39 protein-coding genes and 1 pseudogene are annotated in these 47,495 nt (G+C 25.5%); 15 read left to right on the top strand and 25 right to left on the bottom strand.

Annotation, left to right across the window (positions count from 1 at the left end; translation table 11 throughout):
* Positions 1-314 precede the first annotated feature (314 nt).
* From Q0J90_RS11840 to deoD, 4 genes are all read right to left on the bottom strand, one after another.
* Positions 315-3,257, bottom strand: a complete 2,943-nt coding sequence (locus Q0J90_RS11840; RefSeq protein ID WP_297278144.1) for a YidC/Oxa1 family membrane protein insertase — start codon at positions 3,255-3,257, stop codon at positions 315-317.
* Positions 3,247-3,423 (bottom strand): hypothetical protein, encoded by a 177-nt coding sequence (locus Q0J90_RS11845; protein ID WP_297278106.1) that lies wholly within the window; start codon positions 3,421-3,423, stop codon positions 3,247-3,249. Before Q0J90_RS11845 ends, Q0J90_RS11840 begins: the two co-directional genes overlap by 11 nt.
* Positions 3,424-3,544: 121 nt before the next feature.
* Positions 3,545-4,588 carry a 3-deoxy-7-phosphoheptulonate synthase gene (gene aroF, locus Q0J90_RS11850; protein WP_297278107.1) on the bottom strand — a complete coding sequence of 348 codons (1,044 nt, stop codon included), beginning with the start codon at positions 4,586-4,588 and terminating at the stop codon, positions 3,545-3,547.
* A gap of 324 nt (positions 4,589-4,912) precedes the next feature.
* On the bottom strand, positions 4,913-5,611 hold the full coding sequence (gene deoD, locus Q0J90_RS11855; protein WP_297278108.1) for a purine-nucleoside phosphorylase: 699 nt from the start codon (positions 5,609-5,611) through the stop codon (positions 4,913-4,915).
* A gap of 109 nt (positions 5,612-5,720) precedes the next feature.
* Here deoD and Q0J90_RS11860 point away from each other — a divergent pair, with 109 nt between their 5' ends.
* A complete protein-coding gene (locus Q0J90_RS11860; protein ID WP_297278109.1) occupies positions 5,721-6,281 on the top strand; it encodes a DUF4416 family protein in 561 nt (186 codons plus the stop codon).
* A gap of 7 nt (positions 6,282-6,288) precedes the next feature.
* On the opposite strand, the gene Q0J90_RS11865 is transcribed toward Q0J90_RS11860, so the two are convergent.
* From Q0J90_RS11865 to Q0J90_RS11875, 3 genes are all read right to left on the bottom strand, one after another.
* Positions 6,289-8,556, bottom strand: coding sequence for a methyl-accepting chemotaxis protein (locus Q0J90_RS11865; protein WP_297278110.1), 2,268 nt, complete (start codon positions 8,554-8,556; stop codon positions 6,289-6,291).
* A 269-nt stretch (positions 8,557-8,825) separates the two neighbouring features.
* A complete protein-coding gene (locus Q0J90_RS11870; protein ID WP_297278111.1) occupies positions 8,826-11,075 on the bottom strand; it encodes a methyl-accepting chemotaxis protein in 2,250 nt (749 codons plus the stop codon).
* A gap of 61 nt (positions 11,076-11,136) precedes the next feature.
* Positions 11,137-11,946 carry a flagellin gene (locus Q0J90_RS11875; protein WP_297278112.1) on the bottom strand — a complete coding sequence of 270 codons (810 nt, stop codon included), beginning with the start codon at positions 11,944-11,946 and terminating at the stop codon, positions 11,137-11,139.
* Positions 11,947-12,180: 234 nt separating this feature from the next.
* On the opposite strand from Q0J90_RS11875, the gene Q0J90_RS11880 reads away from it, so the two are divergent.
* Both Q0J90_RS11880 and Q0J90_RS11885 read left to right on the top strand, forming a co-directional pair.
* Complete coding sequence (locus Q0J90_RS11880; protein ID WP_297278113.1) at positions 12,181-13,668, top strand: hypothetical protein; 1,488 nt, start codon at positions 12,181-12,183, stop codon at positions 13,666-13,668.
* A gap of 10 nt (positions 13,669-13,678) precedes the next feature.
* A complete protein-coding gene (locus tag Q0J90_RS11885; protein ID WP_297278114.1) occupies positions 13,679-14,575 on the top strand; it encodes a patatin-like phospholipase family protein in 897 nt (298 codons plus the stop codon).
* 40 nt (positions 14,576-14,615) lie between these two features.
* On the opposite strand, the gene Q0J90_RS11890 is transcribed toward Q0J90_RS11885, so the two are convergent.
* Entirely contained in the window at positions 14,616-15,836 is a 1,221-nt protein-coding gene (locus Q0J90_RS11890) for an N-6 DNA methylase (protein WP_297278115.1), read from the bottom strand.
* Between the two features lie 12 nt (positions 15,837-15,848).
* Positions 15,849-16,562: a type II restriction endonuclease gene (locus tag Q0J90_RS11895; protein WP_297278116.1), complete on the bottom strand. Its 714-nt coding sequence runs from the start codon at positions 16,560-16,562 to the stop codon at positions 15,849-15,851.
* 149 nt (positions 16,563-16,711) lie between these two features.
* On the opposite strand from Q0J90_RS11895, the gene Q0J90_RS11900 reads away from it, so the two are divergent.
* Positions 16,712-17,029: a co-chaperone YbbN gene (locus tag Q0J90_RS11900; RefSeq protein WP_028328503.1), complete on the top strand. Its 318-nt coding sequence runs from the start codon at positions 16,712-16,714 to the stop codon at positions 17,027-17,029.
* Between the two features lie 66 nt (positions 17,030-17,095).
* On the opposite strand, the gene Q0J90_RS11905 is transcribed toward Q0J90_RS11900, so the two are convergent.
* Positions 17,096-17,611, bottom strand: a complete 516-nt coding sequence (locus tag Q0J90_RS11905; protein ID WP_297278117.1) for a GNAT family N-acetyltransferase — start codon at positions 17,609-17,611, stop codon at positions 17,096-17,098.
* 87 nt (positions 17,612-17,698) lie between these two features.
* On the opposite strand from Q0J90_RS11905, the gene Q0J90_RS11910 reads away from it, so the two are divergent.
* The 6 genes from Q0J90_RS11910 to Q0J90_RS11935 all read left to right on the top strand — a co-directional run bounded on the left by Q0J90_RS11910 (position 17,699) and on the right by Q0J90_RS11935 (position 25,266).
* Complete coding sequence (locus Q0J90_RS11910) at positions 17,699-19,516, top strand: family 10 glycosylhydrolase (protein ID WP_297278118.1); 1,818 nt, start codon at positions 17,699-17,701, stop codon at positions 19,514-19,516.
* Positions 19,517-19,578: 62 nt separating this feature from the next.
* Positions 19,579-20,283 carry a hypothetical protein gene (locus Q0J90_RS11915; protein ID WP_297278119.1) on the top strand — a complete coding sequence of 235 codons (705 nt, stop codon included), beginning with the start codon at positions 19,579-19,581 and terminating at the stop codon, positions 20,281-20,283.
* Positions 20,284-20,294: 11 nt separating this feature from the next.
* Positions 20,295-21,482 (top strand): cyclic nucleotide-binding domain-containing protein, encoded by a 1,188-nt coding sequence (locus Q0J90_RS11920; protein ID WP_297278120.1) that lies wholly within the window; start codon positions 20,295-20,297, stop codon positions 21,480-21,482.
* 151 nt (positions 21,483-21,633) lie between these two features.
* Entirely contained in the window at positions 21,634-22,779 is a 1,146-nt protein-coding gene (locus tag Q0J90_RS11925) for a cyclic nucleotide-binding domain-containing protein (protein ID WP_297278121.1), read from the top strand.
* 103 nt (positions 22,780-22,882) lie between these two features.
* On the top strand, positions 22,883-24,043 hold the full coding sequence (locus Q0J90_RS11930; protein WP_297278122.1) for a cyclic nucleotide-binding domain-containing protein: 1,161 nt from the start codon (positions 22,883-22,885) through the stop codon (positions 24,041-24,043).
* A gap of 23 nt (positions 24,044-24,066) precedes the next feature.
* On the top strand, positions 24,067-25,266 hold the full coding sequence (locus Q0J90_RS11935) for a cyclic nucleotide-binding domain-containing protein (RefSeq protein WP_297278123.1): 1,200 nt from the start codon (positions 24,067-24,069) through the stop codon (positions 25,264-25,266).
* Between the two features lie 4 nt (positions 25,267-25,270).
* Here Q0J90_RS11935 and Q0J90_RS11940 read toward each other — a convergent pair whose 3' ends face one another.
* Together Q0J90_RS11940 and Q0J90_RS11945 are read right to left on the bottom strand one after the other, a co-directional pair.
* The gene (locus Q0J90_RS11940; RefSeq protein ID WP_297278124.1) at positions 25,271-25,993 is read right to left on the bottom strand and encodes a TlyA family RNA methyltransferase; all 723 of its coding nucleotides are present in this window, start codon (positions 25,991-25,993) and stop codon (positions 25,271-25,273) included.
* On the bottom strand, positions 25,990-27,501 hold the full coding sequence (locus Q0J90_RS11945; RefSeq protein WP_297278125.1) for a DUF4836 family protein: 1,512 nt from the start codon (positions 27,499-27,501) through the stop codon (positions 25,990-25,992). The genes Q0J90_RS11940 and Q0J90_RS11945 overlap by 4 nt, the downstream gene beginning before the upstream one ends.
* A 154-nt stretch (positions 27,502-27,655) precedes the next feature.
* Between Q0J90_RS11945 and Q0J90_RS11950 the strand changes: the two genes are divergently transcribed.
* Positions 27,656-29,953 (top strand): DUF3536 domain-containing protein, encoded by a 2,298-nt coding sequence (locus Q0J90_RS11950; protein WP_297278126.1) that lies wholly within the window; start codon positions 27,656-27,658, stop codon positions 29,951-29,953.
* 4 nt (positions 29,954-29,957) lie between these two features.
* On the opposite strand, the gene Q0J90_RS11955 is transcribed toward Q0J90_RS11950, so the two are convergent.
* The 5 genes from Q0J90_RS11955 to Q0J90_RS11975 all read right to left on the bottom strand — a co-directional run bounded on the left by Q0J90_RS11955 (position 29,958) and on the right by Q0J90_RS11975 (position 35,657).
* On the bottom strand, positions 29,958-30,413 hold the full coding sequence (locus Q0J90_RS11955) for a hypothetical protein (RefSeq protein WP_297278127.1): 456 nt from the start codon (positions 30,411-30,413) through the stop codon (positions 29,958-29,960).
* Between the two features lie 3 nt (positions 30,414-30,416).
* The gene (locus Q0J90_RS11960; RefSeq protein WP_297278128.1) at positions 30,417-30,842 is read right to left on the bottom strand and encodes a SoxR reducing system RseC family protein; all 426 of its coding nucleotides are present in this window, start codon (positions 30,840-30,842) and stop codon (positions 30,417-30,419) included.
* Between the two features lie 11 nt (positions 30,843-30,853).
* Positions 30,854-31,438 carry an RlmE family RNA methyltransferase gene (locus Q0J90_RS11965; protein ID WP_297278129.1) on the bottom strand — a complete coding sequence of 195 codons (585 nt, stop codon included), beginning with the start codon at positions 31,436-31,438 and terminating at the stop codon, positions 30,854-30,856.
* 93 nt (positions 31,439-31,531) lie between these two features.
* Positions 31,532-32,935, bottom strand: a complete 1,404-nt coding sequence (locus Q0J90_RS11970) for a tetratricopeptide repeat protein (protein ID WP_297278130.1) — start codon at positions 32,933-32,935, stop codon at positions 31,532-31,534.
* Positions 32,936-33,017: 82 nt separating this feature from the next.
* Entirely contained in the window at positions 33,018-35,657 is a 2,640-nt protein-coding gene (locus tag Q0J90_RS11975; protein WP_297278131.1) for a calcium-translocating P-type ATPase, PMCA-type, read from the bottom strand.
* A 520-nt stretch (positions 35,658-36,177) separates the two neighbouring features.
* Between Q0J90_RS11975 and Q0J90_RS11980 the strand changes: the two genes are divergently transcribed.
* From Q0J90_RS11980 to Q0J90_RS11990, 3 genes are all read left to right on the top strand, one after another.
* Positions 36,178-37,170 carry a hypothetical protein gene (locus Q0J90_RS11980; protein ID WP_297278132.1) on the top strand — a complete coding sequence of 331 codons (993 nt, stop codon included), beginning with the start codon at positions 36,178-36,180 and terminating at the stop codon, positions 37,168-37,170.
* A gap of 122 nt (positions 37,171-37,292) precedes the next feature.
* On the top strand, positions 37,293-37,517 hold the full coding sequence (locus tag Q0J90_RS11985; RefSeq protein WP_297278133.1) for a hypothetical protein: 225 nt from the start codon (positions 37,293-37,295) through the stop codon (positions 37,515-37,517).
* Between the two features lie 2 nt (positions 37,518-37,519).
* A complete protein-coding gene (locus Q0J90_RS11990) occupies positions 37,520-38,332 on the top strand; it encodes a pyridoxamine kinase (RefSeq protein ID WP_297278134.1) in 813 nt (270 codons plus the stop codon).
* Positions 38,333-38,337: 5 nt separating this feature from the next.
* Here the strand turns inward: Q0J90_RS11990 and Q0J90_RS11995 are convergent, their stop codons facing one another.
* Positions 38,338-41,082 (bottom strand): tetratricopeptide repeat protein, encoded by a 2,745-nt coding sequence (locus Q0J90_RS11995; RefSeq protein WP_297278135.1) that lies wholly within the window; start codon positions 41,080-41,082, stop codon positions 38,338-38,340.
* Between the two features lie 89 nt (positions 41,083-41,171).
* Between Q0J90_RS11995 and Q0J90_RS12000 the strand changes: the two genes are divergently transcribed.
* The gene (locus Q0J90_RS12000; protein ID WP_297278136.1) at positions 41,172-42,260 is read left to right on the top strand and encodes a glycosyltransferase; all 1,089 of its coding nucleotides are present in this window, start codon (positions 41,172-41,174) and stop codon (positions 42,258-42,260) included.
* Between the two features lie 4 nt (positions 42,261-42,264).
* Here the strand turns inward: Q0J90_RS12000 and dnaJ are convergent, their stop codons facing one another.
* The 7 genes and pseudogenes from dnaJ to Q0J90_RS14740 form a co-directional block, all read right to left on the bottom strand.
* Complete coding sequence (dnaJ, locus tag Q0J90_RS12005) at positions 42,265-43,395, bottom strand: molecular chaperone DnaJ (RefSeq protein ID WP_297278137.1); 1,131 nt, start codon at positions 43,393-43,395, stop codon at positions 42,265-42,267.
* A gap of 64 nt (positions 43,396-43,459) precedes the next feature.
* Positions 43,460-43,756: a DnaJ domain-containing protein gene (locus Q0J90_RS12010; protein ID WP_297278138.1), complete on the bottom strand. Its 297-nt coding sequence runs from the start codon at positions 43,754-43,756 to the stop codon at positions 43,460-43,462.
* 11 nt (positions 43,757-43,767) lie between these two features.
* Positions 43,768-44,457 carry a YoaK family protein gene (locus Q0J90_RS12015; RefSeq protein WP_297278139.1) on the bottom strand — a complete coding sequence of 230 codons (690 nt, stop codon included), beginning with the start codon at positions 44,455-44,457 and terminating at the stop codon, positions 43,768-43,770.
* 148 nt (positions 44,458-44,605) lie between these two features.
* A complete protein-coding gene (locus Q0J90_RS12020) occupies positions 44,606-45,427 on the bottom strand; it encodes an ankyrin repeat domain-containing protein (protein WP_297278140.1) in 822 nt (273 codons plus the stop codon).
* Positions 45,428-45,450: 23 nt separating this feature from the next.
* Complete coding sequence (locus tag Q0J90_RS12025) at positions 45,451-46,269, bottom strand: ankyrin repeat domain-containing protein (RefSeq protein WP_297278141.1); 819 nt, start codon at positions 46,267-46,269, stop codon at positions 45,451-45,453.
* Positions 46,270-46,296: 27 nt separating this feature from the next.
* Positions 46,297-47,157, bottom strand: coding sequence for an Rpn family recombination-promoting nuclease/putative transposase (locus tag Q0J90_RS12030; protein WP_297278142.1), 861 nt, complete (start codon positions 47,155-47,157; stop codon positions 46,297-46,299).
* A 59-nt stretch (positions 47,158-47,216) separates the two neighbouring features.
* Positions 47,217-47,480: pseudogene (locus Q0J90_RS14740) on the bottom strand (ankyrin repeat domain-containing protein).
* Positions 47,481-47,495: the final 15 nt, after the last annotated feature.

Consider the following 47,495-nt stretch of genomic DNA (forward strand, 5'->3'; position numbering starts at 1 on the left):
GAAAAAGACATAGTTTTCAATTTTATTATTAATGCTTTGGATAAAAAGAAAAGTGTTCCTATAATGCCAAAAAGTGCTGAAAAAAGCAAACTTCCTGTACCTGGATCTATATATCCAAATGCATTAGATTGAAAAATAATAAATAATACCAATATTGATAAAATCATTAAATAATTCCTTAAAATATAATATATTATATTTTACATTAATTTTAATATAAAATCAATTAAAATGTAACTTAAGTATTTTTTAATATATCCTATACTTACTAAAAAATAATTATACTTATACTGCTAAGCTTATAAAAATCAAATTTAATTATTATCACTAATATTTAATTCCTTTACTTTTTTACTAGACCAATCAATATTAAATTTTTTCCAATTATTTGTATCAAATATATTATCTTTAACATAATAATAATTATTGAAATGATACCTTTTTTCATAAAAATTAAAATTAAGATCATTCAATTCAAGCATATAAACACCATTTGTTTTGAAATCATTTGTTATATTCTTTTTTGTAAATGGATTAATAGCATTTCTTATGTGATTAACAGTTAGATATGGAGTATCAGCTACTGTCATAAAATTACTACTCATAATTAACTCACCGCTGCTGTTAAAATCTTTATACAATAAAATAGAATTATAAGTATTTATAAATTTAATATCCCCATAAAAATCTTCCGTATTATGAGACACAAAAAATCCATGATCCGAAACCAGTATGATTTTTGTATTATCATAAACATTATTTTCTTTAAGATAATTTATAAAATTTATTATAAGCTTTATTGCCGCTACATTAGCATAATATACCCTAGAACTAACATTATCACCAAATACTGTTAAATCATAAGTATTAGGTATAGATTGATTAAGCTGAGGCATATAATTAGAATCAAAATAATCTATATTATGTGTGGTTAAATTTTCCATTATATTATAATAATTACCATTATCATTAAAATTGATATTATTTGTTACAGATGATAATTCTATATATGGAATTATAGTACCATTTATAAAGAACTTAAATGGATAAAACCAATCACCATTTGAATAAAAATAATGTCTAAAAATAATTGGAAGAGACTTAAATATGGAAAATCTTATAAATATATCTTTATAAGATTCTGAGTACAATTTTTTACCATCCGACACAGATGATAAATAATTATTCAATTCTTTTTCTATATTAAAACTGTTAAATGCTTTTATATTTTCATTAGTATTAAATATAGATAAATCTCCTGATATATTGGCATAAGGAGGAGCTATACTAACTGAACTATATCCATATTCTTTTAATAAAAGAGGAATCATTAATAAAGCTTCATTTTGTACATTGGTTATATTATAAGTTCCATTTGTACTTATCTCATATGGCATATATTCATATCCGCCATATAAGGCAGGAGTTCCAGTTATTGTATTTGCACCGGGTGAAACAGTATTAGTATAGAATATAAAACCATCCATAGCTTTTCTGAACTCTTCATTTCTTTTAAAAGCTGTATTCCAACTAGATGAAGTTGCAGCATCCAAAAGAAATACAAATACATTAGTACCATTTCTGGAAATATTTAAATATTTATTATCTAAACTAATATCATTTGTATTTATTGTATTAAAAATATCCAATTCTTTTTTAATATAATTGAAATTATATATGGAGACAATAATTAGAACTATTGATATTAGCATATATATATTCGATAAAAAATTATATTTTAATTTGTTTATCAAAAAAAGTACTAATACAATAGATAAAATAATTAAAAATATGTTTAGTATGCTCTGATTTAGGCTTGATAATAATAAGTCTGGATTATTGAAAACAAAATCAGTATTGATAAAACCATAATCACCAGCCATAATAAATACATTTACAATACTTATCGGCACTAAAATATACATAATAAAAGATACTAATTGCTTGATTTTATCATCAAATAAAAAATATATAAAAATAGGATATACAAAAAATATACCAATAGCTTTGAATAAATTATCAAATATCATATCGATTGGATTTTTAAACTCTGTTGGAGAAGAATGCACTAGTGAAGAAGATATAAAAAGACCAATTAAAATACTTATAGAAATACATGATAAAATTAATAATTTTCTAGTATTAAAATCATCTGATATTTTCAATTTAAAAATAGAAATTGATTTATATAAAATAAATAATAAAAATGGTAATGTCAATACTATTATAAAAAGATATATTCGTGGTCTAACATTAAGCGTATAAACAGCATCAACATAAAAATCATTTTCTATTAATTTATCATATAAAAAACTACCGTTATTAACTATACCATTTATACCATTAGAATTTATTTTAACAATTTTATCTATTTGGTAAATATCTGTATTTGTAAAAATCTTGCTAGTTGTTTTCATTTTTAATGTATAAAAATATTCTTTATCACTTGCTTTATGATATATAGAAAAATCGTCTATATATCCTTTATGCCCTATTTTGCCAAGTATAATAAATATAATTAATATAACATAAACAACAATAGAAAAATTAATATATATTTTTTTAAGAGATTTATTAAAATTTAATTTATATTTAATGAATATATTTTTTAATAGATAAAACAAGCTATTTAAAGTCCAATAATATACAAACACAGCATTGGAATTATAAAGAAAAACTAGAAAAAAAACATTAATTGCAATTAAAGGTATTCTTTCTTTTAATGTTAATTTATCATTATAAAAAAAGCTTGAAATCATACTAAATGTAAACATTAAAAAAGGCAACAGATTAATTGTAACATTTCCTATTTTTAAAAATTCATCTGGTTTATATAAAGGAATTACTCTAAATAAATAATCCAAACTCTCAGGATTTATAGTATCAATAAAATTATAAGCTGCTATAAATATAGGTATTTGTATAAGCAATCCGAAAGTTCCTCTAAAAGCATATATTGTTTTATAACCATTTATTTTTTGACATGCTCTTATAAGTAAATATTGCTGATCACCTTTATATACAGCTTTGATATTATTTATCATGGGTTTCATTTTATCTTGAATTTTTTTTTCTTCATTTTGCAATTTTTCTGCTACATTATAAATTGGCAAAAGTATAATATTTATTATTATATTCAAGTATAATATGGCAAGCGAATATAAAATGTCTGCTTTAAATTTTATAAAATAAAAAATTATTTCTATTAAAAATTGAAAAGGATATATTGTAATATTATAGAGAACATCAAAAAACATCACAATACCCCCAAATTACTTTTTTGGAGTTTGTAATATTTTTTATATACAAATAAAGTATTTTTAGTGTTTGCTGTTTGCTGTTTGCTGTTTGCTGTTTGCTGTTTGCTGTTTGCTGTTTGCTGTTTGCTGTTTGCTGTTTGCTGTTTGCTGTTATACTATTCATCTATTTATTATAATTCTAATATATAAAAATGTCAAATATACATAAAAAATATAATCACAATAGATAAATAAAATCATTTATCTATTGTGATATTGATTAGAATATATAATTAAGTAAAATATTATTTAGTGTAAACTCTTCCGTTATGCTTTTCTTTAATCTTATCAACTGTATCAGATATCATATTAACAGATTCCATTATATCTTGAAAAATATCAGGCTTTATAGACTGAGCACCATCGCATAAAGCATGTTCAGGATCATTATGCACTTCTATTATCATACCATCAGCACCTGCAGAAATAGCAGCCAAAGTTAGAGGAAGCGCCATCCAAGATTTACCGCTTGCATGAGAAGGATCTCCTATAACTGGTAAATGACTTAAACGCTTTATAGCTGGTATAGCTGAAACATCAAAAGTATTTCTAGTATAAGTTTCAAAAGTTCTTATACCGCGTTCGCATAATACTACATTTTTATTTCCTTGATTAAGTATGTATTCAGCACTTATTAGCCATTCTTCTATTGTATTTGCCAATCCTCTTTTTAATAGAACTGGTTTTTTTAATTTTCCTACTTCTTTCAAAAGTTCAAAGTTCTGCATGTTTCTTGCACCAATCTGAATCATATCTACAGTATTATCAAATTCTTCTAAATGTCGTATTGATACTATTTCACTAACTATAGGTATTAAAACTTCTTCCTTTGCAAGTTTTAATATCTTTAATCCGTCAAGAGCTAATCCTTGAAATGCATAAGGAGATGTTCTTGGTTTAAAAGATCCTCCTCTAAGTATTGAAGCTCCAGCTGCTTTAACGCTTTTAGCTATACTTATTAATTGCTCTTCACTTTCAACAGAACAAGGACCTGCAATAATTGTAGGTCTTCCCTCACCTATTTTTACTCCGCTTACATCGACTATTGTATCTTCTTTCTTAAAAGCTCTGTTTGCTCTTTTAAATGGTTCCTGAACTTTCAATACTTTTGATACACCAGGTAAAGATGATATTAAATCTCTATCTATTTTAGAAGTATCGCCTACCATACCTATTATAGTATAATCCATACCGATACTTTTATGTATTCCAAGACCTGCATTCTCAAGTCTTTTTACAATGTTATTTATATGCTCCTCTTTAGCATTTGGTTTCATTACAACTATCATAATATAATTCTCCTTAAATGATTAATAGTAAATAATTAATATTGATTAAATTAAAAATGTGTGTTTGTTTTAAAATAGAAAAATAGATACTCTGGCGTCTTAAACGCCATAATAGAAGAAGTAATAAGCGCAGATGCTTTTGAAATTATTTGAAAATAAATTACCTTTCATAGTTTTTATTTTATATTAAAAAATAAAAAAGTCAAATAATATTATTTATTTTTTAAAGCAGTAATTGATGATTATATAGAACGATTTTTATTAATAAAATATATTTATAAAGATAAGTATATATTAAATACTTATCTTTATAGTAGTTATAATTTAAGCTAAAGACAAAGCAACTTCCATCATATTAGTAAAAGTTTTCTCTCTTTGCTCAGCAGTAGTAGATTCTCCTGTCACTAAAGAATCAGATATTGTAACTATACAAAGAGCATTAACTCCCGCATAAGCAGCATTCATATACAAAGCTGCCGCTTCCATTTCAACAGCTAATACGCCCATTTTAGCCCATTTAGTTGTTGCATTGTTAGCTCCATAAAATACATCAGATGAAACTATATTTCCTACATGATAATTTATTTTCATCTCATCAGCCTTTTTTACTGCATTTCTTAATAGCTCATAACTAGCTATTGGAGCATAAGTACCTGGAAGTTCATATTGAGATACATAATTAGAATCAGTGCATGCTCCCATACCAATAACTAAATCTCCAATATGAAGTTTATCTGATATAGCACCAGCCGTACCAATACGTATTAAATTTTTACATCCATAAAAGTGTATAAGCTCATAAGAATAAATACCGCATGAAGGCATACCCATACCAGTACCTTGAACAGAAACTTTTTTTCCTTTATATGTGCCGGTAAATCCAAACATATTCCTAACTGAATTATACTGATTAACATTTTCTAAAAAATTTTCAGCTATAAATTTAGCTCTTAGAGGATCACCCGGTAAAAGTATAGTTTCTGCAATATCTCCCTTATTCGCTCCTATATGAGGTGTAACCATACTCAAAATCTCCTTTCAATTAAATTATTTTTTTAAATTATAATCATAATATAGTATATATCAAGTAAATGTATATTGAATATAAATGAAAATAATGTAATATAATAACATGAGTAAAGTATTAAAACAATCCAAAGCTGTGCTTGTTATGGCATTAATGTATAATGATATTAATGTGTATAATTTAACGTTAGAAAAACTTATAAATAATTTTGGAAATATTGAAGTAATTAGTGAAGAATATTTATTCTCGCATTCCATTTACTACAAAGAAGAAATGGGAGAATCTTTAAACAAAAGATTTATAGTATTCAATAGTATGATAGATAGAGATTATATAAGTGATGTAAAAAGAATTACTGATAATATAGAAAAAGAGTATTTAGATAATCATCAAAACCGAAGAATTAATATTGACCCAGCAATATTAACATTAGAAAATTTTATTCTCGTAACTAATAAAAATTTTACACATAGAATATATTTAAAAGATGGTGTATTTGCTGATTTAACTCTAATATATAAAAAGAAAAAAGGATATACAGAATTAGAATGGACTTATGCAGATTATTCAAGCAATGAAACTAAATCTTTTTTAAATAAAATAAGAGAGCTGTTCTATAACAGACTTATAGAAAGCTCTCCATTCGGTTCTAATTGGAATAATTAATACATAATTATGAATCTTTTATTCCTGCAATCTTAACAAATTCTTTATCCCATACACCAATATGTTCTATCAGAAGTTGTGCTAAAAGCCCAGCGAAATCATTAGCTACCTTATGCCAATCATCACTTGATTTAAATTCTTTATATTGATCATCTATAGCTCTTTCAAATTTTCTATGCTCTTCAAAATGTTCTTTTATCTTATGGTATTTATCCTTATGTGCCATCTGTATCTTTTGTTCTTCTGAGAAATGGTATTTTGTATAATTAATAGCACCCTTAAATGCCTCATCAACATCTTCTTTAACACCATTATACAATGCCGAATGAACTTTATTGGCATACTCTATTATTTGAACATGCTGTCCGTCTATAACTTTATTATGAGTATAATATTGATCAAGCCATTCTAATTTTTTAGCCCCTAATTTGAAGAAACTCATAGCATTAGATAATTCTGCCATTTGCTGTTCAAGTTCTTTAGAAGATTCATGCATTGATGAAACTAATGAACTATTACCTTGCGTTTGAGCATCCATATTGGACATAGCATTATTAATACTGTCTATACCTATAAGCTGTTCTCTCGTAGTATTAGCCATATCAGCAATAACTCTTGTAGTCTCTTCTATTTTATTCTCAATATCTTCAAATAAAGTTCTAGACATATTAGCAGAGTCAGTTGCTTTTTTAACTTTTTCATTACTTTCAGAAATAAAAGAGGTAATATTATTAACAGAGCTTTGTGTTGTCTGTGCCAAATTTCTAACTTCTGAAGCAACAACTGCAAAACCTCTTCCTTGATCTCCGGCTCTTGCTGCCTCAACTGAAGCATTTAAAGCAAGTATATTTGTTTGAAATGCTATATCTTCAATAAACTTTACTAAACCGCTTATCTTCTGACTATATTCAAAAGCCTGACTTGTATTTTGTGCAGTCTCAGCAATTATACTTCCAGCTTCCTCAACAGCATTTCTGGCATTTATCATCATATCATTAATTATAGATGCATTATCTGCAGTTTTTCTTATTGTACTAGAAATTTCTTCTGTAGCCTCTGCGGTTTTCTCTATATCAGCTGCTTGGCTTAATGTCCTGCTCGCTAAATCCTTATTTGAATAAGAAAGAGAATAAGCAGTTCTTTTTGTTAGAGCAACATTAGAATTAGCGACGTCTATAATATCCCTTATAGAGCTTTTCATATTATCAAAACTTTTTATAAGTTCGCCTACTTCATCTCTTCTTTTGAAATATTTATCATTAATACTGAAAGTTAAATCACCAGTAGAAATTAAATTAGCAACCCTCAAAGCTTCCTTTAATGGAGATGTTAATCTTCTAGTGAATAAAACCACAATAGTAGTAACAATAAATATTACAATTATACAAAATAATATTGAAAATAAAAATGTAGCAGATAATGAAGAATACAATTCTTTTTCTAACATAGTTATTATAATATACCATTCTGTATTATCTATATTATAATATGACATTAAATACTTTTGATTATCTTCTGCTTTATAATGTATGATTCCATTTTTATTTTTTATAACTTCATCATAAATTACTTCATCAGAAGTAGTTAATAACTTTGTTTTATCTTGATCTGCTAAAATTTTTTTTGAACTGTCTATAATAAATATTTTCCCGCTTGTTCCTATTTTAGTATTAACTATAAATCTATCTATTAAATAACCCCAATCTACATTTCCAGTTAATATACCTATAGTTTTACCTGTACTATCTTTCACCCCTCTCCATATTCTATAAGTAGGATTTCCAGTAGCTACAGACTTTGATATACTTTCTTCTCCTCCGGAATTATATCCTGAAGAAACAAATTTCTTCCATCCTTCATCATTTTGATCCATATAAACATTATTTAAAATTCCATTCTCAGAATCTATTATAGCTCTTCCATTCAAATCTAATACTATAAAATTAACAAATGAGTCTCTTGAACCCTTAAAATACTTTAAAGCTTCTTCTGCTCTTAATTTTAAATTAGGATCTTCCTGATTTTGAAGAAAAGCTATTAATGACGCAGATGTAACAAAATTATCCATAGAGGAATTATTATCTTCCAACCATAATGTAATGAGATTTTTATATGAAATAGATGTAGATTCAAAACCATTATTAACGGCGTTATCAATAGATTTTATACTAAAAAACAATACAATGGAAATACTTAAAAATATAGACAATATTATTGTAGTAACAAATAAAAAAGGTATTTTAAACCTTAAACTATATATTTTATGTAATTTCATTTTTTATCCCCATAATACTATTATTTATATATAAATAATATCACTTATAAAAATAATTTCAATATAATAATCATACCTTATAAGCAACAAATACTACTTAAGTATAATAATTATATAAAAAAAATAGTTAATAAAAACAAAAAAGTTATTATTTTACGTAATAATAACAAAACTTTCAAAAAAATCAAAAAATTTTGGTAAAACTTAATAGTTTTTAATAATATATAACTATAATATAATTTAAACAATAAGATTAAAATAATAATAGATTATTTATCGTATATTCCAGCAGTCTTTACAAACTCCTTATCCCATACCCCAATATGCTGAATAAGCCATTTACTTAAAATATCAGCCATATCATATGCTGTAGCTTTCCAATCTTTTACAGAATCAAGTTCTTTTATTTTTACGGCTACTAGTGACTCAAAATTTCTATGCTGCTCAAAATGCTCTTTTATTTTTCTATATTTATCAGAATTTTCTTTCTGAAATTTTTCCTCATCAGAAAAATGATATTTAGTATAATCTAAAGTCATGTTAAAAATATTCTTTACCCTTTCAAAATCATCCTCATATATAGCTGAATATATATCATTAATAAAATTTATTAAATTCATATGCTGTTCATCAATATGAGAATTATTTGTATTATAGTTATCAGACCATTCTAAACGTCTAACACCTGTTTTGAAAAAACTCATAGCACTGAAAAAATCATTAGTCTGTTTTTCAAGTTCACTTGAGGAAGTTTTCATCAAATCTACAAGATGAGCATTTTCTTTAGTTTTAGAATCTATATTAAGCATAGAGCTATTTATTTTGTGTACATCTTCTTCCTGTTTATGCATTGTATTAACCATATTTTCCATAATGGCAGTAGTATTTTCAATCTTTTTTTCTATATCAGAAAATAACTTTTGAGACATATTAGCCGAATCTGTTGCTTTTCTAATTTTATCATTACTGTCTTCTATTAAAGAAGTAATATTCTTAGCTGATTCAGAAGTACTTTGAGCCAAATTTCTCACTTCAGATGCAACAACTGCAAAACCTCTTCCCTGATCTCCGGCTCTTGCCGCCTCAACAGAAGCATTTAGAGCAAGTATATTTGTTTGAAATGCTATATCTTCTATTATTTTAATTATATCTCCTATTTTTTTACTAGATTCAAAAACAAGCGATGTATTTCTAGCAGTATCATTGATAATAGAACCTGCATCCGATATATCATTCCTAGCATTTACCATACTATCACTTATTGATTTTATATTGCTTGTAGATTCTTCTATAGCTGATGATATATTTTTCATAGAAATACTTGTCTGATTTATATCAATAGCCTGAGATGTGGTTCTGTCAGACAAATCTTTATTAGAATAGTAAAGAGTATATGCTGTTCTCTTTGTCTGAGATATATTAGAATTAACAACTTTAATAATATCTTTTATAACAATTTTCATTTTACTAAAGCTGTTTAATATATCCCCTATTTCATCTTTTCTATTTAAATATTTATCCATTATAACATTAGTAAGATTTCCATTAGCTATTAATTCAGCTTCTTTTACAACAGCATTTAATGGTTTTATTAAACTGTTAGAAAATAACCAAACTATAAGTATTGAAAATGCTATTAAAATAACACTTACTATTAAAGGAAGTATAAGCATAAATTTGACAGGTGCATAAAGCTCTCTTTCACCAATTGTAACTACAATATACCAATGAGAGTAAATTATAGGATTAAAATACATCATATAGAGATATCCGTCATCACCTCTAAAATGCTTTATTCCTGTCTTTAATTCTGTCATATTATCTAGAGGTTTAAAATCTTTTATGTTGGTTAATATTTTAGTTTCATCCAGGTGGGCAATAATATTTTTATCTTCATCTACTATCATAATGTTTCCGGTTTCACCTATATTATAATTAGATATAGAATGATATATAAAATCTGCCCAATCTATATGATAGGATAAAATGCCTATTATATTACCATCAGCATCGTTTATATCAGAATACATCTTAAATACAGGTTTTCCTGTTATATATGATTTTGATACTCCCATTTTCTTATTCTTCAAATTTTCTTTATACATATTAAAATCAGGATCTATTCCTTGATTGTAATTTACTAACGCACCATTTTCCGAATCTAGCAGAGCCTTTCCTTCTGTATTTAAAATAACAAAATGAAGAGATGACTTTCTATAATTTTTAAATGATACCAAAGCATTTTTTGCTGATATTGTATTCTCCTCATTTGGATTTAATAAATAATTTACTACATTGTAGTTAGTAGAAAAAGTATCCACTATAGATTGTTGTTGTTCTATCCATAGATTAGCTGCACTTTGATAAGCGACAGCTGTTGATTCAAATCCGTTTTGAGCCGCTATATCAACAGACTTCAATGATATTAGAAACATTATAATAGTTATTACCAATATTGATAATGTAATAGAAAGTCCCATAATAAGCGGTATTTTAAATGTTAAACTATTAAGTTTCATTTTTAACCCTTATTATAAAATTTTTTTTACAATTATAACATAATTATAAAATTAAATCAAATTAAGTTTGTCTTAATAGATTCAAAACATCTTTTGGTAAATTATTTGAATGAACAAGCATTGCCAAAGCAGATTGAGATTTTATTGAACTTATAGCCTCATAAATAGAAGCCTCAGCTACATCTCTATCCATTTTTTTACTTCCATAAGCAATGGTATTTTCATAAGAATTCATAAGACCATGAATATATGTATTAAACCTATTTTTATAAGCTCCTAAATCAGCTCTTTGTTTAATAACATATTCAACAGCATTATCTATCATTCCTATAGTTCTATTTGCTTTACTTACAGAAGATACAGAAATATAACTATTAAATTCATTTTTTAATTTTAAAGAGCTTGCTGTCATTGTAGCAACATAAATTCTTTTTCTCTGATCTCTGCTAGGACCTATATGAATCCACATACTTGCAGAAGCATTAACTGAATTTGAAAATCTGCCTGTTAATATATTTAAAGTATTAAATTGTGCCTGACTTGCAACCCTATCTATTTCATCTATTAAACTTGATACTTCTGCCTGAATATATGATCTGTCAGAATTGTTATATATTCCATTTGCAGATTTTACTGCTAATTCTCTAATACGCTGCAATATATCTATTGTTTCACTTAAATATCCATCGGCTGTTTGTATAAATGATATTCCATCTTGTGTATTCTTCTCAGCACGCATTATGTATCTTGCCTGCACTAATGGACCTTTTTCACCTGCAAATAAACTGGGAAATTTCTTATCATTCTCAGTTGAATTAATTTTTAAAAACCTATTTGCCCTAATAGCATTTACATTATTAGTTATTACCATAAAAGCCTCATATATTTTTTCTATATTTAAAGTATAATTAAATAAAAAATATTTTCAATATCAAATTATATTATAGCATACGATATAAAAAATTATTATAAAAAACATACTTTGTAATATATATTCTACGTATTTAATTTAAATAAATTTTACAATTTAAAATTATTTGTGATAAAATTAAATAAATTGTATAATACGATAGTTCACTTTATCATTTATGTTATCGGAGTTATTATGAGTTTAATGATACCTTATGAAAAAGAAATAGATGAAAAAGATAAAACTATAATAGAGGAATATATACTAAACAATATAAAAGAATATGAATATAACTCAGCAAAATTAACAGAGTTAACAATAGAAGCGGTATCATCTTTAAGTGCTGGAAAATCTAGAACAGAATTTTTAGCTAATCAGGGATTTTTAAAAAATATATTCAATTCAATAACAGGACAAAACAGAAAAATAAGAGGTGAAATTGACTATAATTATGCCATAGTCAAAAATGCATCTTTGAAAATGATAGACTATTTAGCTAAGCAGAATAAAATTACTTATGAAGGTCTTATATATATTAATAATAAATTAAATAATATAGAAAAAAACATTGAAGAAGAGCTTTTAAGTATATGCATAAATGTAAGAGAGTCTTTCAATTATATATTAAACAAAATAAATAATGAATCAAACAGAATAGACTCATTAGAAAGAAAGATACAGCTATTAGAATTCAAAGCATCATCAAATATATTGGAATTCAATAAAATAAAATATACAGATATGGACAGTATAGAAAAAATTATATGTTTGAGTAATGATATGTTCTCAAAAATATGTTATTCAAATAGCAATGAAGATGCAATATCAAAAGAACATATTTTTATGATAAAGGCTATACTTACAGATTTTAATATAAATATAAATCAAAATACAAAGATAATAGATATATATAAAAAATTAATAGAGAAGCCAATATTTATAAATAAACTTATGGAAAATACAAATGATATTGAAATTCCAGAATACATAATACCAATATTAAGCGGTGCTAATAAAATATATAAATTAGATAATGAAGAAAAATATATTATTAATGCATTAACTAAATATAATGATAATATAAATGATATAAAATTAAACTTAGTAAGTGAATATGGAATCAATATATCAAATTTTGATTATAATTCTGAAATAAATAACTATGAACTCATAATTCTTATAATGAACGAATTAAAATTAACATCTAAAAAAAGTAATCTTCCAATAAGCACCATAACAATTAATATAAATGATAGACTGAACCTTGCTGAAAAATATGTAAAAGAAAAAAAATATAAAAGAGCAATAAGAGAATGCGACATAATACTTTCAAAAGAAAATAATAAAAAAGCAAATGAAATAAAAATAGAAAGTATGTATAAACTTTTAATAAAACAAACTAAAAAATATGATGCACCAATATGTTATAAAGAAATAGCAAAAATATATTTAATAAGAAAGGATTATGAGAACACATTGAAATATTTAAATAAATATTTTGACTCTTATTCATCAAATAAAGAAATATATAAATATAAGCAAAAATTAAAATATCAATACCAAAAAATTAAACAGTATAAAGAAAAGATAGAAAAAAAATTAGAAAAAACATCTGATAAAAATAAAAAAGAATATTTAGATTTTATAAATGACTTTTGGGGAGTATATTTAAGTAAAATATAGGAGCTTTTTTATGAAAAAAATAGGTTTAGTTTTAGGAGGCGGAGGAGGACTCGGAAGCTATCAAATTGGAGTTTGGAAAGCTTTAAGAGAATATAAAGTAGATGAAATGATTACAGTAATTTCCGGTACTTCTGTAGGAGTGCTTAATGCATGCTTAATAGCCCACAATAATTATGACATAGCAGAATATATTTGGACTAATGAAATAGAAGGAAAAATACTTTCAAAAAAGAAAATAGATAAAAATAATAATTTCATATCCTCTCATGGTATATTTACAAGAGAGGGTTTAATAGAAATAATTGAGAAATATTTAAATATAGACATTATTTCAAATTACAAACATTCCATATATGCTGCTGCAGTAAATTTAAAAAAAATAAATATTGAATATTTTAAACTGAATGGTAAAAGTCATAAAGAAATAAAAGAAATTATGATGGCTACAAGTGCAATACCTTTAATATTCGGAAGACAAAATATAGGCGGAATAAATTATATAGACGGAGGAGTTGAAATACTACATGGTAATAATCTGCCTATAACACCTCTATACAATGAAGATTGCGATGAAATAATAGCTATTAATTTATATAAAGATGCTGCAATAGAAAAAAACAAAAATTTTAAAGTTTATGAAATAGTACCAAGTAAAGATATAGGAGACTTTTTTACCGGGGCTATGGATTTTTCTCTTGAAGGTTCTAGAATGCGTCTTGAAGAAGGATATAATGATGCAAAAAAATTATTAGAGCAAGTATCCTCAATGGGAAAAACTCAGCTGGAAATAGTAGAAAACAACAGCAGAATGTATAAAGATGAACTTAATAACAAAATAAGAAATAAACAATTAAAAGATAAACTTCATGATGCTATAGATAATCTAAGAATTAATGATGAAAAATAATTTCAATGAAAATTATTTAAAAACATCTTAAATATTATTATTAATTTGTTATAATTTTTATAGGAAGCAGTCTTTCTAATTCTGTTTTTGATATTTGAGTGTTGCCTGTTATAAGACTCAATACCTTTATATTGTTTTCATCATTTAAAGCATTATAAATATATTCCAATGTATAATTTTTATCATAACTGCTTAGCGGGTATATTATGTTAACATGGTTCTCGCATACAAATTCTTTTTCTTTTACTATAGCTGCTTTTATATTAATGTTTTTATGCGAGCCTGTTATTCTATTAACAGCTATAACATTATTTTTTATTATTAAATCTTTTGAAATATTTTTTATATACTGAAGTTTTCTTTTATTCGGTATAACTATTTTTCCATCAACTATATTAGATGAGTATATCAAAGGTATAGAATTATTTTTATCATCTGTAAGATTAGCTTTATATTTATTCCAAGCAATGCTTCCTGTTTTTACTTCATAACCTATTTCTTTTAAACTTACAGTATCTTTATATGCTTTATTTAAAAATGATTTGTCTTCTGTAAATATTGTAATATCATTTTTTGAGAATATATATTTTTTATTTTTATGATTATTAGTCTTTTTTAGTATTAAAAGCATAACCTTTTGATTAGCCATGTAAAAATTATCAGAACCTTCAACAACATTCAAATATTCAATACTGCTGTGATTCATTATATATTCTCTTAGCTTGCTGAAAAAAGCTCCATTATTCATAGAAGGAGGCACGACATAAGCTAAATATCCTCCGTCTTCTAAAAGCTCCAAACCTAATTTTATAAATATAGAAAATATGTTAACTCTTCCGCTTATTATGTCAGCATGCTTTTTCTTTAATTCTTTATCAGGCTTGAATTCAAAATAAGGAGGATTACCTATTACATAATCATATTTAATAGATCTATCAATATCAAGTTTCAAAGTATCAAAACATTTTATATCTGCATTATTTAATAATTTTTTTGATATGGCAACTAAACTATCGTCAATATCAAATCCGTACAAATTAGGACTTTTAAAATATTCATTGCATGATAAAAGGAATTCACCTGTTCCGCATGCAGGATCAAGAATTTTAGGATTATCTTTTTTTTCTGAAATAGAAACTAACTGAGATAAAAGTAAATCTCTTATACTTTTAGGCGTAAAGTACTGACCTAATCTTTTTCTTTTTTCTATATCAGTATTTTTTAAATAGTCAATACTTTCTTTCGTATAGTTATCAAGCATATATAAATTCTCTTAATCCAAAGTAGTGCAAAAATCTATTACATTATTTTCGCATTTTATTCTATCTTCATGTAAAAAATAATCTATTTTTGCATTTTCATTTATAGTTTTATTCTGTTCATAAGCACGCCTTACATAAACATTAAATCCCCTATCAAATTTATATGCAAATAAATTATTCTTGCTTTCTTTTTTCATTTTATTTTTAAAATTATCTTCCAGCTTTTTTATCTCTTCAAAAAATGATATTAATTCATTTCTTTCATTCATAGGAAGCACATCATCTCCTATAAAGAAAGTAACGTCCCCCCTGCCGTAAGAACCAAATATATAAATAGCATTTGATTTTGGTAAATTACTGTTCCACATAGGACTAGATGATTTGCCGCTGCTGTATTTTATTTCTATAGCTATAATTTTTTTAGCTGTAAATATTAGAAAATCCGGAAAATTCTGGCTGCCGTAAGGCTGACATATAAAGCAGTTCTGCATGCTTTTATCTTCTAAAGCATAAACATTATCAATTATTTTATCAGAACTTTTATCTAAAATATAGTTTTTTATATCAGAAAGTATATTTTTGATTTCCTTATCGCTAGACATTCTTCTATTAAAGCCATGCTTTTTTAAAGATGACTCAAATCTATCTTCAAATTCATTACCCTCTTTACTTTTTAGCCATTCTTTTTTGTTTTTTTGAATATCTGTAAATATTTCGCTGAGCATCAGCTTAATATATATAAAAAATCAAATATTTTCAAGTATAATATCATTATTAATAATGATTTATTTAAAAATTAATTATATTTTTACTTGACTAACGATATATTTTTTATATAATGTATATTATAAAAATATATTTATGGAGTTTTATAATGCAAGAATTAGATAAAGATAATTTTGATGAAAAAGTAATAAATTCAAAAGAATTATGCTTAGTTGACTATTTCGGCGATACTTGTGAGCCTTGCAAAGCATTAATGCCTCATGTACATGAATTAGCTAAACAATATGAAGGTAAAGTTCCATTCTATTCTTTCAACACTTCTAAAGCTAGAAGATTAGCTATTCGTGAGAAAATTTTAGGACTTCCTACTATTGCTATCTACAAAGATGGTGCTAAAGTTAAAGAAGTTACTAAAGAAGAAGCTACTATTGAAAACATTAAAGCTATGGTAGATAGTATGCTATAATATTGATTATTATTTTTGAAATAAAGGGGCTTTTTTAAGCTCCTTTTTTATTTTTTTAATTAATATCTATAATTGCTTCCATAACCAAATATCAGGTTTTCCTATTCCATTAGCATTTGGAAAAATTCCAACTATTTTATATCCATTCTTTTGATAAAATTCATAAGGATGATTATTAATATTTTTTATGTTTTTAATTATATCTCCTATATATGTATTATTAAAATCAAATTCATGCAGATTAGTTTTATAATATTCATCATCAGAACCAAGCATAATATTTAATGCATTTTTTTCTTTAGCCATTCTTTCAGCCTCTTTAAGCAGCTTTGTTCCTATACCCGTATTTCTGTAACCTTCTTTTATAACTAAAGGATGCAGTTCTAATGTTATATCAGAATACATTTTCAAAAGTCCTGCATACCCTATTAATACATCATTTTCAATATATCCAATAGAAATAAATGAATTATATATCATATTAATTACATCATTTTCAGTATAAACACATCCGAAAACCTCTGACATCATCATAGATATATCTTTTGAATAAGAAATATTTTCTTTAATATCAATAAACATAATAATACCTCTTTTTTATATATTGACTGTTAACTTCATTAAATATATAATCTATAAAACTTATATCAATACTTAAATAAAAAAACTATGAAAAAAATTATTATATTAATATCATTGTCAATTTTATTAGTATCATCATGTCAAACATTAAATATATCTGTACCTGATAGATTAAGAAGCATGCTGATAAAAAATATGAAAGAAGATAGAAGTTCAAACCCTATGTACAGAGAATTCAGAGCAGCATGGTTTTCAACAATTGCAAATATAGATTGGCCTGTAAAAGGCGGAAGCGAATCAGAACAAAAAAAACTTATTATAAAACATTTGGATACTTTATATAAAAATAATTTCAATGCGGTATTCGTACAGGTCAAACCAGATGCAGGAGTGATATTCCCATCAAAAATAAATCCTACTACAAGATATTTTTTCGGATCTAAATCAAGCGATGAAAGAGACGATTATCCTTTCAAAACGGATATGCTTAAATTTATAATAGATGAAGCACATAAAAGAAATATAGAAGTTCATGCTTGGTTTAATCCGTATAGAATATCTGCAACATATAACCCAAACGAAAGCTACAGCAAACAATTTTCAAAAAAAAATTTTATACATACATACGTGTCAAATAATTTAAAACCCATATATTGGCATGATAAAAGACTATATTTAGATCCTGGAGAACCATTAAGTGCAGAATATATAGTAAACTCAGTTATTGAAGTTGTTGAAAATTATGATGTAGACGGAATACATTTTGATGATTATTTTTATCAGAATGCTGCATTTGGAAAAACATATAAAGATTGGCCAGATTCTTCAAGTGCAAACAGATATGGTGCAAAATTAGGCTATAATGTAAAAGATACTTCTTATGATGATTATGGAATAAATGGGCTTTATGCTTGGAGACGGGACAATATAAATAGATTAGTAAATAGATTATACAAGGAAATAAAATCAAGAAAGCCTTATGTAAAATGGACTATATCACCGGCAGGTGTTTGGAGAAATAAAGAAAAATTATCAGAATATGCGGGAAGTAAATATGGAAGCGATACGAAATCATATAATCCAAATTTTGATGCTTTGCATGCTGATGTATTAATATGGCTTTTAAACGGTGAGAAAACTTCTACATTGAGAAATGCTACAAGAAAAGACGGATTAAATAGAATGTATATAGATGCTGTAATACCTCAAGTATATTGGAGTTCATATCATAAAACAGTTCCTTTTGATAAAATAGTTAAATGGTGGGTTAAAGAAGCTCAGAAATCAAGGAACGGAAATACTGCTGACATATATATAGGACATGCTTTATATAAAATGGGAAGCGGAACAAATATTGAACCATGGCGAAATAAAGAATTAATGTCTGAACAAATAGATTATATTAGAAAAATAGGCAGCGGATATATAAAAGGTTCTTCATTTTTTACAATGCATAGTATGTACAAAAATGACAGAGACAGCGGAGATTTTGGAAATGAGGCTGTTAAATATATAAAAGAAAATAATTATATATTTAAAGCAATAGTACCAACAATGAATACAATGAAAGATATGAGAAAACCTCCTTTAAAACTAGAAAATCCTTATATAAAAAAAGTTTTCGGAGGAATAGAAATATCTTTTACAGATCCAAATGAATATAAACTTGATAAATATAATACCCCTACACAATCAACATCTGCATACTATGCTGTATATAGAGAAACTATAGGAAATCCTGGAATAGAATTGATAGATAAAATTAGAAGAACAAATTTTAATATAAATTCAAAAGTAACTTATAGAGATAAAACTGTTAATTCTAAAAATACATATATATATTATGTAACTGCTTTGGATAGAATACATAATGAAAGCGAATATTTAACAATAATAAATGATTAAATTAATGAAAAATACAAGTATAATATTTGACAAATAAAATTCTTGAAATATACTATTAATATATGGTGTTAGAAAATTTTTATTATACTGATTATTATAAAAATCATTGGACTAAATATGGTATTCTATTCTCAGATAAATACTTTGAAAAAGAAAAGAAAACTATATTAAATAATAATTACTATATTATCCATAAAAAATATTTTGGTCATATTCATGAAAAAGATATTATAGGGTATGATAGAACTCTTTATAGAACGGATAATAATTCATTAATTTTTCATTATAAAAGTGATGATTCTAAAATATTTAAAATTATTAAATACAATAATGATAATGAATATTTTATTTTTAATAGAGATTTATCCGGGTTTTCAATAATTGATTTAAATAATCAAAATAGGGAATTTAACTTTTATAATAATAAAATAATTAATAATGATACAGATAACTCTGAAAATGGAATATTAGTTTTTATAGATTGTGAATATTTAAATAATAAAATATTATTCTATATATTCTATTTATCAAAAACAGAAAACAATGCTTTCAAAAGAGTTTTTACATATCTATTATTAGATTTTTCAGATGAAATATTGAATAAAGAAGTAAATACTATTAAATTATTGGATATTAGAGACATAGTTTTAAGAAAATACAATCATAATTTAGATATGAATTATAAAGCTTATTTTAAAAATAATATAATAGCAATAGAAGATATTATGAATAAAAAAACATTTGAATTAAAAAATAATGATTATTAAAGGTGTATTTTATGACTAATTTTAATATAATTGAGTTTAAAAAAGATTCAGCAATATATGTAGCAGGACAAAATCCTCAGGATGTATTTTATATAATAAAAGAAGGTACTGTTATAGACAAAAATTATGTTATAGAAAATACTAATTTTGAATTTACTGTAGGAGATATTTTAGGGCTTGTTTCCGGAATATTAAGAGAGCCTTATTATTCCACAGCCATTGCTGCAGATGATGTAAAATTAATAGAAATAAAAGTTAATGATATTTATAACATTGAAGATACTAAAATAATAGAAAATATATATAAATATTTAGTAAAATTTATGGAGATATGGCTTGGAAAATATTTTCATAAATTAGCAGAAAGTTTAAATATTACATCATATAAAGAAAATGATGCTTTTGAAATAGCTAAAGTCTATGAAGAAAGCGGATATACACCCGCTGCTTTATATATGTACAAACAAATTATAGAAATGTTTCCAAATAATGAGCATAAAGAAATAAGTAATAGAATTTTGGAAATAGAAAAGAAAGAAAACATAGAACCTCCTTTACAGATCAATTATAATTTATATGAATATAGAAAAGGCAGCTGCATTTTTTCAGAACTGGAAAGTAATACAAGCTTATATGTTATTAGAGACGGAAAAGTCGGTGTTTATAGTGTATTTGATGGAAGATTAATAACGAGAATAATATTTGATTCAGGAAATATTATAGGATATAAGCCAATACTAGGAAATAAATTGCTTCTTACAACATGCATAATATTAGAAGATACTGTATTGCAAGTTGTAAATAAAGAAGATTTTCTTAAATTAGCATTAAATAACTCTAAAATAGAGTACCACCTTGTTAATATTATGTCAAGGAGAATATATAATACTGTAATAAAAACATATAGCATAAGCATAAAAAGTGTAGTGGGAAAATTTTACAGCATGGTATATTCACTTGCCAAAACAGAATTATTATTTAAAAACGATAAAGAATTTATTGAGCTGCCTTATACAGCACATGATATATGCGGAATGGTTGGAATTGAAAATAGAGACTATGTAAAAAATGAAGTACAAAAAACTAATGTTATGGTATTTTCAAGAACAGGAAAAATAATTATACCAAATTTGGAAAAATTTTTTGAAGAATACGAATTATACAGAAAGAGAAATTCTACAGCGAATATAAGCCAATAAAATAAGCATTAGTATTATGCAAATATAAAATATTATTATATTAAATATTTTTTAATAGAAATAAAAAATTAATATGAATGCTCTATTAACATTGACATAATTATTCTATATATTATAATGCTAGCGATTAAAAATTGAAAAATGGGAAAGTATGTCAATAAAATTTAAGCAGAAAGATTTAATATTAAAATCAGGTGATAAAACTGAAAACTATTTTTACATCATTACTGAAGGTAAAGTTTTATCGTATAATAATTTTTATGAACAGTACAAACTTTATTCCAAGAAAGGAGCTATTATAGGATTAATATCTGCTGTTATAAGAGAACCGTATTTTGAAACTATAGAAGCTGTTGAAGATACTGAAGTAATAAAAATTAATATAGATAGTATTGTAAATATTAATAATAAAACTTTAATAAATAAAATATATAAACATTTATATTTGGTTTTAGAAACATGGCTAAGTAAATATTATACTATATTAGCTAAAAATAAAGTAGATTTATATAATAAAGACAGTATATTAATTATAGCTAACATTTATCTAAATAATGGTTTCCAAGATGCTGCATACAAAATATACAGGGACTATATACAATTATTTCCAGAAAATAAAGATATAGAAGAAGCAAAAAAATTATTAAAAGATATAAAACCTATAGAAGAACCGCAATTAATAGATAAAAATGTATATAAATTTAAAAAAGGATATTGTTTATACTCAGAACTTAATACAAGTGATTTAATATATATGGTTAAATCAGGAAAAGTAGCTATATATAGTATAGTAAATTCCAAACAAACAATGAGAATCATTTATTCAAGTAACTATTTTATAAAGGGATATAGACCTATTTTGGAGTATGCTCCGCTACTTACTACAGCAATAGTACTAGAAGACTCTGTAATGGAAATTATGAATAAAGAAGAATTATTGGCAAAATTGGATATGGATAAAAATTTAAGAATAAATCTAATTAAAATTATTTCTACAAAAATTAATAATGCAGTTTTAAAAATAAAAGCAATAAATGCCAAAGATATAAAATCTAAATTAATAATCATTATATATTCTATCATAAAAATAGAGCAATTATTCAATGAATCTACATCTATGACTCTACCTTATAATATAGATAATATTATAAATATACTCAATTTGGAAATTGATTTAAATGAAATACATACAGAGTTAAAAACAATAAAATATATAAAATATGATAAAAATTCTAATACAATAGATGTAACCAATACTATAAAATATATAAAAGAATATGGAAATTACATAAAATAGTTCTATAAAAATAAATGAACAAAAAATTATTAAATAAGTTGTATTTTTATAAAAAGGAATTATAATGATAGTAAATGTAAAATAATATTATAATTTTTTAACAATGAATGATTATAAAACACTAAAATTTCCTAAATCATCTTTGATATATGAAGAAGGCAATTATCCAAATGATGCATTTTACATTATAACAAAAGGAAAAGTAGTATCTTACGCTAACAATTCAGATAAATATAATAATGAATATAATGCAGGAATTATAATAGGTTTAGTTAATCTTTCAATAAATGAGCCTTATTTTGTCAATATGGAAGCGGTAGAAGATGTGGAAGTTTTAGAACTTCACATGTCTGATATAAGAAATATTACTAACAGCGATTTAATAAAGAAAATATACAACTATCTTACATTAACGCTTGAAACATGGCTATCAAGATACTATATTAATTTAGTCAAAAATAAAGTAGATTTATACTATAAAGAAAGTTTATTCACTATGGCAGATATATATAAAGAAAATGGATTTAATGATGTAGCTTATAAATTATACAGTGAATATATTGAAGATTTTTCTTATGATGATATTAATGTAGAAAAAGCAAAAAAAGAAATAGAAAAAATCACACCAGTTGGAAAGCCTGTTAAATTTCTTGATAATGTATATTTATACAAAAAAGGATCTTGCATATACACTGAAAATAGGCAGAGTAATCATTTATATATAATAATGTCTGGTAAAGTAGGAGTATATAATATTCTAAATGGAAAACTTTTAATAAGAGAAATATATACAAAAAATTATATATTAAGCGGTTATCCGTCAAACCTTGAATATAAACCACTAGCTACAACAGCAATTGCTTTGGAAGATTCGTATATAAAATTGTTAAGCAGAGAAGATTTTTTAGAAATGACAATAAAAGACTCTCAATTAAGAACATATAATATAAAAATGATGTCCATAAAAGTTGTAAACACTCTATTAAAAATAAGAGCTATGGAAGAAAAAAATGTAACTTTAAAACTATTTATAATAATATCATCCATTCTAAAAATAGAAATATTATTTGAAGAGGCAAACAGCATAATATTATCACATACAGTAGAAGATATTATAAATTCTATAAATTTAGAAACAGAAAATATATTTAATGAATTTAAAAAAATAAACTCTATAGAAATAATAAAAAATAAATATATAAGTGTTACAAATATAGATAATTTTTTTAGGGAATATTATGAGTTCCAAAAAAATAATTATTAATGTAATAAAAATGGGTTAAATATATGTTAAGTTATAAAAGTATTAAATTTAGTAAATCATCAACAATATTTGTAGAGGGTCAGGAACCTAAATATACTTTCTTTATTATTAAAAAAGGAAGTGTAATAGTGTATAATTATTTTGCTGATAATTATAATGTAGAGTACAAAGAAGGCGAAATAATAGGTTTATTTAATGCTGTATTAAATGAACCATACTTTGCAACTGTTAAAGCTATAGAAGACCTTGAAGTTATAGAAATGAGTATATATGAAATAGAAAAAATAAATGATAAAAATCTTATAAATAAAATATATAATTATCTTATAATAAATATTGAAAGATGGCTTAATAGATATTATTATTTTTTACATAAATCTAATAATGAATACAATATGGCTAATAAGAAAAATAAAAAGTTAAACATTATAGAGATGGGAAAAATATACTCCAATAATGGATTTTCTGATGCTGCTTATAAATTATATCAAAAATACATAGAATTAAATAATGAAAATGAAGATGATATAGATGAAGCTTCAATATTATTAAAAGATATGAAACCTTTAGAAATGCCGGAGAAATTAGGTGAAAATATTTATAGATATAAGAAAGGTTTTTGTTTATATACAGAACTTCAAAGCAATGATTATTTATATATTATCAAAAATGGTGAAATTGGAGTATATAATATATTTGACTCTAAGCAGGTTACAAGAAGAATATTATCTGATAATGATATTCTAAATGGATATACACCTATATTAAAAGAACAGCAATTACATACAACGGCAATAGTTCTTAAAGATTCTATAATACAATTAGCTAAAAAAGAAGAGTTAATGGATTTAGTTGTAAATGATAGAACTTTGAGACTATATTTTGTAAAAATGATGAGTATGAGAGTATACGGCACTATATCAAGAATAAGATCATTTAATTCTAATAATACAATTACTAGATTTGTAATTATAATAGAAGCATTAGTAAAAACAGAACTTCTATTTAAAAATCTTGATAGAATTACTTTCCCATATAATATAAATGATATATGCAGTATGATTGGAATAAAATATTCTAGTAATATTGAAGATGATATAAAAAAAATAAAGGCATTAGATATATCAAATGACGGGTGTTTAATAATTACCAATGTGGAAGAATTTTATAAAGAATATGATATCTATAAACAAAGAAGTACATACAAATTAGATAATAAATAGATATTCATATAATAAAATGTGATAAATATTCTATATTTCCTTTTGAACCTTTTATCGGAGATACTGTTCTATTAATCTCTTTAAATCCGCATTTTATTATTCTTTCTATTGCATTATTTAGAATTTTATCTCTCAAAATATCGTCTTTAATTATACCTCCTTTTGAGACATCTCCCTTTTCGGCCTCAAACTGAGGTTTTATCAAACTAACCCAAAATTCTAAATCATATAATTCTTTATATATAATTGGAGCAATTTTAGATACTGAAATAAAAGAAACATCGCTTACAATAACACTTGGTATTTCATCATTAAACATTTCTCTTTTAATATCTTTGGCATTAAAATCTTCTATTGATACTACCCTATTATCATTTCTAAGTTTATAAACAAGCTGATTATGACCTACATCTAATGCATAAACTTTCTTAGCTCCATGCTGAAGAAGGCAGTCAGTAAACCCTCCGGTAGATGCTCCTATATCCAAACATATTTTATTTTCTACAGATATATTAAAAAATGAAAATGCCTTATCTAGTTTATCACCAGCCCTAGATACATATTTTCTATTTAGAATAACTTCTATAATATCTGTATCTTTTATCTTTTGTGCTTTAGAAGTTACTTTAACACCGTTTACGAATACGCATCCTGCAAGTATTATATCCTGTGCCTTAGATCTGCTTTCTGTATATCCATTGTTATGTATATATTCATCTAGTCTCATTCTAAATTTAGGAAAGATTTAATAACAGTAAGAGAATTTTTTTGCTTATCTCTAGTATTTATTTTTAATATCATCTGACTATGATTATTTTCTAAAATATTAGAAGTAAAATATACTGACTCTAAAGATTCAGAATACTCATCTATACCATACAAATCTAAATTTGGACTAAACTCAAGATATAATGCCATCTCATTCTTTTTTGCTATATTTAATTTATCATTACTCAAAGATTTTGAAGGAAGCTCTCCATTAACTATAGAATTAACAACTTCTTCATTATTACTCATATAAAGAATAGAATCCTTTATAAAACAGAAATATCCTTCTATAGTATAGATATCATTAGAAGAATCTTTAGCTAAAGCTTCTAATATAATTTTTACAGTATCACTGTCAGTTATAGAAGCAGAAACAAGTATAGCAGGTGTTTGATCAACTTCTGAAGAAGGCATATCCCAAACAGACATAAATATATCACCGCCTAAAAGCTCTATAAATTTATATACGTCTATTCCATATTCCTCAAGTTCAGCTAATTCTTTCTTAATAGGAAAATTACTAATATCTCCTATAACATTTCTAAGGTAATTTGCCAATTCTTTACTATTAAATGCTAATGAAAAGAACCCATAGTTATTTTCACCATTAACAAAGGAGTATATATTATCAGCTAACTGCTTTTTCAATAAAGATGTATCATAAGGATAATTAGGAGTATAACTATCAACTACAATATCAGCATTTCCTTTATTGAAATTAATTTTTGCAGTTAATATAGCATCTTTATAACCATCTCTTGATACACTATCGTAACTTCTTCCAAGAAGGAATTTAGCAAAATCGCTGTTATCATCAGATAATAAAGATAAATTACACCAAACATGACAATCATTCTTTCCTTTTTCTAAAGAGATAAATTTTTCATCTTCTAATGGTGTATTATTAAAAAATATATAATTTGCTATAGAAGTAATATATTCTTTATCTAATTCTTCATTATACCAATAGTTATCTTTCAATTTTACAGTAATTGTAAATATATCATTATTCCATGAAATTAAATTATAATCATCTAAGGCTAAATACTTATAAACGGCTTTATCTGTAACAGATACCAATTTATCCTCTTGACTTGCCATCTTTATCATCAATTTATCTAATTCAGTAATGTTTTTTACATCTAATATTATAGACATTTGCTGATAACCATTGAAGAAAACTATTCTTGAAGTTTTAGAAAAATCTATATAATCATTTAATTTATTGGTCATAACCTCAGCAACAAAAGGATCATCTCTATATTCTAAATATTTATCTGCATATTCTTGCATAAAAAAAATATTTAATACTTTTTGTAAATTAACTTCTGCCTTCTCCGCTAAAGTATTGGCATTAAAAGAAACAACGCTGTCAGCATTACTAGGTATATATTTTTTATCTACAGCATAAATAAAATTACACAATATCAATAAAAATGATAATGCTATTAATACCACTCTCTTCATAATAAGAGACTCCTTAAAAACAATATTATATATTATATTAGACTGTAATTAAAAGTCAAGCATTAAAAAACATACATATAAATGTAAAAAATCCTTGCAAATAAAAATAAATTATTTATAATCATAGGGTATTTTAGTTTTAGGAAGTATAATTATGAGATACTTGATACTGCACGGACATTTCTATCAGCCTCCAAGAGAAAATCCATTTTTAGGAGAGATACAAAAGGAAACAAGTGCGGCTCCATCTCATGATTGGAATGAAAGAATAACAAATGAATGCTACAGTCCTAATGCATATTCCAGAATATTAGACGGATATGGAAGAATTGTAGATATGTCTAATAATTATGAATATATTAGTTTTAATTTCGGACCTACATTATTAGATTATATAGCAAAAACAAGAGAAGATTTACTAGAACGTATAATAGAAGCAGATAAAAAAAGCATACAGAGACTTGGATATGGTAATGCCATTGCACAAGTTTATAATCATATAATACTTCCTCTTGCAAAAAAAGAAGATATGAGAGTGCAAATAAAATGGGGGCTATATAACTTTGAAAAATATTTTGGAAGAAAATCCAGCGGAATATGGCTTTCAGAAACTGCTATTAATTTAGATGTTGTTGATGCTTTATATGACTGCGGAGTAAAATTTACAATATTATCCCCTTATCAAGCACATTATGTTAAAAATATACAAACTTTAGATGTGTCCGGAGGTAAAATTGATACTTCCAAACCTTATTGGTTATACGGACATAACGGAAAAAAAATAATTGTATTTTTTTATGATCCTTATATATCAAATGATATAGCTTTTCAGCATCTGCTTACATCTTCAGACAAACTTGCAGAAAGAATAAGAAATGCTTATGGAGAAAGAAGACTTGTAAATATAGCTACAGACGGTGAAAGCTACGGACACCATGAACCTTTTGCTGATATGTGTTTGGCAAGATATTTCAAGGAAAATGTTGTTTATGATGGAATTACTCCTATAAATTATGAATATTATTTGAATATGTTTCCTCCTGCTGAGGAAGTTATACTTCATGAAGGTACAGGAGGAAGAGGTACTTCTTGGAGTTGCTCTCATGGAGTTGAAAGGTGGAGAAGCAATTGCGGATGCGGAGGATGGGACGGATGCGATTTATCTTGGAGAGGTCCTTTAAGAGATGCATTTGATATATTAAGAAAAATGCAGGATAAATTATTTAAAACTTTCTTGGATTTTACAGATGAAACAAAAAATTCTTTAAGAGAAGAATATGTACGTGCTATATACAATGATGTTGATGCTAAAGATTTATATGAAATATGCAGAAAATATATATCATTTAAAGAATTTATATTTTTAATGGAATCTTATAAATATTCTCTATTCTCATATACATCATGCGGATGGTTCTTTGAAGATGTATCAAGACTTGAACCTATTAAAAACATGCAGTATGCAGAACAGTCATTCCATTATGCAAGAATGCTTGTAAAAGATAAAAATGTTACATTTGTTGATGAGGCTCATAAAGAATTCCTAGAAGCACTTGAAAAATCAATAAGCAATAAACCAGAACATCACACTGCAAAATATTTTTATGAGAAAGAAGCTAAAGTTGATTCATTTACCAAAATATATGTAATAAATCACTTTATATTTAATCTTATAGCTAGTGAATATAGAGAAGTAAATATAAATATTTTTAAACATGAAATTAAATCAACAAAAATAGAAAATAATTATGTAGAAGGAATATTAATAGATAATATAGCAGCTGATATATATTTTAAAGTTAATATTTTACAAGAAAATCATGAGTTTAAAAATCAAATTCAAATATCTGAAGTTTATGAAAATTTAGATAAAAGCACTGTTTATACAATGTATTTGAAAGATTTGAATTCAGATATAAGAGATAAATTAGCTGACCGTCTATTTAAAGATGATATTAAAAATCTTGATAATTTAATGCATCAAATTTATCCGGAATACAGAAAATTATTTACATACTTTAATTTAAATAATATAACACCTGATTATGATTACAGAAGAATAATGGGTGCTATGGCTTCTCCTATACTTAGAGAAAAAATAATAAATAACGGCAGAGATGCTTATGATGAGGTTTCTGAAAATCTAAAAGATGCAAGAAATGCCGGAATATTTATATCAAACAGCGGTATATCCAGCTTAATCGGAGATAATATAAAAAATGCCTTGAATGATTTATATGAAACAGGAAATGCAAAAATAATATATGATCTTCTTAGAGATATAAAATTCCTATCTAATAATGATATGCCTATAGATAGAAATACTTTTGAAAATATATTCTACAAAATATTACTAAAATATAAATCAGGAAATCTCAACTTTAATGAAGAGGAAAAAAATCTCTTCAAAGAACTTGGATATTGGCTTAATTTTAATATGGATAATATATAATTTTTTAATTTTGTTCATTAGTGTTTTTCATTATCAAACTGCCGTTAATTAGGCTTAATATTACTGTAAATGAATTGTTTGTATAGCAATCAACATTTATTCTAATAACTTTGCCTGATTCAGACGAGTTTTTTGCAAGCTCTACCCTTCCGTCAGGTTCTTTTCCAAAATTATAGTTAGTAGTTATATAATATCCTTCATTTTTCCACAAATAATTAGCATATTTCACACTATGTACTAAAACATCATCTACATTATCAAATGTTAATATTTTAATTTCGCCTTCTTCTAATTCATCTATCCTTGGATGGATTTTTAATCCTGTAATCTTATAAACAGAAGATATAGAATCATCACCTATACTATATAATTCTTCATAAGGTTTACTTTTAGAAATAACAATATATGTTATTACTGCCGAAATAATAATTATTATTAAAGTAATTGCTATTTTTTTCATATTTTACTCTTTATTTTCAAAATTTTCTATAACTTCATTTTTACAAATAATATTTGCTATTATTTTATCATCTTTTTTAAGTTTTCTAATACCTAATATGACATATATAAAAAATATTATAAAAGAAAATATAGGACCTAAATTATGATTAATACCAGAAAATTTTGAAATATATTCTCCAATAAAGTATCCTATTATAAGACAAATCAAAGGTATAATATATACAAAAAAATTAGTACCCTTTTTTAACTCCTCAACTTCTATAACAACATTATCACCTTTTTGAGCATTTATTTTATTAAAAGCCCTTAATACAATAGGTTTTCCTTTGGAACATATAGTACATCCGTCACAGCTTGCACTTCTTTGAAGCTCCACTTTTGCTATATTATTATATGTTTCTAAAACTAAAGCAAATTCTCTTTTCATATAATATATCCTCAATAATTTAACTTCCTAAAATTTTTACAAAATAAAAATACTTCCCTGCTCTCATCTCTTGAACTCTTAGGCTTAAATACATTAACAGATTCGAAATATTCACTAAGTTCTTTTTTAAACTCATTTAAATCTTTACCGTCAAATACTTTTATAAAAAAATTACCTTCATTCTTTAATACATCTTTAGCCAAATTAAATATAGCCTTACATAAAGAAATGGATCTAAAATGATTCGTTTCTCTATCTGAAGTTGTATTAGGCATAGCATCGCTTACAACAACATCAAATTCAATATCATTAAAAGTTGAAGAATCCATATCTTTTATATCGCCAAGTATAAATGTAAATTTCTGATGAGAAAAAGAATTGGGAAGTATATCAACGCCTACAACTGAACCGCTTTTTAATATTTTATTAAGCATATATTGGCTGAAAGATCCAGGAGAACATCCCACATCCAATACCCTATCAGATGATTTTATAAACTTAAATTTATTCTGAGCTTCTTCTACTTTGAATACACTCCTAGCTTTATAATTTTCCTCTTTAGCTTTCTTAAAATAAAAATCTTGTACTTTTTTCATCTAATTATAAAATATTCCTATTAAAATATTAAAAAAGCAATAGAATAATTATCTATTGCTGTAATAACGAAATAATAAATAATTTATATTATTTTACAATACCCAATTAAGTTTTTCTTCTGTTTTTGTTACTCCTACAGGCAAATTAGTAAGAGCTGCTTTTTCAACCAAATTCTCTAATCTTTTTATGCCAACTATATCTATTCTTGACATAGCAGCATATCTTATAGCATCAGGACTTACCATAGCACATGTAATTAAAATACAATTTGGTATATTAGCATGAGCCCCATATTCATATAATTGAACAAGCTCATCATTAAATATAGGACTGTATAAAGTTCTAAAATATACTATCTTCTTAGGAGAATGCACGCCTTTTCCTTCTTTAGAAAATACTATCAGGTATTTTTTATCTGTAATCTTAACAGAATATGGTATAAGACCCAAAGATGATACTATTTTTAAAGCATAATTTACAAATTCATCCCCTTCCAATTTAAAGAACTTTTTAATGTTTTCACTATATTTAGATTCTTTGTAAGTATTTAATTTTTCATTAGCATCCTTATAATTAGGATCTATTACTATAATACCTTCCAATATTTCTATAGATTTATTAACATTACCTACTGTATCATAGCATTCTGATAAAGTATAAAGTATAGATAAATTCAAATCCTTATCATAACTTTCATGATTTATAGCATTCTCTAAAGTACTTATAGCCATTTCCATATTATTTAATTTTATATAGCATAAACCAATCTCATATAAAGATTTAACAGCATATTCTTTATCTTTAGATGAAACAGTATAATATCTAATTGCATTTTTATAATCTTCTCTTCCTTTATATGCTCTTCCCAAATTATAATTTAGCAGTACATCGTCCTGATTCTTTTTTAATATATTATTCATTATAGATATAGCATCATTATAATTACCAAGATTGACAAAACAAAAAGCCTTGTATTTCAAAGCTTCCGGATCATTAGATTGAATATCTAAAGCCTCATCAAAGTATTTTATTGCTGTATCATACTGTCTATTTTCATAATAAATAATACCAATCTCAGATGATACTACTAATTTATATTCATCAAGCTTTAATAATGTAAGATATTGTGCTAAAGCTTCTCCTTTTCTATCTATTTTATTTAATGCTCTAGCCAATGATAATACAGTTTCAGGAGAATCATCTCCGTCATCTATGGCATGTCTGTATTCTACTATTGCAAAAGAATATTCTTCCATACTAGCATAACAATTACCTATCATAGTATGAAGTTTAGCTCTTTTTATACCAGCCTTATCTTTTGATAATATATCTTTAAGTTTTAACAAGGCTAAATCATTTTTACCTTCAGATAAAAATTTATTAACCTTGTCCATATCTGAACCTTTTTTATTCAAAGCCCCAAATAAAAACTTTTTAACTATTAATAACAGTGTAACAAATACACATAAAAATACTATAATGTAAATATTATTCATACTCTATTCTTTAACTCTTAATTTAATATACTATATATAAATTCGGAATTATTTTCAATAAATTAAAATAATTTTTTATAGTTTATTTTCTTGCTATTAATCTTACAAATACCTTAAAAATCTCAGCAGCTAATATAACTATTAAAGAAATTCCAATAATCTTTATCCATGTATTGAAACTTAAAGGAACAGTATTGAAAAATCCTCCGGCATACTGAGTTACCAATATTTGTAATATAAAAGTTCCGCCCATACTTAAAAGCATTAATTTGTTATTCAAGAAATACTTAAATACACTGTCAAATCCTAATTCTCTGTTATTGAAGGAATTGAATATCTGGAACATTACAAACATAGCAAATAAAACTGTAGCCTGTTCTGCTTCAGCAACTTTAAGTATATTCAATTTGCTTTGAAGCATGAATAATATAATCATAATAGTAGCTGAAAATACTATTTTAAATATCATCTTTTTAGTTACAATGCTTGCATTTCTTTTTGTAGGCATTCTTTTCATTAAATTATCTCTTATAGGCTCAAGTCCTAAAGCAATGGCAGGAGGTCCGTCCATAATGATATTTATCCATAATAACTGTATTGCAGAAAATGGAGATTTAAATCCTGTTAATGTAGATATAAGAACCACTACTACAGAAGCCAAGTTAACTGTAAGCTGGAATTGTATAAATCTTTGGAAATTATCATATATACCTCTTCCCCATTGAACAGCTTTAACAATAGTAGCAAAAGAGTCGTCAAGAAGAACTATATCGCTAGCCTCTTTTGAAACTTCCGTACCTGTTATACCCATAGCAACTCCAACATCGGCATTCTTAATAGCAGGAGCATCATTTATACCATCGCCTGTAACAGCAACAACATTACCCATTTCTTTTATAGCATTAACAACACGCATTTTTACTGTAGGAGTACTTCTTGCTATAACTGATATCTTACTTAAATTCTGCTTCAATGTATTATCATCCATAGCATCGATATCTTTAGCTTCAAGTACAATGCTGTTTTCATTAAGTATTTTTAATTCTCTGGCTATTGCAGTAGCTGTAACTATATTATCACCTGTAAGCATTTTTATATTTATTCCGGCACTTCTGCATTGTTCAACAGCATCATAAACCTCTTTTCTTACTGGGTCTGATATAGCAACAAAGCCGTCATATATCATATTACTTTCTAATTTTTCTCTGACATTTTCAACATTATCATCAACTACTTTATGAGCAAATGCTATTACACGCTTAGCTTCATTTTGGAATTTCTCTATCGCTTCTTCAATGCCTTTTTTCTCATCAGCACTTATACTGCACATAGCCATTATTTTTTCAGGGCTTCCTTTAGTAAATACAATAGTTTCATTATCTATTTTAGCAACAGTTGTCATGTTTTTAGTATCTGATGAGAAAGGATATTCATATATAGTTTTTGATTTTTCTCTTATTTCTTTATAATTATAATTAGACTTACTTGCAGCAACAAGCAATGCACATTCTGTAGGATTACCTAAAAATTTAGCTTGTCCGTCTTTATAATCAACATCAGCAGTAGAATTGATAGCAAAGTTTTTTATAATTTTTTCATTCTTTATATTTTCAGGCTCTATATATTCACCATTAGCAAATAATTTATTTAATGTCATTTTGTTTTCTGTAAGAGTACCTGTTTTATCAGAACAAATAACATTAACACTTCCTATAGTCTCACAAGCAACCATTTTCTTTACTAATGCATTCTGTCTAGCCATTTTTATAATATTAATAGAAAGAGAAACAGCAACTATTGTAGGCAAACCTTCAGGTACAGAAGCAACTATCAAAACTATACTTGTAATAAATGCCTCTGAGATAGTTGTAAAATTAGCATTACCTGTTCTAATAAAATTAATTACTTGAATTATAAATACTATAGCTGCAGCAGTGATACCGAACATAGCTATTCTTTTACCTAACTGAGCTAATTTTTCCTGCAAAGGTGTTGTAGTAGTTTTAGTCTTAGATAACTCTCTTGCTATTTTACCAAATTCAGTTGCATCTCCAACTGATGTAACTATCATTTTTCCATTTCCTGTTGTAACAAATGATCCGGAATAAGCCATATTTACTCTTTCAGCAACTGGAGTTTTTTCATCAGTCAATACTGCTTCGGCATCTTTTTCAACCGGTTCGCTTTCACCTGTTAAAGCAGATTCATCAATATTAAGAGATACTGTTTCAAGCAATCTTCCGTCAGCTGGAAGTTTGTTGCCTGTTTCTATAAAAGCAATGTCTCCTACAAGTAAATCTTTTTGATTTATTATTTCTACCTTACCTTCTCTTATAACTTTAACTTTAATATCTTCGTTGATACTATTTAATGCTTCAAATGCTTTCGCACTTTTACCTTCCATAACTATAGTAATTGTTATAGATAAACTTATAGCCAAAAATATTCCCAAACACTCTAAAAAATCAGCATGACCTCCATTAAAATAAGCAACAGTATTAACACCAATAGCAATAATACCTGCAAATATCAGCATTAATATCATAGGTTCTTTTAATGACTCTAATATTTTTTGAATTAGAGTAGCACCTTTTTCTTTAGTAAAACTATTAGCCCCATATTTTTCCAAACTTAACTTTTGCCCTTCCTGGGTTAAACCGATTTTAGGGTCAACATTAAGTTCTTTTATAATGTCATTTTTGCTTCCTAAAAAACTGTTCATTATTTACCTCTCATTTAATTATTTTATAAAAAGTGCATAAAAAAAGACTCATGCATAAATAAACTATCAAAGCATTAAAATACTTTAAAAGTTTATTTATACCTGAGTCTCATTAATTAAGGCTAGCCAAACTCTAATAATTTAAGAGCTGCGATGTTGACTTTGCCACGTAAACTAAATTACGTCAACTACTCCCTCATGAGTATTTGATTATGAACTTTATTACGTTGCATATAATATCATATAGTAAAAATAATGTCAAGAAAAAATATTTTTATTTTATAAAAAAACTTCTAATGTAAAAAAATATATAAATAATGTACTAAATTTTATTATTAGTGTAATATAATTCTAAAAAAGTATATATATTGTATTGATTTTTTATACTCTTGATATATCATTTTTATATAAGACCGCAAATTAAGGTAATTATTGTATGCTGTATATGTAGCAACTCTTATAATTTCCTAACAAATAATATATTTTGATACAGAAACAATAATTAGTTAGGAGAAAATTAATGATTAAGAATTCTATGATAATATCTTTTATGTTGTTTATATTATCTTGTTCAGCATCAATAACAGATCCAAGCGAATTAAATGTTGGAGACGGAAGTCTTATACATCCGGATACAGCTATTACAGATCAAGCAACAATAAATAGATTTTTAGAACAGCGTAATGGTATTTACTATGCAACTTATGAAGACGGAAGTCTTGATATGAGATATAGAATTGAAGGTACTGAAATATACAGCGGATATGGTACTCAAATAAATGCAATTAGAACATTATTTGGAACTAAACTTCAAATATACATAGAAGGAAAATCTAGTCCAACTGGAGCAGGATATGAAATGAATGATGAAATGTTTACCTTTAATTTTGGTCCTGATGGAAATATATATCTTTTTGCCAATGCAATATTTCATAAGGATTCTTATTCCTCTCAGCCAGGATATGATTATGAATTAGGAGAGCCAATAACTTCTTTAGCCAGCGAAACAGGAAATTATTATTATTATGATTATGATAATACAAAAAAATATTATATACTTATTGATGGAAATGGTCAGGTTTATATTGACAATAATTTTAATATAAAATATTCAAAAGATTATTATAATGGAAATATATTAACAATATCATATACTCAGTCAGGCGGAACTACGAGCAAGCAGGATTTACACTTCTATAATAATAAATTAATATTTGGTAATACATGGATCAACAATCAATTACAATATGAAAAATTAAAAAAATATGATATATTCACTCCATATAATGGTACATATTCAGAAGGAAGCACAACTTTAACAGTATCTTCTTCTAAAGTAACAATAACAGGAGTAACTTCCGGAACACCTGTTATGTCAGGAAATACTTTAATTGTATATCAATATTCTTCAAGATATCCTACGAAAGAGCATAAATTTGTATTTTCTGCTGATAAACAAACTGTAACATATACAACTCCAGATGGAAGCAAATCTGTATTGACTAAAAAATAAGTATATATATAATATTATATAGTATTTGTTAATTTAATATTTTTGTTAAAATAATTGAAAAAAAATCGATTATATGTTATAAATTATTGCAAAACAGGGTAAAATTCTTTTTGGAGAAATAAATGAAAAAAGTTAAAAAAAATCCATTTCAAAAAGAAATTGAGAGAAAATATGGTACTTCCGGATTTGAACTTCAATCGTTCATGACTGGGAGTAAGAAAATGAAAGTAACTAAAGAAGAAATAGAAGATAGATATAATATTTCTCTTGATGAGTTTTCATATTTCGCTAGAATAGCTGGTTATAAAGTTCTTGCTGACAGCAAATCTCTTATAATATTTAAATAAAAATGAAAAAAGACTTAAATGTATTGCTTTTAAATGATTTATGTTCTTATGGTAAGGCATCTCTTACTGTAAATATTCCTATATTATCATATTTTGGAATTAAAGTTTCTCCTCTTGTTAGTGTACTTCTTTCTAACCATACAGCCTTTGAATCATTTTGTGCATTTAATTTAACTGAACAATTAGAAAAAATTGTAGGAGAATTAAAAATTAGAAATCCTAAATTTGATGCTTTTTATGTAGGATGGATTGCTTCCGGAAAACAGCCTGATATTGTAATAGACATAATAAAAAGTTTTGATATTAATACCATATTAATAGACCCTATACTTGGAGATAATGGAAAACTGTATCCTTCAATGTCTTATGAACATGTAAACTATATGAGGAATATAATTAAATATGCAGATATAGTAACACCAAATATTACTGAATTGTCAGTTTTATTAGATAAAGATACTTCTAAATCATATAGTGAAGAAGAAGTTAAAGAAATGGCTGAAGAGCTTTCTAAAATGGGACCTAAAACAGTAATAGTTACAAGTGTTGTAAAAGATGATAAAATAGGATGTTTATGTTTTGAAAATAACAATATAATTACAAGTTATTATCCAAAAATTAATATAAGCATACCAGGTACAGGAGATGCTTTTGGTTCTTCATTACTTGGATATATTTTGCAAGGAAACAAAATAGAAGATTCTCTTGAAAAAGCTACTAAATTTTTATATGATTCAGTATATGCTTCTGTTAAAGATAATGATGACAGATTATACGGAATCTCAATAGAAAAAAGATTGAATTTACTTTTTTAAAACTATCATTCTAATAATTTATTCTGTATATATTCTATATTTTCTATCAATTCTTTTCTAGTATTCAAATCTTTTCCCCATACTGCTTTGGATAATGCTGTCTGATAATAATTTAAAGCTTCTTTAAGTAAATTATTAGTGTTTTTATCTATATAGCTTTCGGCCCTAAATTTATAAATATCGCCTAATAATTTATATCCGCTGCAGTCATCTGGAACTAATTCTAAATAATTTAAAGCATAAATTTCAGCATTTTTATAATCTTTAAAATTATTAAGATAAACTAAAGAAGCTCTATAATTTGCCGCAGCATAATTTTTTCTTGTTTTTACTATATATTCATAAGTATTTAATGCATCTCTTGTTTTTCCCATAAGTTCATTTATATATCCTCTCTGATAAATATAATTAATATTTTTATCAAGAGCTATTGCATTATTTATTACATTTATTGCTTCATTGTAATTACCAATTTTAGTATATAGCTTTGCTGCTGCGTAAAGTCCGTCAGGATATTTTATATTATCATTAACAAAATTAGAAAGTTCATCAGAAGATATATTATTATTCAAATTAATTTCACTTTCTGCTTTATATATAGGATTAACTTTTAAATATTTTGAAGCCCTGTTATAAGATAATAGAGAATAAGCATACAAAGAAGATTTATTATATATTCTTCCTAGTAATAAATCCTTTCCTCCATTAACATTAATATAATTACAAATATTATTAATTATATAAAATCCATCTATATTATATTCTTTAATATAGCTTTCTGCTAATTTAATTCTATTCTCAATATAAGCAGGAGCAATTCTTATAATCTCTTTCATTGTACTTGACAATTTTACATAAGCACTTGTATTATCATAAGAACCAATAGAGTTTAAATATGAATCAATTTCCATTTCTTTTCTTATTGCAGCAGCATCATAATTATTTCTATTTCTTCTTACAGCTAATGCAATTGTTTTACTTGCATTATCATACTCCTTGTTTTCATATAAATAAGCAGCATAAAGTCCGTAAGTTATAGATTCTATTTTTTTAATATATGCTACATCATAATTTTTATTTTTTAAATCAGCTATATAAGCCAAAGCTTCATCATATTGATTAAATCTTGCAAAATCATATATTCTATCAGTAATTAATTCTGTATGCAGTTTTAATTCTTCTTCCCAATACTCTGTCGCTTTTATATCTATAAAATCTCTTTCTTTTTGATACTGAGATGTTTGTTTGCTGGATGCTCTAATTTCTAATAATTTTCTTAAAAGTAAAACATTATTAATACTTATATTATTAGCATTAAAAAGCTCTTTTAATATTTCTATAGCTTTGTCAATAGAACCTAATTGATAATAGGCATCAGCTATATATCCTATCCTTAACTGTTCTTCTACTCCTGTAAATGTTTTCAAAGACAATAACTGCATAATATCAACATAATAATTTTTAGATTTTAATTCATAAACCTTGTCTAATATCTTATTATATTCTATGCTTTTAATTAATTCCTCTGCCTGAGTTTCGTACAATGTAACTTCTTTTAATAACTTTTCAGCTTTATCATATTCTTTTTTAAATATTAAGTTTTTACTATAATAAAGTTTATTCTCATCTGAAATATCATACATATCCACTATTTGAGATATTATTTTATCCGGATAATAGCTATATCCTGCTTCATAAAGCATAACAGCAAAAGTTTCATAAAGTCTAGGTTTATAATACGAATATTCTAATCCTGTTTCTAATATCTTTACAGCTGCTGTTTCATTGTTTTCATATAAATATATTTGTGCTAAAATAGCATAAGCTTCATCAAAATCTTTTTCTATAGAAATTAATTTTGTCAATATGGATTTTGCTTTTGCATAATCTCCAATATTAAAATATGTTTTACCTAGAGCTACTGATATTTCCGGGTACTGCAATGAATAAGATGATATTTTGTTTAAAATATCTAAAGCATTAGTATAATCTTTTTTTTCTATGCTTAAATTCCATGCATATATTTCTTTCTTTATGTTAGCATTTGATATTTTACTCTGTATTCTAATCATATCATCTTGACTTGAATATGCAGCATTATTATAGTTGGCTATAGCATTATCATATTGATTATTAATTAAATCTATATCACCCAAACCCTCATAACCATAACCTGATTTTTTACATAAATCAAAATAATAATTTCCGCTTTTTATATCGCCATTGATTAAAGCAGCATTACCGGCTAAAAAAAGCCATTTAGGATTATTTGAAGTTTTATATGCTGTTACATAAGTTTTTAAAGTTTCTTCATATTCATTAATAGTCTCAAAAAAATTCCCAACTAAACTATAAACTCTGTCATAACTGTCTTCATCTATGTATAATGTTAATAATTTTGTAAAATCTAATGAAGCATAGTATAAATCTGCATTCCTATAATAAGCTAATCCTCTTGTATAATATATATCATAATAGTTTGAATAATTACTTTCTAAATCATTGCATAAAATTATAGCATCAAAAAATTTACCTTCTTCTATTAATTTTTTAGCTTTATTTAATTCCCTATTTAGTATAAAATTTCCTTCCTCATCAATATTTATTTTATTTTCTTTTTTTATATTTATGCTATCTAAAGATATATTTAAATTTCTATCTGACATAACTTTATGATATTGTAAAATATCTCTGGAATATGCCGAAACATATAATGTAACAATTATAAGTAATACTTTTATAAATTTCATAATAAATTCCTTTCTTATTACCAATAATATCGGAATTGGATTTGCTATATTTTACTTATAATAATTAAAAATGTAAAGAGTATGTAAAAGTGAAAGAAATTATTATTTTAGCATCTAATATAGGAAATATAAAAAACAAATCAAATCAATTTATTTTAAATATAATTGAACATTTTTATAAATCAGGTATAAGAGTTACTGTATTTTCAAAATCATTTTCTAAAAATTTTCCAGCATATATAACTAGAAAACATTTATCCACATTATTATTAAAAAAATCTGCAAATGATATTGCAAAAATGTCTGAAAATGCAGATGCAATTATAGCTGTTGATTTTCCAATGAATATAATAGCATCTATGACTAAAAATATATTAATAAAAAAAAATAGAGGTAAAGCACCTATAATAGTTTGGTATGCATTAAAGTTCCAAAATCATTTATATTTTTATGATAATAATATAGAGCAAAATAAATTAACTGATAAAGTTTTAAGAAAATTAGATTATGAGCATACATCAAATATAGACATTATAATATGCGGAAGCAATAAAGTAAAAGAGAAAATATTGTATTTACACAAAAATATAAAAAACATAGAAGTTATATATCCTTATTTTTCACCATATATATTTCTTAATAATAAGCAGCATAAAGAAAAAGAAAAAAATATTATTATTTTTTATAATAATGAAGAAAGTATATTCAAGTGTACATCCGCTTATGCTCAATATTTAAAAGAAAGTGATGATGTATATAGATTAAAAATAGTAGGATACAATAAAGATATAATAAAAAATATAAAGAAATTGAATATAGAACAATACGTTGACTTTATAGAAGAAGATGATAATTCAAAGATAGCAAATGAAATAGAAAATTCAAAAGCCATAATAATACATGATACTAATGATTCTTTTTATACAGAATTAGTTTCTGCTTGGCACTATAAAACATTGCCTATAATAGATGAAAAAAGTTCATCTGCCGAAATTGCTGATGACGGAAAGAATGCTTTAATATATAATTCAAAAAATCCAATTTCAATAATATCAAAAATAAAAAAAATGGCTGAAAACAAAAAAACTTATGAAGTATTTATGTCATCAGCCAATTATAATCAAAATTCTAATGAAATATTAGAATTAATAAATAATTATTCATCAAGCAATAATTAATTATTTACCAATTATTTTTATTTGGTTTTCTTAAAACAGGTTCATCATTATTAGGCATAACCTTTTTAAGTTCATTAAATAATCTTTTCTCCTCAGAAGATAATTTATCAGGAACATCAATATTAACAACAACAAATAAATCTCCCCTTCCGGATCTGTTAATATGAGTAGCACCGCTTCCTTTTAATTTAAATACCTGTCCGCTGTTTGTACCTGCAGGTATTTTTATTTTCACTTTCTTTTTATCCAAAGTCTGTATATAAATGTCAGTACCTAATGCAGCCTGAACAACATTTATTCCAACCTCAGTTATTAAGTCTATACCGTCTCTAACAAAATACTGATGCGGGGAAACATGTATATATAAATATAAATCTCCCGAAACACCGCCTCCTATTGCCTCGCCTTCACCGCTTATTCTAAGCTGAGTATTATCATCAATTCCTTTAGGTATATTAACAGATATAGTTTTATTTTTCTTAACTGTACCGGAACCTTTACAATTTTTACAAGGAGTAGTTACTATAGAACCGCTGCCGTTACATCTGCTGCAAGTTCTTCTAACACTGAAGAATCCTTGTGCCATTCTAACCTCTCCGCTTCCGCCGCAAGTAGGACAAGTTTGAGTTTTAGTTCCAGGTTCTGCCCCTGTTCCATGACAAACATCGCAAATATCTTTTTTATCCAGCTTTATTTCCATTTTTTTGCCGAATACAGCATCTTCCAATGAAAGTGTTACATCATGTCTTAAATCATTGCCGCGCCTTTGCGATCTTGAACCTCTGCCTGAAAATCCGCCTCCAAAGAATGAACTGAATATATCATCCAAATCTCCAAATCCGCCGCTTCCACCAAACATTGATGAAAAGTCAAAACCGCCTCTTCCATAAGCATCAGCAAAATCGCTATGAACTCCTTGGAAACCAAATTGATCATACTGAGCACGTTTCTTTTCATCAGATAATATTTCATAGGCTTCTGTAGCTTCTTTGAATTTCTCTTCTGCCTCTTTATTACCAGGATTCCTATCTGGATGGTACTGCATAGCTAATTTTCTATATGCTTTCTTTATTTCATCACTAGTAGCTGTTTTTGCAACTCCCAAAACTTCGTAATAATCTCTTTTTTCTGCCATTTATTATATCCTCATATAAATTTACTCTATACAAAATGAAAATATATAAAATATTCTCAATAATTTATTTTTTGCTTTTAGTAAAAATCAAACCTAAACCAAGACCAAGTACGGCCAAACCTCCAATAAAATATTTACTATTAGCTAAATATTTTAAATTATATTCCATACGCTTTTTTTCATCAGATAATATTTCATAAGCCTCAGTTATATCTTTAAATTTTTCTTCTGCCTCTATATTACCAGAATTTCTATCCGGATGATATTTCATAGCTAATTCTCTATAAGATTTTTTTATACTTTCAATATTAGAAAATATATTAACATTAAGTATTTTATAATAATCTTTTTTATTATTCATAAATATACCTCTTAATCAAAAAACATCAAACTTTCAACAACTAATAATAATCCGGAAGCAATCCATATAGACCTAATACCAAACATATTAGTAAAAAAACTTCCTAAAAAAGCTCCAAAGGTAAATGAAAATAGAATTGTTAAATATATAAGTCCATTTTTTAAACCTGCCTTATCTCTATTAAATAAAAATCTAAATAAATTATCTGAGGCCGATTTTAAATTACCTGTACACATATTAGTAACATAAGCAAGACCTTCAACCTTATTGAAAGTTATCATCAAAGTTGCTGACATAAATGATATAACACTAACAACTACAATATTTGAAACACCTTTATGTAAAAAACCAACTATAAAAAGTATAACAGCAGCCATTAGTATAATAACATATTCTAATTCCATTAACTTCTTTTTATTTAAAACTTTTTTTATATATAAAGCAGTCCAAATACCAACAACAAAAACAGAAATAGGTATTAAGTAATGCATAGTATCCATAAATTCTTTCTTTGCAAAATGCATAGCAAAAAATATCATATTGCCAGTTTGAGCATAAGCAAATACTCCGTCCCTGGTAATATAAGTATAAGCATCAACAAAACCGCCAACTAAAGTAAGTATTGAAGCTACATATATAGTTTCAGTTGTATGCATTGATTCATTTTTTCTTTTTATAAAAGCAATTATACTATTTTTCACTTTTAACCCATTTATTATTGCTAAATATTATAACACAAAAATATATTTTTAGAAATATTATAATATATTTTAGCTTATATAAATTTATAATTCAGTATTTTTTATATATAAAAAATAATAAAAGATCAAATTTAAAATATATTTTTAATTATTCAGCTCCATTAGATTTTAATAATTCAGAAATTTCACTGCTTCCAAATTCTAAAGCATAATTAAAGGCTGTTTTATTATCTATGTCCTTTTTATTAATATTAACTCCTTTACATATTAAATATTTTACAACTTCTAAATAGCCATTTGCACAAGCATACATCAAGGCTGTTCTTCCGTCTGTATTTGCTTTATTAATATCAGCACCTTTTTCTATTAAATATTCAGCAGCATCTAAATTACCATTTGCACAAGCATATATTAAAGCTGTTCTGGAAGATGTATCCTCTTTATTAATATCAGCTCCTCTTTCTACTAAATATTTAATTATATCTAAGCCGCCATTCTGTGAAGCAGATATCAAAGCATAACTATTTTTAACATCGGCTCCTTGCTCTACTAAATATTTAACTATATCTAAATGCCCTCCCAATGAAGCATAACTTAAAACATAACTATCTTTTATATCAGCACCTTTTTCTATTAATAATTTAACTATTTCTAAATGCCCATTCTCTGAAGCATAAACTAAAGCATAATTATCTTTAATAAAAGCTCCGTTATCTATCAAAAGTTTCAATACATCTAAATGTCCATTTAAAGAAGCATAATCCAAAGCCATTCTGCAGTCTCTGTCTTCTTTATTTATATCAGCACCTTTTGCTATTAACAATTTAACTATTTCTAAATGCCCATTAAAAGAAGCAAAAATCAAAGCTGTATACCCGTCTTTATCCTCATAATTAACATCGCATCCGGATTCTATTAAATGTTTTACTTTGCTGAAATCTCCTTTTTTTGCTGCTTCTAATAATTCCATATATATTTCCAAAAATTTAATTATCAATAATTTTTCAAAAGATTAACTATTTCTAAATGCCCATTTTTTGATGCATCACTAAAAGCATGCCTATCATTTTTTATATCAGCACCTTTTTCTATTAAATATTTAACAACCTCTAAATGTCCATTCCTTGCAGCATTACTTAAAGGTGTTATTCCATATTTATCCCCCATTATATTTATATCTGCTCCTTGTGAAACTAGATATTTTACTATATTTAAGTGTCCGCTTCCTGCAGAGTACAGCAAAGCAGTTCTGTAGGAATAATCTCTCATATTAACATCCGTTCCTAATTCTATTAAATATTTAACTATATCAAAATACCCATTTTCTGAAGCATACATCAAAGCATGTCTGTCATTTTTGAATTCTGCTCCTTTATCTATAAGCAGTTTTACAATTTCTAAATAACCATTCTTAGCAGCCGAACTTAAAGCATGCCTGTCATTTGAAACATCATAACCTTTTTCTAATAAGTATTTAACTATTTCTAAATACCCGCTTTCTAAAGCATACATCAAAGCATATCTGTCATCTTTAAATTCTGTGCCTTTATCTATAAGCAATTTAACAATTTCTAAACTTCCGTTTTTTGAAGCATAAGTTAAAGCTGTTTTATAATAATAATCTTTTGTATTAACATTTGCACCGTTATCAATTAAATATTTAACTATGTTCAAACAGCCATTTTCTGAAGCATACATCAAAGGCGTTTTATAATAGTCATCTTCTGTATTGATATCATATCCAGATGATATTAAAAATTTAACTTTTTCAAAATCATTATTTTTAATGGCTTCTAATAATTTCCTATTCATAATAAAAAATAAAAACTAATTATAAAATCACAACTTAGAAATTTCTTCTGTACTTAAACCTGTTATTTTGCTTATCAAATTTATATCAAGATTTTCATTCTTCATATTTTTAGCTAAATCATATTTTTCTTTTTCTATACCTTCTTTTATGCCTTCTTCTCTTTCTCTTTTTAGCATTATTTCCTGACCGTATAAAAAAGCCTCCCTAGCATTATACATCTGCATAGTCTCTTCATCGGAAGTAAATATATCATATTTTTCTATAACCTTACTCATAATATAATTTTCCTCCTTAAGTTTATTTTTTATTTTATTTAAATCACTTGATGTAAAAAACTCTATCCAAGAAAGTAATTTATTTTTCTTTATATCTTCAATGTTTAATTTTTCTAATATTTTTTTAAATCTTTTTATCTCTATTAAATGTATTTGAACCATATCTAAACTTATATTATGATTATTAGTATCAATTAATTTAAAACATCTATGCTCTTTACCAAAATCATCAAAATTTAAATTAAAATTCAAAAAATTTATGCTGATTATTTTGCTAATATCTTTATAAGCTTCATTTGACTTTAATTCTAAAGCTATATTTTTGGATATATAATAATAAATCCTCTTTAGAAAATCAATATTTCCAAAAAGCTGAAACTCTATAATAATTTTTTTATTATCTCTAGTTTTAGCCTTTACATCTAAAATAGATTCTTTTAGATATTGATTATCTTTAATATTGTAAGGGTTTATTATTTCCAAATTATGAACAGTATCAAATCCAATATTTATGAGTACAGAATTAACTATATTTTCCAATATATCCTCATCACCTTCGCAGGCCAAAAGATATCGTATAAAAAAATCATTAAGTAAATTAATCTTATTCATAATAGTATTATACTAACATTATACTAAATTGTCAAAGAACTAAAATTGTAAATATATTTTTATTTAGCACCATTAGCTTTTAAAAATTCTGCTACTTCCAAATACCCATTATATGAAGCCAACATCAAAGCTGTTTTACAATCATTATCTTTAGCATTTATATCGGCTCCTTTATCTAGCAATTATTTTACTACTTCTAAATGCCCATTAGATGAAGCCAACATCAAAGCTGTTCTATTATAATCATCTTTAGCATTTACATCAGCTCCTTTATCTATCAAAAGTTTTACTACTTCTAAATGCCCATTTCTTGAAGCCTCCATCAAAGCTGTACAATT

The organism is uncultured Brachyspira sp. (assembly GCF_944390595.1).
Taxonomy (GTDB): Bacteria; Spirochaetota; Brachyspiria; order Brachyspirales; family Brachyspiraceae; genus Brachyspira.

What these genes read in the sequence shown, in the direction of transcription:
- Q0J90_RS11950 (WP_297278126.1), top strand. Translation starts at nt 27,656, where the DNA reads ATGAGATACTTGATACTGCACGGACATTTCTATCAGCCTCCAAGAGAA.
- Q0J90_RS11970 (WP_297278130.1), bottom strand. Translation starts at nt 32,935, where the DNA reads ATGAATAATATTTACATTATAGTATTTTTATGTGTATTTGTTACACTG.
- Q0J90_RS11895 (WP_297278116.1), bottom strand. Translation starts at nt 16,562, where the DNA reads ATGCTCAGCGAAATATTTACAGATATTCAAAAAAACAAAAAAGAATGG.
- Q0J90_RS11880 (WP_297278113.1), top strand. Translation starts at nt 12,181, where the DNA reads ATGAGTTTAATGATACCTTATGAAAAAGAAATAGATGAAAAAGATAAA.
- Q0J90_RS11925 (WP_297278121.1), top strand. Translation starts at nt 21,634, where the DNA reads ATGTCAATAAAATTTAAGCAGAAAGATTTAATATTAAAATCAGGTGAT.
- deoD (WP_297278108.1), bottom strand. Translation starts at nt 5,611, where the DNA reads ATGGTTACACCTCATATAGGAGCGAATAAGGGAGATATTGCAGAAACT.
- Q0J90_RS12030 (WP_297278142.1), bottom strand. Translation starts at nt 47,157, where the DNA reads ATGAATAAGATTAATTTACTTAATGATTTTTTTATACGATATCTTTTG.
- Q0J90_RS11995 (WP_297278135.1), bottom strand. Translation starts at nt 41,082, where the DNA reads ATGAAATTTATAAAAGTATTACTTATAATTGTTACATTATATGTTTCG.
- Q0J90_RS11985 (WP_297278133.1), top strand. Translation starts at nt 37,293, where the DNA reads ATGAAAAAAGTTAAAAAAAATCCATTTCAAAAAGAAATTGAGAGAAAA.
- Q0J90_RS11920 (WP_297278120.1), top strand. Translation starts at nt 20,295, where the DNA reads ATGACTAATTTTAATATAATTGAGTTTAAAAAAGATTCAGCAATATAT.
- Q0J90_RS11955 (WP_297278127.1), bottom strand. Translation starts at nt 30,413, where the DNA reads ATGAAAAAAATAGCAATTACTTTAATAATAATTATTATTTCGGCAGTA.
- Q0J90_RS11840 (WP_297278144.1), bottom strand. Translation starts at nt 3,257, where the DNA reads ATGTTTTTTGATGTTCTCTATAATATTACAATATATCCTTTTCAATTT.
- Q0J90_RS12010 (WP_297278138.1), bottom strand. Translation starts at nt 43,756, where the DNA reads ATGAATAATAAAAAAGATTATTATAAAATACTTAATGTTAATATATTT.
- Q0J90_RS11875 (WP_297278112.1), bottom strand. Translation starts at nt 11,946, where the DNA reads ATGGTAATAACTAATAATGTAAATGCTATTAGGGCAAATAGGTTTTTA.
- Q0J90_RS11935 (WP_297278123.1), top strand. Translation starts at nt 24,067, where the DNA reads ATGTTAAGTTATAAAAGTATTAAATTTAGTAAATCATCAACAATATTT.
- Q0J90_RS11945 (WP_297278125.1), bottom strand. Translation starts at nt 27,501, where the DNA reads ATGAAGAGAGTGGTATTAATAGCATTATCATTTTTATTGATATTGTGT.
- Q0J90_RS11865 (WP_297278110.1), bottom strand. Translation starts at nt 8,556, where the DNA reads ATGAAATTACATAAAATATATAGTTTAAGGTTTAAAATACCTTTTTTA.
- Q0J90_RS11885 (WP_297278114.1), top strand. Translation starts at nt 13,679, where the DNA reads ATGAAAAAAATAGGTTTAGTTTTAGGAGGCGGAGGAGGACTCGGAAGC.
- Q0J90_RS11975 (WP_297278131.1), bottom strand. Translation starts at nt 35,657, where the DNA reads ATGAACAGTTTTTTAGGAAGCAAAAATGACATTATAAAAGAACTTAAT.
- Q0J90_RS11910 (WP_297278118.1), top strand. Translation starts at nt 17,699, where the DNA reads ATGAAAAAAATTATTATATTAATATCATTGTCAATTTTATTAGTATCA.
- Q0J90_RS11845 (WP_297278106.1), bottom strand. Translation starts at nt 3,423, where the DNA reads ATGAATAGTATAACAGCAAACAGCAAACAGCAAACAGCAAACAGCAAA.
- Q0J90_RS11960 (WP_297278128.1), bottom strand. Translation starts at nt 30,842, where the DNA reads ATGAAAAGAGAATTTGCTTTAGTTTTAGAAACATATAATAATATAGCA.
- Q0J90_RS11915 (WP_297278119.1), top strand. Translation starts at nt 19,579, where the DNA reads ATGGTGTTAGAAAATTTTTATTATACTGATTATTATAAAAATCATTGG.
- Q0J90_RS11900 (WP_028328503.1), top strand. Translation starts at nt 16,712, where the DNA reads ATGCAAGAATTAGATAAAGATAATTTTGATGAAAAAGTAATAAATTCA.
- Q0J90_RS11990 (WP_297278134.1), top strand. Translation starts at nt 37,520, where the DNA reads ATGAAAAAAGACTTAAATGTATTGCTTTTAAATGATTTATGTTCTTAT.
- Q0J90_RS12025 (WP_297278141.1), bottom strand. Translation starts at nt 46,269, where the DNA reads ATGAATAGGAAATTATTAGAAGCCATTAAAAATAATGATTTTGAAAAA.
- dnaJ (WP_297278137.1), bottom strand. Translation starts at nt 43,395, where the DNA reads ATGGCAGAAAAAAGAGATTATTACGAAGTTTTGGGAGTTGCAAAAACA.
- Q0J90_RS11870 (WP_297278111.1), bottom strand. Translation starts at nt 11,075, where the DNA reads ATGAAACTTAATAGTTTAACATTTAAAATACCGCTTATTATGGGACTT.
- Q0J90_RS11930 (WP_297278122.1), top strand. Translation starts at nt 22,883, where the DNA reads ATGAATGATTATAAAACACTAAAATTTCCTAAATCATCTTTGATATAT.
- Q0J90_RS12020 (WP_297278140.1), bottom strand. Translation starts at nt 45,427, where the DNA reads ATGGAATTATTAGAAGCAGCAAAAAAAGGAGATTTCAGCAAAGTAAAA.
- Q0J90_RS11980 (WP_297278132.1), top strand. Translation starts at nt 36,178, where the DNA reads ATGATTAAGAATTCTATGATAATATCTTTTATGTTGTTTATATTATCT.
- Q0J90_RS11905 (WP_297278117.1), bottom strand. Translation starts at nt 17,611, where the DNA reads ATGTTTATTGATATTAAAGAAAATATTTCTTATTCAAAAGATATATCT.
- Q0J90_RS11965 (WP_297278129.1), bottom strand. Translation starts at nt 31,438, where the DNA reads ATGAAAAAAGTACAAGATTTTTATTTTAAGAAAGCTAAAGAGGAAAAT.
- Q0J90_RS11890 (WP_297278115.1), bottom strand. Translation starts at nt 15,836, where the DNA reads ATGCTTGATAACTATACGAAAGAAAGTATTGACTATTTAAAAAATACT.
- Q0J90_RS11860 (WP_297278109.1), top strand. Translation starts at nt 5,721, where the DNA reads ATGAGTAAAGTATTAAAACAATCCAAAGCTGTGCTTGTTATGGCATTA.
- aroF (WP_297278107.1), bottom strand. Translation starts at nt 4,588, where the DNA reads ATGATAGTTGTAATGAAACCAAATGCTAAAGAGGAGCATATAAATAAC.
- Q0J90_RS11940 (WP_297278124.1), bottom strand. Translation starts at nt 25,993, where the DNA reads ATGAGACTAGATGAATATATACATAACAATGGATATACAGAAAGCAGA.